The 56682-nt window shown below is 70.4% G+C and carries 53 protein-coding genes, 1 pseudogene and 1 riboswitch (2 of these 55 only partly in view); of the genes and pseudogenes, 32 read left to right on the top strand and 22 right to left on the bottom strand.

All coding sequences use genetic code 11. The annotated features are described in order from the left end of the window. The 5 genes from OG504_RS17745 to OG504_RS17725 all read left to right on the top strand — a co-directional run. On the top strand, positions 1-227 hold the 3' end of the coding sequence (locus tag OG504_RS17745; protein ID WP_405990698.1) for an enoyl-CoA hydratase/isomerase family protein. Its footprint begins 541 nt before the window's first position; only the last 227 of its 768 coding nucleotides appear in the window; its start codon lies off the left edge, out of view; it ends in the stop codon at positions 225-227. 309 nt (positions 228-536) lie between these two features. Continuing rightward, positions 537-1040, top strand: a complete 504-nt coding sequence (locus OG504_RS17740; RefSeq protein ID WP_033282803.1) for an anti-sigma regulatory factor — start codon at positions 537-539, stop codon at positions 1038-1040. A gap of 205 nt (positions 1041-1245) precedes the next feature. Next, the gene (locus OG504_RS17735) at positions 1246-2037 is read left to right on the top strand and encodes a polysaccharide deacetylase family protein (protein WP_405990697.1); all 792 of its coding nucleotides are present in this window, start codon (positions 1246-1248) and stop codon (positions 2035-2037) included. Continuing rightward, the gene (locus tag OG504_RS17730; protein ID WP_405990696.1) at positions 2037-3215 is read left to right on the top strand and encodes a hypothetical protein; all 1179 of its coding nucleotides are present in this window, start codon (positions 2037-2039) and stop codon (positions 3213-3215) included. Before OG504_RS17735 ends, OG504_RS17730 begins: the two co-directional genes overlap by 1 nt. A 98-nt stretch (positions 3216-3313) precedes the next feature. Then, the gene (locus OG504_RS17725; protein ID WP_318018927.1) at positions 3314-3913 is read left to right on the top strand and encodes an ADP-ribosyltransferase; all 600 of its coding nucleotides are present in this window, start codon (positions 3314-3316) and stop codon (positions 3911-3913) included. A 13-nt stretch (positions 3914-3926) separates the two neighbouring features. On the opposite strand, the gene OG504_RS17720 is transcribed toward OG504_RS17725, so the two are convergent. Beyond that, positions 3927-4562, bottom strand: a complete 636-nt coding sequence (locus OG504_RS17720; RefSeq protein ID WP_405990695.1) for a GNAT family N-acetyltransferase — start codon at positions 4560-4562, stop codon at positions 3927-3929. 58 nt (positions 4563-4620) lie between these two features. Here OG504_RS17720 and OG504_RS17715 point away from each other — a divergent pair, with 58 nt between their 5' ends. Continuing rightward, positions 4621-5538 (top strand): MerR family transcriptional regulator, encoded by a 918-nt coding sequence (locus OG504_RS17715; protein ID WP_405990694.1) that lies wholly within the window; start codon positions 4621-4623, stop codon positions 5536-5538. Positions 5539-5586: 48 nt separating this feature from the next. Next, a complete protein-coding gene (locus OG504_RS17710; protein ID WP_033282798.1) occupies positions 5587-5799 on the top strand; it encodes an EF-hand domain-containing protein in 213 nt (70 codons plus the stop codon). Positions 5800-5955: 156 nt separating this feature from the next. Here the strand turns inward: OG504_RS17710 and OG504_RS17705 are convergent. Next, a pseudogene (locus OG504_RS17705) lies at positions 5956-6383 on the bottom strand (ATP-binding cassette domain-containing protein); the annotation flags it as partial. Next, a complete protein-coding gene (locus OG504_RS17700; protein WP_405990693.1) occupies positions 6380-7984 on the bottom strand; it encodes a 2-isopropylmalate synthase in 1605 nt (534 codons plus the stop codon). The pseudogene OG504_RS17705 and the gene OG504_RS17700, both read right to left, overlap by 4 nt. Positions 7985-8207: 223 nt before the next feature. Between OG504_RS17700 and OG504_RS17695 the strand changes: the two genes are divergently transcribed. Both OG504_RS17695 and OG504_RS17690 read left to right on the top strand, forming a co-directional pair. Further along, a complete protein-coding gene (locus OG504_RS17695; RefSeq protein ID WP_405990692.1) occupies positions 8208-8885 on the top strand; it encodes a FadR/GntR family transcriptional regulator in 678 nt (225 codons plus the stop codon). A 112-nt stretch (positions 8886-8997) separates the two neighbouring features. Then, on the top strand, positions 8998-9675 hold the full coding sequence (locus OG504_RS17690; RefSeq protein ID WP_405996361.1) for an NADPH-dependent F420 reductase: 678 nt from the start codon (positions 8998-9000) through the stop codon (positions 9673-9675). Positions 9676-9707: 32 nt separating this feature from the next. Here OG504_RS17690 and OG504_RS17685 read toward each other — a convergent pair whose 3' ends face one another. Continuing rightward, on the bottom strand, positions 9708-10265 hold the full coding sequence (locus OG504_RS17685; RefSeq protein ID WP_405990691.1) for a glycoside hydrolase family 25 protein: 558 nt from the start codon (positions 10263-10265) through the stop codon (positions 9708-9710). Between the two features lie 35 nt (positions 10266-10300). After that, positions 10301-11341 carry a phosphatidylinositol-specific phospholipase C domain-containing protein gene (locus OG504_RS17680; protein WP_405990690.1) on the bottom strand — a complete coding sequence of 347 codons (1041 nt, stop codon included), beginning with the start codon at positions 11339-11341 and terminating at the stop codon, positions 10301-10303. Between the two features lie 177 nt (positions 11342-11518). Here OG504_RS17680 and OG504_RS17675 point away from each other — a divergent pair, with 177 nt between their 5' ends. From OG504_RS17675 to OG504_RS17660, 4 genes are all read left to right on the top strand, one after another. After that, a complete protein-coding gene (locus OG504_RS17675; protein ID WP_405990689.1) occupies positions 11519-12505 on the top strand; it encodes an LLM class flavin-dependent oxidoreductase in 987 nt (328 codons plus the stop codon). 185 nt (positions 12506-12690) lie between these two features. After that, a complete protein-coding gene (locus OG504_RS17670; RefSeq protein ID WP_405990688.1) occupies positions 12691-14301 on the top strand; it encodes a streptophobe family protein in 1611 nt (536 codons plus the stop codon). After that, positions 14288-15034, top strand: a complete 747-nt coding sequence (locus OG504_RS17665; protein ID WP_405990687.1) for a response regulator transcription factor — start codon at positions 14288-14290, stop codon at positions 15032-15034. The genes OG504_RS17670 and OG504_RS17665 overlap by 14 nt, the downstream gene beginning before the upstream one ends. Continuing rightward, positions 15031-16620 carry an ATP-binding protein gene (locus OG504_RS17660; RefSeq protein WP_405990686.1) on the top strand — a complete coding sequence of 530 codons (1590 nt, stop codon included), beginning with the start codon at positions 15031-15033 and terminating at the stop codon, positions 16618-16620. Before OG504_RS17665 ends, OG504_RS17660 begins: the two co-directional genes overlap by 4 nt. Here OG504_RS17660 and OG504_RS17655 read toward each other — a convergent pair. Together OG504_RS17655 and OG504_RS17650 are read right to left on the bottom strand one after the other, a co-directional pair. Further along, positions 16562-17530: an aminoglycoside phosphotransferase family protein gene (locus OG504_RS17655; RefSeq protein ID WP_405990685.1), complete on the bottom strand. Its 969-nt coding sequence runs from the start codon at positions 17528-17530 to the stop codon at positions 16562-16564. The genes OG504_RS17660 and OG504_RS17655 overlap by 59 nt on opposite strands. Before the next feature lie 574 nt (positions 17531-18104). Beyond that, a complete protein-coding gene (locus OG504_RS17650; protein WP_405990684.1) occupies positions 18105-18341 on the bottom strand; it encodes a hypothetical protein in 237 nt (78 codons plus the stop codon). Between the two features lie 368 nt (positions 18342-18709). Here OG504_RS17650 and OG504_RS17645 point away from each other — a divergent pair, with 368 nt between their 5' ends. Together OG504_RS17645 and OG504_RS17640 are read left to right on the top strand one after the other, a co-directional pair. After that, complete coding sequence (locus OG504_RS17645; RefSeq protein WP_405990683.1) at positions 18710-19066, top strand: PRC-barrel domain-containing protein; 357 nt, start codon at positions 18710-18712, stop codon at positions 19064-19066. Positions 19067-19119: 53 nt separating this feature from the next. Beyond that, positions 19120-19407 (top strand): hypothetical protein, encoded by a 288-nt coding sequence (locus OG504_RS17640; RefSeq protein WP_327401180.1) that lies wholly within the window; start codon positions 19120-19122, stop codon positions 19405-19407. Here the strand turns inward: OG504_RS17640 and OG504_RS17635 are convergent. Then, positions 19404-20615: a N(5)-(carboxyethyl)ornithine synthase gene (locus tag OG504_RS17635; RefSeq protein WP_405990682.1), complete on the bottom strand. Its 1212-nt coding sequence runs from the start codon at positions 20613-20615 to the stop codon at positions 19404-19406. The genes OG504_RS17640 and OG504_RS17635 overlap by 4 nt on opposite strands. A gap of 101 nt (positions 20616-20716) precedes the next feature. On the opposite strand from OG504_RS17635, the gene OG504_RS17630 reads away from it, so the two are divergent. The 4 genes from OG504_RS17630 to OG504_RS17615 all read left to right on the top strand — a co-directional run bounded on the left by OG504_RS17630 (position 20717) and on the right by OG504_RS17615 (position 25310). Further along, the gene (locus OG504_RS17630) at positions 20717-21067 is read left to right on the top strand and encodes a hypothetical protein (RefSeq protein WP_405990681.1); all 351 of its coding nucleotides are present in this window, start codon (positions 20717-20719) and stop codon (positions 21065-21067) included. Positions 21068-21398: 331 nt separating this feature from the next. Further along, positions 21399-22316, top strand: a complete 918-nt coding sequence (locus OG504_RS17625; protein ID WP_405990680.1) for a phosphotransferase — start codon at positions 21399-21401, stop codon at positions 22314-22316. Further along, positions 22313-24214 (top strand): ATP-binding cassette domain-containing protein, encoded by a 1902-nt coding sequence (locus tag OG504_RS17620; RefSeq protein WP_405990679.1) that lies wholly within the window; start codon positions 22313-22315, stop codon positions 24212-24214. Before OG504_RS17625 ends, OG504_RS17620 begins: the two co-directional genes overlap by 4 nt. Positions 24215-24242: 28 nt before the next feature. Then, positions 24243-25310, top strand: coding sequence for a bifunctional class I SAM-dependent methyltransferase/NUDIX hydrolase (locus tag OG504_RS17615; protein ID WP_405990678.1), 1068 nt, complete (start codon positions 24243-24245; stop codon positions 25308-25310). A 339-nt stretch (positions 25311-25649) separates the two neighbouring features. Here OG504_RS17615 and OG504_RS17610 read toward each other — a convergent pair whose 3' ends face one another. From OG504_RS17610 to OG504_RS17595, 4 genes are all read right to left on the bottom strand, one after another. Next, positions 25650-26366 (bottom strand): GAF and ANTAR domain-containing protein, encoded by a 717-nt coding sequence (locus tag OG504_RS17610; RefSeq protein WP_405990677.1) that lies wholly within the window; start codon positions 26364-26366, stop codon positions 25650-25652. Positions 26367-26469: 103 nt separating this feature from the next. Next, on the bottom strand, positions 26470-27243 hold the full coding sequence (locus OG504_RS17605; RefSeq protein ID WP_405990676.1) for an ANTAR domain-containing protein: 774 nt from the start codon (positions 27241-27243) through the stop codon (positions 26470-26472). 49 nt (positions 27244-27292) lie between these two features. Further along, positions 27293-27718 (bottom strand): STAS domain-containing protein, encoded by a 426-nt coding sequence (locus OG504_RS17600; RefSeq protein ID WP_405990675.1) that lies wholly within the window; start codon positions 27716-27718, stop codon positions 27293-27295. Between the two features lie 391 nt (positions 27719-28109). Further along, complete coding sequence (locus OG504_RS17595) at positions 28110-28967, bottom strand: alpha/beta fold hydrolase (RefSeq protein WP_405990674.1); 858 nt, start codon at positions 28965-28967, stop codon at positions 28110-28112. Positions 28968-29187: 220 nt separating this feature from the next. Between OG504_RS17595 and OG504_RS17590 the strand changes: the two genes are divergently transcribed. Beyond that, complete coding sequence (locus OG504_RS17590; RefSeq protein WP_405990673.1) at positions 29188-29772, top strand: TetR/AcrR family transcriptional regulator; 585 nt, start codon at positions 29188-29190, stop codon at positions 29770-29772. Between the two features lie 63 nt (positions 29773-29835). On the opposite strand, the gene OG504_RS17585 is transcribed toward OG504_RS17590, so the two are convergent. The 4 genes from OG504_RS17585 to OG504_RS17570 all read right to left on the bottom strand — a co-directional run bounded on the left by OG504_RS17585 (position 29836) and on the right by OG504_RS17570 (position 34343). Further along, the gene (locus OG504_RS17585; protein ID WP_405990672.1) at positions 29836-30216 is read right to left on the bottom strand and encodes a DAPG hydrolase family protein; all 381 of its coding nucleotides are present in this window, start codon (positions 30214-30216) and stop codon (positions 29836-29838) included. 154 nt (positions 30217-30370) lie between these two features. Beyond that, complete coding sequence (locus OG504_RS17580) at positions 30371-32371, bottom strand: alpha/beta hydrolase family protein (protein WP_405990671.1); 2001 nt, start codon at positions 32369-32371, stop codon at positions 30371-30373. Positions 32372-32472: 101 nt separating this feature from the next. Further along, positions 32473-33138: a response regulator gene (locus OG504_RS17575; protein WP_405990670.1), complete on the bottom strand. Its 666-nt coding sequence runs from the start codon at positions 33136-33138 to the stop codon at positions 32473-32475. After that, positions 33135-34343, bottom strand: a complete 1209-nt coding sequence (locus tag OG504_RS17570; RefSeq protein ID WP_405990669.1) for a sensor histidine kinase — start codon at positions 34341-34343, stop codon at positions 33135-33137. The genes OG504_RS17575 and OG504_RS17570 overlap by 4 nt, the downstream gene beginning before the upstream one ends. 166 nt (positions 34344-34509) lie before the next feature. Between OG504_RS17570 and OG504_RS17565 the strand changes: the two genes are divergently transcribed. Genes OG504_RS17565 through OG504_RS17550 form a run of 4 tightly spaced genes read left to right on the top strand, consistent with a single transcriptional unit; the run spans position 34510 to position 37488 of the window. Further along, a complete protein-coding gene (locus tag OG504_RS17565; RefSeq protein ID WP_405990668.1) occupies positions 34510-34713 on the top strand; it encodes a hypothetical protein in 204 nt (67 codons plus the stop codon). Continuing rightward, positions 34706-35620 (top strand): ABC transporter ATP-binding protein, encoded by a 915-nt coding sequence (locus tag OG504_RS17560; RefSeq protein ID WP_405990667.1) that lies wholly within the window; start codon positions 34706-34708, stop codon positions 35618-35620. The genes OG504_RS17565 and OG504_RS17560 overlap by 8 nt, the downstream gene beginning before the upstream one ends. Continuing rightward, positions 35617-36654, top strand: a complete 1038-nt coding sequence (locus tag OG504_RS17555; RefSeq protein ID WP_405990666.1) for an ABC transporter permease — start codon at positions 35617-35619, stop codon at positions 36652-36654. The genes OG504_RS17560 and OG504_RS17555 overlap by 4 nt, the downstream gene beginning before the upstream one ends. Positions 36655-36699: 45 nt before the next feature. After that, positions 36700-37488, top strand: coding sequence for a polysaccharide deacetylase family protein (locus OG504_RS17550; RefSeq protein WP_405990665.1), 789 nt, complete (start codon positions 36700-36702; stop codon positions 37486-37488). A 47-nt stretch (positions 37489-37535) separates the two neighbouring features. Here the strand turns inward: OG504_RS17550 and OG504_RS17545 are convergent, their stop codons facing one another. The 6 genes from OG504_RS17545 to gcvT all read right to left on the bottom strand — a co-directional run bounded on the left by OG504_RS17545 (position 37536) and on the right by gcvT (position 48399). Beyond that, positions 37536-38699: a DUF6183 family protein gene (locus tag OG504_RS17545; RefSeq protein WP_405990664.1), complete on the bottom strand. Its 1164-nt coding sequence runs from the start codon at positions 38697-38699 to the stop codon at positions 37536-37538. Positions 38700-38812: 113 nt separating this feature from the next. Then, positions 38813-43462, bottom strand: a complete 4650-nt coding sequence (locus tag OG504_RS17540; RefSeq protein ID WP_405996360.1) for an RICIN domain-containing protein — start codon at positions 43460-43462, stop codon at positions 38813-38815. Positions 43463-44026: 564 nt separating this feature from the next. Then, the gene (locus tag OG504_RS17535) at positions 44027-45394 is read right to left on the bottom strand and encodes an L-serine ammonia-lyase (RefSeq protein ID WP_405990663.1); all 1368 of its coding nucleotides are present in this window, start codon (positions 45392-45394) and stop codon (positions 44027-44029) included. Between the two features lie 90 nt (positions 45395-45484). Continuing rightward, the gene (gene glyA, locus OG504_RS17530) at positions 45485-46744 is read right to left on the bottom strand and encodes a serine hydroxymethyltransferase (RefSeq protein WP_405996359.1); all 1260 of its coding nucleotides are present in this window, start codon (positions 46742-46744) and stop codon (positions 45485-45487) included. Between the two features lie 38 nt (positions 46745-46782). Beyond that, positions 46783-47160 (bottom strand): glycine cleavage system protein GcvH, encoded by a 378-nt coding sequence (gene gcvH, locus OG504_RS17525; protein ID WP_019058529.1) that lies wholly within the window; start codon positions 47158-47160, stop codon positions 46783-46785. 111 nt (positions 47161-47271) lie between these two features. Continuing rightward, complete coding sequence (gene gcvT, locus OG504_RS17520) at positions 47272-48399, bottom strand: glycine cleavage system aminomethyltransferase GcvT (protein WP_405990662.1); 1128 nt, start codon at positions 48397-48399, stop codon at positions 47272-47274. A 144-nt stretch (positions 48400-48543) separates the two neighbouring features. Beyond that, a riboswitch (glycine riboswitch) is annotated at positions 48544-48643 on the bottom strand. A gap of 149 nt (positions 48644-48792) precedes the next feature. Here gcvT and OG504_RS17515 point away from each other — a divergent pair. The 8 genes from OG504_RS17515 to OG504_RS17480 all read left to right on the top strand — a co-directional run. Further along, complete coding sequence (locus OG504_RS17515; RefSeq protein WP_405996358.1) at positions 48793-49476, top strand: AAA family ATPase; 684 nt, start codon at positions 48793-48795, stop codon at positions 49474-49476. A gap of 64 nt (positions 49477-49540) precedes the next feature. Further along, positions 49541-50326 carry an enhanced serine sensitivity protein SseB gene (locus OG504_RS17510; protein WP_405990661.1) on the top strand — a complete coding sequence of 262 codons (786 nt, stop codon included), beginning with the start codon at positions 49541-49543 and terminating at the stop codon, positions 50324-50326. 151 nt (positions 50327-50477) lie between these two features. Next, complete coding sequence (locus OG504_RS17505) at positions 50478-51266, top strand: enhanced serine sensitivity protein SseB C-terminal domain-containing protein (RefSeq protein WP_033282774.1); 789 nt, start codon at positions 50478-50480, stop codon at positions 51264-51266. 343 nt (positions 51267-51609) lie between these two features. Then, entirely contained in the window at positions 51610-52608 is a 999-nt protein-coding gene (locus OG504_RS17500; RefSeq protein ID WP_405990660.1) for an ABC transporter permease, read from the top strand. Between the two features lie 53 nt (positions 52609-52661). Further along, entirely contained in the window at positions 52662-54413 is a 1752-nt protein-coding gene (locus OG504_RS17495) for an ABC transporter substrate-binding protein (protein WP_405990659.1), read from the top strand. A gap of 75 nt (positions 54414-54488) precedes the next feature. Continuing rightward, a complete protein-coding gene (locus tag OG504_RS17490) occupies positions 54489-55496 on the top strand; it encodes an ABC transporter permease (protein ID WP_033282771.1) in 1008 nt (335 codons plus the stop codon). Further along, complete coding sequence (locus tag OG504_RS17485; protein WP_405990658.1) at positions 55493-56599, top strand: ABC transporter ATP-binding protein; 1107 nt, start codon at positions 55493-55495, stop codon at positions 56597-56599. The genes OG504_RS17490 and OG504_RS17485 overlap by 4 nt, the downstream gene beginning before the upstream one ends. Further along, positions 56596-56682, top strand: the beginning of a protein-coding gene (locus tag OG504_RS17480; protein WP_405990657.1) for an ABC transporter ATP-binding protein. It continues 1308 nt past the right edge of the window; 87 of the gene's 1395 nt are visible here — the first part of the coding sequence; it begins with the start codon at positions 56596-56598; its stop codon lies beyond the right edge, outside the window. The genes OG504_RS17485 and OG504_RS17480 overlap by 4 nt, the downstream gene beginning before the upstream one ends.

The raw sequence follows: 56682 nt of genomic DNA, 5'->3' as shown, positions 1-56682 counted from the left end.
CCGAGGTGTTCACCGAGGCGCACGCGTGGGCGGCGAAGTTGGCGCAGGGTCCGGCGATCGCGTTGCGTGCGGCGAAGGAAGCGATCGACACCGGGTTGGAGACGGACATCGAGACGGGGCTGGCGGTCGAACGCACGTGGTTCGCGGGCCTGTTCGCCACGGAAGACCGTGAGCGGGGGATGCGGAGCTTCGTCGAAGAGGGCCCCGGCAAGGCGAAGTTCCAGTGAACCGGATCATCAAAGGTCCAGTGAACCGGACCGTCAAATACCGCTCAACCACTTGCAATTGACGTGATGTCTCATACAGGTCCCTCGGCGGGGCGGTTTATGGGAACCTTAACGTGACCTTAAGCCTGCCTTGTCGAGGGAGCCTGTCGATTGCCTCCAACAGAGCCTTCACCGCAGGTCGGAGGGGCTGTCGCAAGCCCTGAAATGACGCTGGCACATGCCAATCGGATGTCGCGGAACGGGGGCTTGCGGGGGGCGTATTCCTCCGGAACAGCCCCGGAGCCCGTTCGGGGCGGCCATGATGGACGCATGGCGGGGCTGGAAGGTATCGGACAGCCGCGGGGACAAGGCCGTGCGACCGCGGCGCGCTGGTCGCCTGCGGTCGAGGACGAGCGGGCGCTCAAGGCTATCGAGTTGTTCGGCAATCCCACGGAGGCGGAAGTTCCGCTGCCGTCCCGTCCCGAGTCCGCGGCGACGGCCCGCCGGCTCACCCAGATCGTCGTTCTGCGGCACTGGGGGCTCAGCCCGAAGCTGACGGAGGACGCGGTCTTACTTGTCTCGGAGCTTGTCGGGAACGCCGTACGGCACACCGGGGCGCGGGTGTTCGGGCTGCGGATGAAGCGGCGGCGGGGGTGGATCCGGGTCGAGGTTCGTGATCCCTCGCGTGGGTTGCCTTGTCTGATGCCGGTTCAGGAGATGGATCTGAGTGGGCGAGGGCTGTTCCTCGTCGACAAGCTTTCCGATCGGTGGGGCGTGGATTTGCTGCCGCGTGGCAAGACCACCTGGTTCGAGATGCGTGTCTCTGATCGTTGAGCGGGACTGTTGTGGATGCCGGGGCAGGTTGTTGGTTGTCTGCGGGTCCGCTGTGGCTGGTCGCGCAGTTCCCCGCGCCCCTTAGGGGGTGCCCTGGGCCGGAGTTGGCAGCTGTAACCCCTGCCGTAGGCCCTCGTTCTTGGTGCGACCCGTGCTTGTCCCCCATTCGGGTTAATGCCCCGGTTTCTTACTCGGCGCCCCTTAAATGGGGCGGGTGACCACGACCGACCGCCGTACGGCGTTGCGTGCGGGTGCCGGGCTTGTCGCCGGGGGCGCTCTCGCCGCCGGATGTGCCACGACCGGCTCCGCCGCACCTCCCGCCGCCCCCGCCAGCGGACCGGCCCCCGCCGCCAAGGCGACGCCGCTCACCGCACCCGCCCCCCGCGCCTTCCCCCACCAGCCCGCGCAGATCACCCATGGACCCCGCGACCGCCCCAATATCGCGCTCACCTTCCACGGCCAGGGCGACCCCGAGATCGCCACCGCTCTCCTCGCCGAGGCCGAGAAACACGGCGCCCACGTCACCGTCCTCGCCGTCGGGACCTGGCTCGACACCCACCCCGAGATGGCCCGCCGCATCCTCGACGGCGGCCACGACCTGGGCAACCACACCCAGCGGCACATCGCCGTCAACACCCTGTCCGAGGCCGACGCGCTGGCCGAGATCACCGGCTGCGCCGACCGCCTCAAGCGGCTCACCGGCTCCATCGGCACCTGGTTCAGGCCCTCGCGCGCCCCGGCCGCGTCCCCGCTCGTCCAGCGCCTGGCGCACCGCGCGGGTTACCCGCACGTGTTGTCGTACGACGTCGACTCCCTCGACTTCACCGCGCCCGGCGCCCCCGCCGTCACCCGCAAGGTGCTCGCCGAGGTCCGGGGCGGGTCGGTCGTCAGCATGCACTTCGGGTACGCCGACACGGTCGCCGCGCTCCCCGCCGTACTGGAAGAACTCCACCGCCGCGGACTGCGCGCGGTGACGACCACGGAGCTGCTGAGCTGATGCGACACATCCCCCTCACCCGCGCCCTCGTCGCCGGGATCGCCCTCGCCGCCCTCGCCGGCTGCGGCTCGCAGGACCACGCCGACGAGGCCCTCGGCACCAAGGCCGCGCTCCAGCCGCAGCAGCAGAAGAAGGCGCAGGTCGCGCGGGCGCTGCCCGGAATGCCGCCGGTGCTCGACCCGGCGGACGTGTACGCGGCCGACCGCCCCAACCAACTCTCCCCGGTCGTACGGGACTTCCCGTCCCGGGTCTACGTCCCCAACACCAACTCCAACACGGTCTCGGTGATCGACCCGAGGACGTACAAGGTCATCGAGACCATCCCGGTCGGCGTCCAGCCCCAACACGTCGTCCCCTCCTGGGACTTGAAGACGCTGTGGGTCAACAACGACCGGGGCAACACCCTCACCCCGATCGACCCCCGAACGGGCAAGGCCGGCAAGCCCGTTGACGTGCACGACCCGTACAACCTGTACTTCACGCCCAACGGCAAGTACGCGATCGTGATGGCCTCGCTGGACCGGCAGCTGGTGTTCCGCGACGCGCACACGATGAAGACGGTGAAGGCCGTCCACGTCGGCTGCTACGGCGTCAACCACGCCGACTTCTCCCCGGACGGGCGGTACTTCATCGTCTCCTGCGAGTTCAGCGGTGAGCTGCTCAAGGTCGACACCGAGAAGATGAAGGTCATCGGGCAGCAGAAGTTGCCGTTCCACGGTTCGATGCCGCAGGACGTCAAGATCTCGCCCGACGGCAAGAAGTTCTACATCGCCGACATGATGGCCAACGGCATGTGGGTCCTCGACGGCGACACCTTCGCCAAGCCGGACTTCCTGCCCACCGGCAAGGGCTGCCACGGCCTGTACATCAGCCGGGACTCGCGCGAGATGTACATTTCCAACCGTGGCGAAGGCACCATCTCCATCTTCGACTTCACCAAGAACAAGCTGACGAAGAAGTGGCACCTCCCGGGCGGCGGCAGCCCCGACATGGGCGGCGTCTCGGCCGACGGCAAGGTCCTGTGGCTCTCCGGCCGCTACAACTCCGAGGTCTACGCCATCGACACCCGCACCGGCACGCAGCTCGCCCGCATCAAGGTCGGCGGCGGACCGCACGGCCTCGCCGTGTACCCCCAGCCGGGCCGCTACTCGCTGGGCCACACGGGCATCTTCCGCTGAGGCCGGCCGAAGACCGATTGAAATGCGGTCAGTTGGACACGCCCCCATACGGGTGATGATCCGCGACTCGTCGCCGCAGAACCGGGATCGTGCCCCGCATGATCACGATTCACCTGCGGCGACGAGCCGTTGCCGCCGCCCTGTCCCTCGCGGCCGTCTTCGCCACCACCGCCGCCACCGTCCCCGCCCACACCCCGGCCCGCGCCGCCGCGCCCGCCTGTCCCGTCGTCGCCGACCCCGCGATGGCCGCCGTCGACCAGCGCGTGGACATCAGCCGCATCACCCCGGACCCGGTCTGGCGCACCAGCTGCGGCACTCTCTACCGCAGCGACAGCCGCGGCCCCGCGATCGTCTTCGACCAGGGCTTCGCCCCCAAGGACGTCGTCAACGGCCAGTACGACGTCGAGAAGTACGTCCTGGTCAACCAGCCCTCGCCGTACGTCTCGACGACGTACGACCACGACCTGTACAAGACCTGGTACAAGTCGGGCTACAACTACTACATCGACGCCCCGGGCGGTGTGGACGTCAACAAGACCATCGGCGACACCCACAAGTGGGCCGACCAGGTCGAGGTCGCCTTCCCCGGCGGGATCCAGCGGCAGTACATCATCGGCGTCTGCCCGGTCGACAAGAAGACCAAGGTCGAGATCATGAGCGACTGCGAGAGCAACCCGAACTACCGCCCGTGGCACTGACGTCCAGCGGGCTCTACCGCGCGCTGAGCAGCACCGCCTCCGAGCCCACCGGGCGGTAGCCCGCCGCCAGGAACGCCCGCATGCTGCGGGCGTTCCCAGGGGCGACCTGCGCCCACAGGGGTTCGGTGGTGAGGTGGCGGGCGGCGGCCACGAGGGCGCGGCCCAGGCCCCGGTGCCGTACGCCCTCGTCGATCTCGACGGATACCTCAAGGCGGCCGGCGACCCCGCGGCCCAGCACCACCACGCCGCCCTCCGTCGTCCACGCGCGCACGTCGTCGCGGCGGCCGCGGGCGTACACGATGCGCGGGTGGTCGCCGTCGGTGATCTCCGTGAGGGGGAGCGGGGGTTCGCCCGCCAGCGGGGTGCCCACGAGCATCGCGTCGATCGTCTCCGCCCTGCGGCCCGTCCGGTCGAGCAGGGCCATCAGGAAATACGGGTTCATCGGCGCCGCGAGGGCGTCGCACGGGACGGCTGCGAGGGTGTCGTGGACCCACTGCGGGTCCTCGTCGATGAAGACGACCGCGTGCGCGGTGAAGGCGAGGACTCCCGCGTCCCGGTCGGACATCTGGGGTACGACGGTCACGCGACCGTCCGGCGGCAGGACGACACCCTGCGCCACCGCATCGAGAATGTCCCGAAGAGTCTCCATCACCAAGCTCCTTGCGCCGCTTGAGTCTCCACCCACTGGAAGGCCCACACTCACAGACATGATCGACGACGGCACCGGACTCCTCACCATCGGGGAACTGGCCAGATCCACCGGACTGACCGTGCGCACCATCCGCTACTGGTCCGACGAGGGCGTCCTCACCCCCGTGACCCGCTCCGCAGGTGGCTACCGGCTCTACGACGCCGAGTCCGCCGCCCGCCTCGAACTGATCCGCACCCTGCGCGAGTTGGGCCTCGGCCTGGACGACGTGCGCAAGGTGCTGGCCGGTGAGACGACCGTCGCGGAGGTGGCGGCCGCGCATGTGGTGGCGTTGGACGCGCAGATCCGTTCGCTGCGGGTGACCCGGGCGGTGCTGTCGACCGTCGCGAGACGCGGTTCGACCGCGGAGGAGATGACGCTCATGAACAAGCTGGCACGGCTGTCGGCGGCCGAACGCAGGCGGATCATGGAGGAGTTCGTGGAGGAACTGTTCCACGACCTCGATGCTGTTGATCCGTGCATCAAGGAGCGGATGCGCTCCATCGCGGTGGACCTGCCGGACGACCCGACCCCCGAACAGGTCGACGCCTGGGTGGAGTTGGCGGAGATGGTGCAGGACCCGGAGTTCCGGGCGCAGATGCGCAAGGCCGTCGAGTTCAACGCCTCGGACCAGGAGCGTGCCGCCGTACGCGGCCGGTCCACCTGGTTTCCCATGCGGCTGGTGCAGCTGGGCGCGGAGGCCAGGGAGCGGGGGATCGACCCCGGATCGCCCGAGGCCGACGCGATCCTGCGGCAGGTGCTGGGCGACGGCGGCGACCCGGCCGTCGTACTCGAACGGATGGAGTCGGCGTCCAACGAACGGCTCGCGCGGTACCGGGAGTTGCTGGCCACGGTGAAGGGCGGCGGGCCCGCGGCGGCGCACCGGCCGGAGTTCGCGTGGGTGGTCGCCGCGCTGCGGGCGCGCGCGGCCGGTTAGTCTGGCCTCCGTCAACAGGCAGTAAAGCGTTACGAAGGGGCGGATCCGGTGGCGGACATCGAGGAAGCACGCAAGCATTTCCAGCGGATCGACACGGACGGTGACGGTGTCATCACCGCGGCCGAGTTCAAGACCGCCCTGGCCCAGGGAGGCGACTGGAACGTCACCGAGACGGTCGCCGAGGCCATCATCAAGAGCCGGGACCTCAACGGGGACAAGGTCCTGTCGTTCGACGAGTTCTGGGCCCACCTGAACAAGTGACCCGAGAGTGATCGTTGTCTGAGCGGAGGGGGCACCCGTCCTACGGTGGACGGGCGCCCCTTCCGTCATGTCCGGCGGTGAGTCATGGCCGACGGCTGCTGCTCCTGACCCGTACGCTCCAGCGGCCCTCGTGCCGCTCCGGGACCGGATGCTCCCGGCGCGGCCGCACTGCCCCTGGGAGAGCGTGGGCCAGCGGGCGTTGCGCAGTTCCGCCAGCCCCATCGTGTCGATGAGCCGCTCGGCGGTGGGACGCCAACGGGGGAGTGGGGCGACGGAGTTGGTCAGCCCGGTCAGGACCACCTCCCGGACCCGGAGGTGAGCGGGTGTCCGGGGTTCACGTGGCCGACGTAGGACCTCAACTCCCGTACGTCGACGCGGCCCAGCCGCCGCCCCAGTACCTCCACCGTGCCGCCGGTCGGGTGGACCTGAGCGCCGAGCAGGCTCAACAGGGTTGATTTTCCGGCTCCGTTGGCGCCGGGGAGGGCCCAGTGCTCGCCGGTGCGGACGGTGAGGGAGACCTCGGCGAGGATGGGGCGGCCGTCGCGTACGACGCGTACGTCCTCGGCGCGCAGTACGTCCGTCATCGCGGCACCCGGTTCACCGCGGACAGGACGGCCTGTGCCGAGGCTGCCGGGCCCTCCGCCGCACCCCACACCGTGACACCGTCCACCCGGCACTCGGCGTAGGCGGCCGTCCCGTCATCGGTCAGCTCCAGGACGTCCACTGTGCGGCCGGTCGTGGTGAGCCTCTTGATCAGACTGTCGGTGTCCAGGTCCGCCAACTCGGCCTGTTCGGGCGGGCCTTCGACCACGTAGGTCTCCCGGAACAGCTCGTACAACTCCTTCGGTGTTGCCTCCCGGCCGCTCGTGTCCGTCGCCTCCTGGACGACCCGGGAGAAGTCGGGGCGCATGCGCGGCGGCAGGTCGAGGCCGTGGTGGGTGCGCAGCAGGTACGCCATTCCGCCCTTGCCCGACTGGGAGTTGACGCGGATCACCGCCTCGTAGGAACGGCCCACGTCGGCCGGGTCGATCGGCAGGTAGGGGACGGACCAGGGGGCGCGGCTCTCGGGAACCCCCAACTCCGCCGCGCTGCGGGCGTGTTGTTCGAACCCCTTGCTGATCGCGTCCTGGTGGGTGCCCGAGAACGCCGTGTAGACGAGGTCGCCGGCGTACGGGTGACGGGGGTGCACCGGGAGCCGGTTGCAGTGCTCGACGGTCTCGCGGACGGTGTCGATGTCGCCGAAGTCGACCATGGGGTCCACGCCTTGGGCGTACAGGTTCAGGGCGAGGGTCACCAGGTCGACGTTGCCGGTGCGTTCGCCGTTGCCGAACAGGCAGCCCTCGACGCGCTGGGCACCTGCCAGGACGGCGAGTTCGGCGCAGGCGACACCCGTGCCGCGGTCGTTGTGCGGGTGGACGGAAAGGATCACCGAGTCGCGCCGGGAGAGGTTGCGGTGCATGTACTCGATCTGGTCGGCGTAGATGTTCGGCGTCGCGATCTCGACCGTGGCCGGGAGGTTGTGCGTGACCGGTCGGTCGGGGCTCGCGTCCCACAACTCCGTGAGCCCGTCGCACAGTTCGAGGACGAAGTCCGGCTCGGTGAGGTTGAAGGTCTCCGGCGAGAACTGGAAGCGGATGCCGGGCGCGTCCCCGGCCCGGCGCGCCATGTGCTCGGCCGCCGCGCGCACGGTCGCCCATACCTGGCTCCGGTCCCGGCCCAGCACGACCTCACGCCACACCGGCGAGGTCGCGATGTACAGGTGGACCACCGCGCGGGGCAGTCCCTCGATCGCGTCGAAGGTGCGGTCGATCAACTCCGGCCTGGCCGGGGTGAACACGACCGGCGTGACATCGTCCGGCACGGCGCCGGAGGTCACCAGGTGCCGTACGAAGTCGAAGTCGGTGCGGCTCGCGGAGGGGTAGCCGACCTCGATCTCCTTGAAACCGGTCGCCACCAGCAGGTCGAACAGCCGGCGCTTGCGCGGGGTGTCCATCGGCTCGGCGAGCGCCTGGTTGCCGTCGCGCAGGTCGACGGGGACCCAGAGGGGAGCACGGTCGATGTGAGCGGCGGGCCAACTGCGTCCCCCGGCAGGGACGTTGACGCGTTCGTGGAAGGGGCGGTAGCGGTCGTACGGCATCGGGCTCGGGCGCTGGGGGTTCCAGCGGAAGGGGGATGCGATGGTCATCGTCTGCTGACTGCTCTCGGCTCGGTCGGACGGTGACCGGCAGCACGGCGACCCGCGGCGGGGTGCCAGTCGCGTCAGGCCCCGCCGCGGCAGCCGAGAAGAAGGAGACCGCTGAGCGTCATGCCAGTAGGCTAGCCACACCTCAGGTCCTCAGACAAGTGAGAATTTCCTGAGACCGATGAGTTCCGATGAGCCTGATGACTTGTGAGTTGGTGAGTTGCCCGTGCCGCTGGGTCCCGTCCGTCCCAGTCCCCTCGTCGAGCAGGCCGCCGCCCGGCTGCGCGCACAGATCGCCGCCGGTGAGTGGCCGATCGGCACCAAGCTGCCCGGCGAGACCACGCTGGCAACGGAGTTGGGCGTGGGCCGTTCCACGGTCCGTGAGGCGTTGCGGGCGCTCGCCGGGGCGGGTCTGGTCCGGCCCCGACAGGGTGCCGGAGTCTTCGTCGTCGCCACCGAGCCCGCCGAGGACTGGCCGACCCGGCTGCGGCGGGCCGCGGTGACCGACGTCTACGAGGTGCGGATGGGCGTCGAGGTCCAGGCGGCACGGCTGGCGGCGAGCCGCCGTACGCCCGAGGACGTGAGCGCGATGGAGCGCGCGCTGGAGGCCCGCCGGGCCGCCTCCGGGGCGGACGACATCGCGTTCGTCGACGCCGACATCGCGTTCCACGCGGCCGTGGTCGCCGCCGCCCACAACCCCGTACTCGCCGATATCTTCGGCCAGTTCACGCCGGTGCTGCGGGAGGGGCTGGTGGAGCTGCTGGCGCTGACCGAGCTGCGCGCGCACGATCCGAACACCGGGGACGAGGCGCATGAGGCGCTGGTGCGGGCGGTCGTGGAGGGGGACGCGGGGACGGCGGCGGAGGTGCTGCGGGCGGAGCTGGAGGATCCGTTCGGGGAGTAGGTTCCGCGGGCGCGGCGTCACTCGTGCGGCGGCGGGTCCGGAATAGGTGACGGAGACCCGGGGTTGTGGCCCCCAGAAGCATGCGCGTGCATGGATCGTGCACGGAGTTCGGATCGGCGAAGGGTCTGTCATGAAGATCGGCATCATCGGCGCGGGCAACATCGGCGGCAACCTCACCCGGCGGCTCACCGCGCTCGGTCACGACGTCTCCGTAGCCAACTCACGCGGCCCGCAGACGCTCACCGCGCTGGCCGAGGAGACGGGCGCGACCCCCGTACCGGCCGAGGAGGCGGCGAACGGGGCCGAAGTCGTCGTGGTCACCGTCCCGTTGAAGGCGGTCGCGGACCTGCCCAAGGGCTTCCTCGACGGCGCGGCGGAGAACGTCGCGGTCATCGACACCAACAACTACTACCCCGGGCGGGACGGCCGGATCGCCGCGATCCTGGACGACGGCCTCACCGAGAGCCGCTGGGTCGCGCGGCAGATCGGCCACACCGTGATCAAGGCCTTCAACGGCACCTACGCCCAGGACATCCTGGACCGCCCCCGCCCGGCCGGCGCCCCCGACCGCCTCGCCCTCCCGGTCGCCGGCGACGACGAGGCGGCGAAGCGCGTGGTCCGGGCCCTGATCGACGACCTCGGCTTCGACACGGTCGACGCGGGCACCCTCGACGAGTCCTGGCGCCAGCAGCCGGGGACGCCGGTGTACGGGCTGCGCGAGGGCGTGGACGGGATCGTGAAGGGGCTGGCGGAGGCTTCGCGGGAGCGGACGGGGGACTTCAAGGGCTGAGGGGCCCGCCCGCGCGACGACTCACACGACCCTCAGGCGTCCTTCGCCCACGTCTGCAGCGCCGCCTTGGTCGTGAAGTCGGCGACATCCTTGTCGTGGGGGTCCGAGGTGTACTGGTGGAACTTCCAGTCCGCCTTGATGCGGGGCTTGCCGGCCGTGACGTAGTCGGCGATCCAGAGGCCGTCGCCCGCGTAGGACGTCTTGTCGATGGTGAGCCAGAAGTTGCGGTTCGTGTAGAGGATGACCCGGTTGTTCGGGCGGAGAGACTTCAGCTTGCGGATGAAGCTGTCCTTCTCCGCGTTCGAGGCGTGGGTGCCGTCGCCCGTGGTCTCCCAGTCGACCGCCAGCAAGTCCCCTGCCTTTTCGGGGGCCTTGCTGACGAAGTACTCCGCCTGGGCGGTGATGTTGCCCGGCCACAGGAAGTGGTAGAAGCCGACGACCAGTCCCGCGTCACGGCCCGTCTTCGTCTGGGCCGTGAGTCTGGGGTTGACGTACGAATGGCCCTCCGTCGCCTTGATGAAGACGAAGGAGGAGCCGTCCGTGTCGTACGCGGTGGACTGGAACGCGCTTACGTCGATGCCATGCAACATGGGGGACTTGTGCCCCGTCCCCGCTATCCGGAACCTCAGCTTCTGGTGGCCACCGACGACAGCACCGACGCCGATTTCGCCGACCAGTCAGAAGTGATCACGCTTGCGTGGTCCGCTGCCAATAGTGCCAATTTGGCGGCGACTTCGTCGTCCGTGGGGGCCGTCGAGGAGATCGCCGGGGCCACCGCGTACGCGTCCGTCATGATCAGGATGTAGTGGTTCGTGGAGTAGAACGACGTGTCGTAGCCGTTGTTGACGTACGTCGCCGCGTCACCGTCGAAGAAGACGAACCACGGGCGGATGGACGTGTCCGAGGTCCAACGGGTCGCCCTGGGATCGCCGTTGGCCGCGCCCAGCACCGCCGGGAAGGCCTGCGCCTGCGCGATCGTGCCGGCCGCGTACAGGTCGCGCAGATGGTCGCCGTACTCCTGGTCCGTCCAGTAGTGGTCGAACGGGTTGGCCTGCTCGACCGTGCCGGGGATCAGTTCGAAGATGAACTTGCCCTTGAGGTCGTCGCGTGAGGGCCACGCGTTCGCCTGGGCCGCCGCGTCGAGCGTGGAGTAGGAGGAGCCGAGCAGGTCGGACGGCTTGTAGACGCTGCTGCCGAGCTTCTGCGAGACCAGGGTGTCGAACGCGGTCGGGCCGAGACCGATGGTCTGGTTGAAGCCGACCTTCATCTCCACCTTGATGATGATGGGGGCGTGGTCCGGGTGCAGGGTGTTCCAGGCGGCCATGTTGTCCAGGCAGCTGCCGAGGTCCTGGTTGCGGTCCTTGCTGTACAGGTCGGCGGGGGTGCTCGCGTTCTCGCAGTTGTTGTCGTTGGAGAACAGGTCGCTGTGGCTGACCCGCCACCGCTTGCTCAAACTGTCGACGTAGACGTCGAGTTCGAGCAGCGAGGCCCCGGAGTTCAACGCCTGCGCCCAGTACGTGTACTTGTCCTTCTCGTACGCGTTGTGCGTGCCGATCGTCGTCGTCCCGGAGAACTTCGCCGCCGCCGCATGGGCGTTGCCCGCGGCCCCCGTCAGCAGCAGGGCGGCGGTGCCCAGCAGTGCCGCCAGCCGTCTTATCGCCTTCATGAGTCTCAAGTCCCCTTCGCCGTGGCCTAGTTGGAGCCTTGGTGGCGGCAGCAGCGTAGGGCGAAGCGGTTACTGCTCGGTAGAGGCTGGGGGAACATCAGCTTCCGCCGACTTGGTAAAGGTTGTACCTGCTCACGGATATTGTGTTCTCCTCACCGAGAATCATATTCTCGGATGATGACTGGTCCTGGTGTGGGGTTCGCTCTTCGATTCGACTTCCGTAACCCGGAGTCGGCCGGTACGGCCATGGCGGACCGTTACGCGGCCGCCCTTGACATGGCCGAGTGGGCCGACGGGCTCGGCTGCGCGCGGATCACCGTCTCCGAGCACCACGGTTCACCGGACGGCTATCTGCCCAGCCCGGTCCAGATGCTCGCGGCGATGGCCGCCCGCACGAAGCAGGTCCGGTTCCTCGTCGCCGCGTTGATCGCGCCCTTCCACGATCCGCTGCGCCTCGCCGAGGAGTTGGCGGTCCTCGACAACATCAGCCGGGGGCGCGTCGACCTGATCGTCGCGGGCGGGTATGTGCGCGAGGAGTTCGCCATGTTCGACGTGCCGATGAAGGAGCGGGCCAAGCGGGTCACCGAGGTGGTGACCACTCTCAAGTCGGCTTTCACGGGGGAGCGGTTCAGCTACCGGGGCCGTACGGTGCGCGTCACGCCGGCGCCGTTCCGGCCGGGCGGGCCCGCCGTCCTGCTCGGCGGCAGCAGCGAACCGGCGGCGCGCCGGGCCGCCCGGATCGCCGACGGGTTCGTCCCCTCCGTGCCCGAGGTGTGGGAGTACTACCGCGACGAGGTCGGGAAGTTGGGGCGCCCCGACCCCGGGCCCAGCCCGATCGGGCCGAACCGGGTGGTGGCCCTCGCCGAGGATCCCGACGAGGGGTGGGAGCGGATGGCGCCGTTCTTCCTGCACGAGACCAACGCCTACGGCGAGTGGCAGGCCCAGGACGATGTGGCCGCGCCCTTCCGTACGGCCGACGGGCCGGCGGAGTTGCGGCGCGGCAGCCAGTACCGGGTCCTGACGCCCGAGCGGTTCGTGACCGAACTCAAGGCCGCGGCAAGGCCGTTCACCCAGTTCCATCCGCTCTGCGGGGGCATGCCGATGGATCTGGCGTGGTCGAGCCTGCGGCTGTTCGAGCGGGAGGTGCTGCCCGCCTTCGGCTGACGGGTTGCGCGGCGCCTCTGGGAACTTCCTGGGAACCCGGCCGGCCGCGCGCCGCCCCGCGTCTGTGACCTGCACCCGTACCGCACCGACTCTCAGAAACCTCCCAGAACCTCTCCGGAACCCGGCAATCGCGTGCGCCACCTTGTGCGGACAACGTCCCCGAAACGCCCCGGAGGGTTCCCGCGATGACTGCCCCTGCCTCTACGACCGCAAGGTCCCGTCCTGTATCTGTACCCCTGCCCGACAGTCCGGGAGCCAGCGCCCTCGAAGGTGCGGCGGCCGCGCTGTGCGGGCTCGTCGCGATGGCCGCCGTGGCGTGGCTCGCGTTGTGGTTGCTGGGGGCGGATTCCGTCGGGTCGCTGGGCACGATGGCAATGGCCTTGGCCGCCATGGCAGTTGGTGGGTCGGTGAGTGCCGGGTCCGTCAACTCCGGTGGGAGCGCGGGTGGTTCGGGGTCGGCGGGGTCGATGCTGTCCGGGCTCCTCGGTGGTGGCGGGGGCGGGATGAGCCCGTCGATGAGCGGCGCCGTCGACGTCGCGCCGCTCGGGGTGACGCTCGTCGGGTCCGTGGTGCTGTGGCTGGTGTTCTCGCGGAGGTTGCGGCAACGGCCGGTCACCGCACGCGAGTTGGGTGCCCGGGCCGCCGGTGCCGGGGCGGCTGCGCTGACCGCGTTCGTGCTCGTCGCCACCCTCGCGCACGGGACGTTCAGCCTGCCCGCGTCGGCGATGAGCCGCGGGCTCGGCGGCGGGGCGCAGGGCGCCGGGGCGAGCGGCGCCGGCAGTGGCGCGATGGGCGCGCTCGGCGGGATGTTCGGCGGGAGCGGCAGCAGTGGCGGCAGCGCTTCGGCGCAGGACACGACCATGTCGTACGAGGTCCACGTCGGCGCGACCGCGTTCGGCGCGCTGGTGTGGGTGGCCGTGGTGCTCGCGCTCGGGTGCCTGGTCAGTCGGCGGGTGCGGGTGCCGTTGGGCGGGGCGGTGGACCGGGTGCGGCCCGGGTGGGCGCCGGGTCTCTCCGCCGTCGTACGCACACTCCTGGTCCTGGTCGTCGTACCGATGGCGTTGGTGACGTTCGTCGGGGTCGTGGCCGGTGGGCGGGTCGGGACCGTGGCCGGTTGGGTGCTGCTGCTCGCGCCGAACGCGCTGGCCGTGCTGCTGACGCTGGGCGTGGGCGCGCCCTGGACCGCCGCGACGCACCCCGTGCAGAGCCAGGGCGGCAACCCGCTCGCCTCGCTCATGGGTGCCCTGGGCGGCGGACAGCAGACCAGTACCGCGCAGCCGGACCGTACCGAGCACCTCAGGAGTCTGGCGGCCGGTGGCCGGCCGCTGTGGCTCGGGGCGCTCGTGGTGACCGCCGTCATCCTGTTGGTCTGTGCGCGTGCGGCCGCACGGAACACGGCTCCGGCGGACGCGCGCCCGCTGCATCGCTACGACGGTCCGCTGGCCCGGCATCTCGGGACGGCCGAGCGGTTCGGGGTGGTCACGGCGGTCGTGCTGGGTTCGGCGGCGTGGCCGGCCGGGGCGTCCGGGCACATCGGGGTCAGCATGTTCGGGAGTGAAATGGGCGGCACGCGGGCCGAGTTGAGCGGCAGCGTGCTGTGGACGGTGGTGTTCGGGCTGCTGGCCGGAGGGGTGGCCGGTTTCCTCGGGAGCCTGCTGCGCACAGCGGACCTTTACGGAGGAATGACATCCTCCCGCCGTATCCTCGCGCGCAAGTCCCCGTCGGCCGCGTCCTCGCACGCCCCGGCGCCGGGAACCGATCCCGGCACCCTGGAGGCACCCCTTGGCAACCGTTGAGCGGGCCGGACCACACCTGTCCCGGCCCACCACCACGGACGTGAACCTGCTGGTCGTGGACGACGAGCCGACCGTACGGGAGCTGCTGTGCGCGGCGCTGCGGCACGCGGGTTTCACGGTCGCCGCGGCCGCCACCGGGCAGGAGGCGCTGGACGGGGCGCGTGACGTGTCACCGGATCTGGTGCTGCTGGACGTGATGCTGCCCGACATGGACGGCTTCGAGGTGATCCGGCGGCTGCGGGAGCAGCGGGGTGCGGACTCGCGCGCGGGGCACATTCCGGTCGTGTTCCTCACCGCCCGCGACGCCACGCAGGACAAGATCGAGGGGCTGGTCCTGGGCGGCGACGACTACGTCACCAAGCCCTTCGACCTCCAGGAGCTGATCGCCCGGATCGGCGCGGTGCTGCGCCGTACGAGCGGCGACCCCTCGGCGCTGCTGCGGGTCGCCGATCTCGAACTCGACCCGGAGGGCGTCCAGACGACCCGCGCGGGCGAGCCGATACGGCTCTCGCCGACCGAGTTCCGGTTGCTGCACTACCTGATGACCAACGCCGGGCGCACGGTCGGCAAGGCGCAGATCCTCGGGCGGGTGTGGGAGTACGACTTCGGCGGCGACACCGGGATCGTCGACACGTACATCAGCTATCTGCGCCGGAAGCTGGACAACGGCGGACCGAAGCTGATCCACACGGTGCACGGGGTCGGGTACGTCCTGCGCGGGCCGAGGGTATGAGCACCCGCAACTGGCTCCGGCCGCGGGTGATTTGGACGCGGGCCTCGCTGCGGAGCCGGGTGCTGCTGATCGCCGTGGTGCTGCTGACGGCCGGGTTCACCGCGTTCAGCCTCGTCACCGGGAACGCCCTGCGCGCCTACATGGCGGACCGCGTCGACGCCCAACTCCGGGCCTCCGCCCAGGTGTTCGCCGCACTCCCGCCGACCGTGGCGAGGACCGGGGCCGACGGGAAGATGCCGCCGGGACTCACCGACTTCAGTACGGAGGTGCTGGGCAACCCGGTCATCACGTACGTGGACAAGGACGGCGTCGTCGAGAGCAGTATCGACTCGCTCGCCGGGCCGAAACGCACCGACGACGCGTCGGGGCCCGACCTGCCCACCCTGGACGTGTCCGCGGTCGCCGGCCGCGCGGGCAGGGCGTTCACCGTGGCCGGTACCTCGGGGGACACCCGGTGGCGGTCGATCGCCGTGCCCCGGGTACCCCGTGTCACCTTGCCGGGCGGTGGTGCCGTGGGCGACGACGCGGGCGGCAGCGTGATCGTGTCGGCGTCGATGAGCCAGGTGGACGGCACGGTGGACCGGATGTGGCACATCTACGAGACCACCGGGCTCGGGCTGCTCGTGGTGCTGGGTCTTGCCGGGTGGTTCGCGGTGCGGTCCGGGCTGCGCCCGCTGACCCGGATCGAGCAGACGGCGGCCGAGATCGCGGCCGGTGACCTGTCCCGCCGCGTGCCCGAACTGGCGGGCCCGCACACGGAGATGGGCCGGCTCGCCACCGCCCTGAACGGCATGCTCGCCCGGGTGGAGACCGCGTTCGCCGCCCGCGCGGAGTCCGAGGCACGGATGACCCGCTTCGTCGCCGACGCCAGCCACGAACTGCGCACCCCGCTGGCCGGGATCAAGGGCCTCACGGATCTGCACCGCATGGGCGCGGTCTCCGACCGGGAGGACATCGACGCCACGATGGCCCGTATCGCGCGGGAGTCGGACCGGCTCGCCCGGCTGGTGGAGGACATGCTCCTGCTGGCCCGCTTCGACGAGCACAGCCTGGGAACCACCGGCGATTCCGGTCCGGCCCTCGAACTGGCCCCCATGGACCTGCGCACCCTCGCCGCCGACGCCCTGCACGACGTACGGGCCCTGGACGCGACCCGCCCGGTCGACCTCACCGGCCCGGGCGGCACCGGCACCCCCGCCTCGGCTCCCGCCCTGGCCGACGAGGCCCGCCTGCGCCAGGTCGTGACCAACCTCGTCGGCAACGCGGTCGCCCACACCCCGCCCGGCACCGCGATCCGCATCGGGGTGGGCACGGTCGGCGAGGACGCGGTGCTGGAGGTGGCGGACGAGGGGCCGGGGCTCACCCCGGCCCAGACCGCCCACATCTTCGAGCGCTTCTACCGCGCCGACACGTCCCGTACGCGCGCCACCGGCGGTGCCGGGCTGGGGCTGGCCATCGTCGACTCCCTGGTCAGCGCGCACGCGGGGCGGGTCGAGATCGACTCGACGCCCGGGCCGGGGGCCACCTTCAGGGTCCGGCTCCCGCTTCATTCCGAACTACGGGCGCCGGCTGGTCTGTTGAGGTGACTCCGGGGTGCTGCGTGCCGCGTGCCGCGTGCTCGGTGAGGACCTCGGTGAGCTGGCGGGTGGTCTGTCGGGCGACGCGGGGTTCGGTGGCCGCGTAACTCGTGTAGGCGTTCAGCGCGGTGGTCAGGCCCCAGCCCATGCCGCGCGTCCAGGTGGCGTCGTCCAGGGCGAGCGCGGTGCGGAAGAGCGGGCGGGTCGTGGCCGACAGCAAGGTGTACGCGACGACCAGATCGCAGGCGGGGTCGCCCATGCTCAGGCCGCCGAAGTCGATGACGGCGGAGATACGGCCGTCGACGGTGAGCAGGTTGCCCGTGTGGAAGTCCCCGTGACACCAGACGGGTTCGCGGTCCCAGGCGGGGGCGTCGAGCGCGTTGTCCCAGACCTCGGTCAGGGCGGCGGTGTCGAAGACTCCGTCCACGGCCTTGATCGCCGCCCGGGTCGACTGGTCGCGGGTGGCCAGCGAGGGGCGGATCAGCTCGGGGTGGGGGCCGGGGATCAGGGTGTCGGCGGCGGGGATGCGCTGCAACGCGCTTAGGAATTCGGCGAGTTGACCGGCGGCCAGGGCGGGGTCGGTGAGGCCGTCCACGCTCGCCGTCGTCCCGTCGAGCCAGCGGGTGACGGACCAGTGCCACGCGTAGCCGCAGCCGGGTGTGCCGAGGGCGAGCGGTTCCGGTACGGCCAGGGGCAGTTGGGGTGCGAGGTGGGGGAGCCAGGTGTGTTCCTTGGCGGCCTCGCCGTCCGCCCAGTCGCTCCGGGGCAGTCGTACGGACATGGTGTCGCCGAGGCGGTGGATGACGTGGTCCGAACCGGCGGGTTCGAGGTGTTTCAGGGGCAGTTGGGCCCACTGCGGGAACTGCGCGGCGAGCAGTGCGCGGACGAGTGCGGGATCGCTGGCGGGGGCGATGGTCATCTCTCCCTTTCGTGTCCTCCTGGGCGAGGACGACGCCGACCGGCCCACCGGGCGGGTAATGGGGCCACGCTACCGGGCGAACCGATCAACCACGCGTGGAATAGCCGGCGTTCGAGTCGCCCTCGGCCAGCGGGACACGCAGGTGGGCGGGGTTGCCGCAGCCTGGCCGATGCCCTCGGCGCGTTCAGGACGGCGATCTGCTCCGACGGGGCGCTCCGCTACGACATGGGCACCCGAACTGTCGTAGGAGAACGCCCCGTCGACCCGCGCACGCTCGCCGGGACGGTTCGTCGGCTCCGGGCGGCGATCCCGGGCGTCGGTCTCGCCATGGAGTACGCCACCGGCGTCCCAGTGAGGCCGGCCTGTGGGACCGTCCGAACTGGTCGGCAGGCACACGCACTTGAACGTCCACCACTCCAACGGCGAGCGACTCGTCGAGACCGTCGCCGCGGGCGTGGGCAAAGCCATGCCCTACGGCAGTTCGCGGGCGACCGTGGCATCACCGCCGCGGAGACGACGGACTTCGACGGCATGCCCAGCGACCTCTCGAGTGTTCTGGACGAGGTCGCCCACGTCACGCTGTCCCTTGGCGCGGACGGGGTGGCGCGGGTGATCGGGCGTCGTTTTCCGGGTGGGCGGCGGGTGAGGTCGGGGTAGGGGGAGTCTCGGTCAACGGGGCGTCTGCGCCGAGGAGTTGGGGGAGTGGAGTCGGGGCCGGTGTCGGCAGGATGTGGTCCTCCCACCAGGACAGGCCCAGGACGGTGGCGAGCAGGACGAAGGGGGTCGAGGCCGGAACGATCAGCGCGTACATGTGTCCGCCTGTCGTGAAACGCGAGCGAGGCGGCGGGCGGCGGAAAGGCGCCCGCACGGAGCGCGTCGATGCCGCGAGGCGATCCGGCACCGATGCGCGAGATGCGCCCCCGAGGAGCGCGGGAGAGCGAGCGAGGGTCGACGCTGCCGGGGGCTGGGGCCGTAGGACACACGCTAGCCCTCCCCGCACCTCCCGAACAGGTGTCCGGTGGCCATCCGTTTCCTGCCGTCGTCCCCGATCACTGTGCGCGTCCCGCGCCGAGGACTACGCTGGTCGAACGGGCACTGGCCCCGGTCTCGGCCGCGGCCCCGCCCCGGCACTGTCGCTCTGGACCCCGCTGTTGGACGAGTCGTCCGAAGGAGAAGGCCATGATTCACGCAGCCGATGTCCGGGAGTGGCGGGAGCGTGATGTCGTGGATGCGGAGTCGCACAAGATCGGTGTGCTCGAGGCCGTGTACGTGGACACCGCCACCGATGAGCCGGCCATGGCCACGGTCCGGGTCGGACTGCCCACGCGGCACCGGCTGATCTTCGTGCCGCTGGACGACGCGATCGTCGGCCCGGACTACGTCAAGGTCGGCTACGCCAAGGCGCTGGTGAAGGAGGCCCCTTCGATCGGCACCGACGACGTGCTGCCCGCCGAGCAGGAGGAACCGATCTTCAAGCACTACGGCCTGCCGTACCAGCCGGGTGCCGGCGGCGAGCGCCGACTGGCCCGCCGTTGACGGCACCGGACGCCGAGAGGTTTCAACTCGGCGTTCCGGGCCACCCGTTGAACATGTCCAGACGCTACGGCGGAAGCCCCGCGGGGACGGTCATCTCCGTCATCGCGGACATCGCGGCACTGATCCTGATCCTGTGGATCGCTCTCTATCTGTTCGACGCCAACACCGCGAACAACTCGGTCGACTGGGTCCACAACGCGGCCAACTGGCTGTCGGGCTGGTCGCACAACCTGTTCACCATCCACTCGGCGGACTGGCGCACTGTCGTCAACTACGGCCTGCCCGCCCTCGTCTACCTCTTCATCGGCCACGCGGTGGCCACCGGTGTCAACCGGAGCTAGACCACCACTGGGCCCTCAACTGCCCTGCCGTCAGGCCGCCTTACCTCATGACCTTCAGGCGCTTGCGCCTCGGGGCTGTGCGGGTAGGCGGCCGACCGGTGCTGGAAGGAGAGGATCTTCGGGTTCTGGACGACACCGTCCCGGATCTCGATGGCCTTCCGCACGGTGACGTCGCCGTCCCACGCGGCGGGCCCGCTCATGACCGTACGCAGATACGGCAGGAGTGCCTCGCTGATCTCCCACGTCGCGGAGTTCCACAGGTGGGAAGGACTGTGGTCCACCGCGTAGTAGTGGCAGCCCGGACCGACCGTGGACATCGGGTCGCCGAATCCGCTCGGCCGGGCCCAGGCGAAGCCCATGCCCTCGTCGCAGGCCACGTCGATGAAGAAGGTCCCCGGCTGGAACAGCGCGAGTTCCTCGTTGTTGACGAACATGAGCGGCGCGTCGGTGTCCTGCAGAACGCAGTTGACGACGATGTCGAACCCCGCCAGATACTGCGCGAGCGGCACGGGTCCGAGCCCGGTGACCGCCTGGAGGCGTGTCGGGTCGTCCTCCTGCTCCTCGAAGTGCCCCATCACGACCGACGGCATCGGCGAGGCCACGGCCGCCGCCGCGCGCTGCGTGAGCACCGTGACGTCGGAGACACCCATGGCACCCAGGCCCGTGACCGCGCCGCGTGCCGTGGCGCCGAAGCTTATGACCACCGCGCGCAGCCGACGGCCGTAGCTGCCGGTCAGCCCGCCGAGCTGCAGGGCGTGCAGCACCGAGCAGTAACCGGCCAGCTCGTTGTTCTTGTGGAACACATGGACGCTGAAGGCGCCCGTGGAGGTCCAGTGGTTCATGGCCTCCCAGGCGATCAGGGTCAGCCGTCGGTCGATACCGATCTGCGTCGTCTTCTCGTCCTGCACACAGTGCGGCCAGCCCCACAGCACCTGGCCCTCGCGCAGCTCGGCGAGGTCGTCGTGCATGGGCTTGGGCAGCAGCATGATGTCGCACTCCGCGACCAGCTGCTCACGCGATCGGAGGCCGCCGACGAGGGGCCGCAGCGCGTGGTCGGCGATGCCGAACCGTTCGCCGTAGCCCTGTTCGAGGAAGATTCTCTCCCGGATGTCCGGGGCGATCCGCTCGAGGTGGCGGGGGTGCAGCGGCAGACGGAACTCGTTCTCCTTGCGGGAGGAGTGCAGTACTCCGAGACTCATCAGGCTCATGTGGGGCGGCTCATTTCCGGCCGGAACACGAAGCGCTCCGGCGTTGCCGTTCCCCGAGGGCGACGCCGAAACGGCTGACGGCGTGCGAGGTGCGCTCGGTAATGCCACGTTACTCCAGTCCGGAAAGGGCTGGATTCCGCCGACGGGGGCGCTGCGGCGCACCGGGCGGTGCCTGCCGGAGCGCGCACGCCGACGGTCGCCTGCCGTGGACCGTGCTCGTCCCGGCGCTCGTCGTCTCCGGTCTCGGCATGGGCGCCTTCGACCCGGCCCGCGCCGCCCTGGCCATCGGGGTCACCGAACCGGCCGAGTCCGGTGTCGCGTCCGGCGTCAACGAGACCTTCCAACAGGTCGGCATCGCCGGCATCGGCGCCTGCCGATTCACCGTCCCGGTGGCCGATTCCCCGCGCCATCGGGACGGTTCGGCGCTGTCCGGCAATCCCTCGATCAGGTGACGGCTCCCGGTACGGCCGATCGAACACCGGATCGTGACCACACCTCCCAGCGGCCCCTAGGGCGGCACCCGCATCCTCGAACTTTCGTCCGACGGTTCGCCCGTCCGCACCCGTGACGGCATCTTGATCAGGCACGTTCTTCTGGCACCGAGTCACCGCACCGACCGCAGGAGGTTGCCATGAATCCCGTGCCCGTCCCCACCCTCGTCCCGCTCGCGTTCGAACATCGCACCCCCTCGGCCTCCGTCCCGGTCCCGCCCGCGATGCACGAGGTTGACGCCACGGCCGCCGCCGACGCGGATACGTCACGACGCGCACCGAGGTGGGGGGCATGACCGGAGCGACCACACTGCCGGACCCCGTCCGGGCCTGGGCCGAATCCGTCATCGGCCCCTTCACCTGCCTCCCCGACACCTCCGCCGCCCACGCCTCGCGCGTGTGGGAGGTGACGACACGACCGGAGAGCGGCAGCGGTCGACGCTTCTGCGTGAAACTCGCCGCCTCCCCGCTCGCCTTCACCCGCGAGACCTTCGCCCACCGGCACGCCGTGTCCTACCTCGGCCCCGGCCGCGCACCCCGCCTCACCGCGACCTCGGCCCAGCACCTCGCCCTGCTCATGACCGCCCTCCCCGGCACCCCACTGAGCGACCTCAGGGCGACCGGCGCCGCGCTGGAGACCGTGCACCGCAAGGCCGGTGCCCTCGTCGCCCAACTGCACCAGGCCGGAAAACCGACCCCCGCGGCCCGCGAGGAAGCGGCACAGGCGCTGCGCCGCACCGCCGACAGCGCCGAGCGGAGCGTCCACGCGGCGGGGGACCAAATGCCGCCCGCGGAGCGGGAGTTCGTGCTGGCCCGCGTCGCCGAACTGCGCACCGTAGGGCGGGTCCCGCTCGGCTACATCCACGGCCACGTCGACGAGCACACTCTGCGGTGGTCCGGCACCCGGGAACCCCTCGCGCTGATCGCCTTCGAGCGGGCCCGGTTCGCCCCCGTCGTCCAGGACTTTGTCCCCCTGGCCTGCGGACCCTGGGCCCGACAACCCCGCCTGAGAACCGCGTTCTTCACCGGCTACGGCCGCCGCCTCCTCCCGGAGGAGAAGCGCGCTTTGCTCTGCCTGACCGCCCTGCACGCGGTCGGTCGTACGGCTGGTACCGGGGCCGTCGGGGGAGGCTGCCGTATGACACAGCTCGAACACCACCTGCCCGAACGGCAGTTGACGCCCCGCCGCGCCGAGAGTACGGCCCGATGAGCGCCGGGACGAGCGGCCGGGCACCGCTGCCCGGGACCGCCTCGCGCGTGCCGCCACCCCAGCCCGCCGAGATCCGCTACGAGGGCCGGCATGCCCAGAACCCGTTGGCCGAGGCCGAGTTCGGGAAACTCTGCGCGCGACTGCCCTCCGTACTCGCGCAGACCGCGCGGATGGCGTGGGCCATCGACCGGTCCGCCGTACTGCTGCTGGCCGGCTGCCAACTGGCCGTCGGCGCAAGTGCCGTGGTGCTGCTGCTGTCCACCGCGCGGGCGATGCGCTCGGTGCTGGCCGCCGGGCCCGTGAGCGACCGGCTGCATCAGGCATTGCCCGCGCTGCTGGTCATCGCCGGTGCGGCGGCGGTCGGCCGGGTCGCGAGCGCGTTGTCCTCGTACGCGGACGGGCGGATCACCCCGCGGCTGACCACGGCGGCGGACAGTTCCCTCGTCGAGGCGGTGTGCCGGGTGGAGGCCGCCGCGCGCGCCGAGGACGGGTTCGCGGACCGGCAGGAGGCCGCCGAGATGGGGGTGATCCGCGGCCATGTGATGGTGCAGGACGCGACGCGCTTCACCGCCGCCGTGGTCCGGATGGTCAGCGCGAGCGGGGTGCTGTCCGTGCTGCACCCGCTGATGCTGCCCCTGCTGCTGCTCGCGGTCGTGCCCGCCGGCGTGGGCGCGATCCTGCACGCGAAGGTCCAGTACGAGACGCACTACGCCAACATCGGCGACCGCAACGTCCGCCAGAACATGCGGGGTTGGGTGACCAGCCCGAAGTTCTCCGACGAGATCCGCGCCAACGGGATGGTCCCCTACCTCGGGTTCTGGCACCGGACGATCTCCGAACGCATCGACCGCCGGGTCCTGGACGTGGCGCCGCGCATGCTGCGGATCGTGCTGGCCAGTTCGGCGATCGGCGGTGTCTTCCTCATCGCGACCTGGGCCGCGCTCGCCTGGCTGGCCGCCACCGGACGCGTCGAACCCGCCATTGCCGCCACGGCGGTCGTCGCCGTCCAGACCACCCTCGCCGCGCTCGGCCAACTCGTCGTCTACGGCGCCGCGATGTTCCACACCGCCCTGTACCTCGCCGACCTGGAGGGCTTCCTCGCCTTCGCCGACCAACGTGCCCAGAAACGCGGTGAGTCGGGGCCGGGTGGGCCGGTCGAGGAGATCCGGCTCGATGAGGCCGTCTACTGCTACCCGGGCAAGGAGATCCCCGCGGTGGCCGGGGTCTCGCTGACCGTGCGGCGCGGGGAGATCCTCGCCGTGGTCGGCGAGAACGGTTCCGGGAAGTCCACGCTGACCCGGCTCCTCGCGGGCATCTTCCTCGCCGACAAGGGCACGGTCAGCTGGAACGGGCACGACCTCGCGGGTCTCGCGCCCGACGAGTTGTGGGAGTTGTCGGGACTGGTGCCGCAGAATTTCGCCCAGTGGCCCCTCAACGTCCGCGACAACGTCACCCTCGGCCAGCCCCGCACCGGGGACGACCTGTTGGTGTGGGAGGCGCTGGACGCCGTAGGACTGCGGGAGTCGGTGGAGGAACTCCCTTACGGGCTCGACACGTTGCTCGCCCGCGAGCTGTGGGGCGGTACCGAACTGTCCGGCGGGCAGTGGCAGCGGCTGGCGTGTGCGCGGGCCCTGTACCGGCAGCCCGACCTGCTGATCCTGGACGAGCCGACCAGCCAGATGGACGCCCGTGGAGAACACGCCATCCTCGAACAGATCAAGGCGATCGCCGCCCGCCGCATGACCATCGTGGTCACCCACCAGCTGGTCAACACGAAGATCGCCGACCGGATCGTCGTCATGGCACACGGTCGTATCGCCGAACAGGGTACGTACGACGAACTCGCCCATGGCGGTGGCCTGTTCGCGGAACTCCTCGCCCTGTCGAACGACCGCTGACCGATCACCACCTCGCAGGGAGAACCCCGTGACCGACGCATGGGACGCGCACTACGCCGACGGCAACACCTTCAGCCCGCTCCGTGACTCCGAACGCGCGCTCCTCGCCGAGCACGCTCCCGTACCCGACGGAGGCGGGCATGCCCTGGACGTGGGGTGCGGGCTGGGTGAACTCGCCCGCCATCTGGCCGAGTCGGGTTATCAGGTCGACGCTGTTGACTTCGCGCCCGCCGCCCTCGTCCGTGCCCGCGCCGAAGCCCAGCCCTCCGCCGCCAACTCGGCGGTGAACTACCACCTGTTGGACATCGAGCACGACAGCCTCGACGCCCTGCCGCATCCCGCCTACGACCTGATCACCTTCCGCCTCAGCTGGGCCTTCGTCCACGACCGCACCCGGGTGATGAACCGGCTGCGCGAGCGGCTGCGACCCGGAGGCGTCGTCTGCGTCATCACGCCCGTTGCCGAGAAGGCAGCGTACGGCAGGCGCTCCATCGCGCTCGACGACGAGGAGATCCTTGCGCTGTGCGGGAGTTGGTCGGTGGCCGAGCGGTACGACGCCGACGGGCTCGCGTTCGTCGTCCTGCGCGAACCCGCCCCCGCGCCCGCCACATACGCGGGCAAGAAGCGACCCTCGCCGCATGCCCTCACCGGTGCCGGTGTCGTCGTGACCGACTCGGCGGGGCGGATCCTGCTGGGCTGGTCGGTGCGCGGGGCCTGGGAGTTGCCGGGGGGCAAGAACGACCCCGGCGAGGGCTTTCTGGAGGCGGGCGTAAGGGAGTTGGAGGAGGAGACCAGTCTGAGGGCGGACCCGAACCCGGGCGGCGCGCGGCTGTTGGCCCTGCTGATGGACTCCACGCACGGCATGCCCCGGCTGACGGGTGCCGTCCGCGTCACCCGCTGGACCGGTCAACCGACCGTCACCGAACCGCAGTTGATCCACCGCTGGGAGTGGCACGAGGTCGCCGATCTGCCCACGCTTGCCCAACCGTTGTTCACGCCGAGCGCGCATGTCGTCGACACGGTCTGGCCCGGGTTGCTGCCTGACCTGCCGCCGGTCCACCGGTACCCGATCGCTCCGGACGCGGCTCAGGCGTAAGGCGCTGTTCCGCTTTGCCCATGTCTGTTCTACGCTCCATGGAGGGAAGACGGGACCGCGCCCCTGTGCGGTGGCGGTGCGTCTCCCCGCCCAGGCTCCCAGCCCCCGAGCCGGATTCGAGACCGGCCGGAGCCGCATCGCCGGAGTGCGCGGCTCCCGCTCCGTTCTCCCGGCAGTTCCGGACGGGGTGCTTCCATCAGACCCGCCGCCGTGGAGGACACGCGCGAGGAACGGTGGTGGGGGCCTCTCGTCCTCGTGGCCACGGCCGCCGTCGCCCCACAGCGGCGGCGGCCGTCCGGACCGTGGAGCAGCAGGTCAGGGCCGCCGGCCGCACCCGTCTCACGCCCCCAGTCCCGGCAGCGGCTCGGAGTCGTCCACGAAGGCGCGGGCCACGTCCGACAGACGCCGGTTGTGGGCGCGGGCGTAGCCGCGCAGGGTGGTGAAGGCGCGCTCCATGTCGATGCCGCGGCGTTCGGCGAGTTTGCCCTTGGCCTGTTCGATCAGGACGCGGCTGTTCAGGGCGGTCTGGAGTTGCTCGTTGAGGATCGTGCTGAGGCGGCTGGAGCGTTGTTGCAGCAGGCTGATGGTCGCCACGTCGGCCAGGGCCTGGGCGATCAGCGTGGCCGCCGGGTCGAACGGGCCGGGGGCGGCCCGGAAGAGGTTGAGGGCGCCGACGACCTCGTCCCGCAGCCGCATCGGCAGCGCCTGCACGGCGGTGAAGCCGCTGCGGTGGGCCGTCGTGACGAAGCGCGGCCAGCGCTCGGCCTCCCGGGTCAGATCGGGGACGATCACGGGTGCGCCGGAGCGGAAGCACTCCAGGCAGGGGCCCTCGTCGTTCTGGAGCTGGAACAGTTCCAGAAGGCGCACTTGTTCGTCGGAGGCCGCCATCACGCGCAGTTCGCCGTCGCGGTCCGCGAGCAGCACGCCCGCCGCGTCGGCTCCGAGCATGCCCACGCAGCGGTCGGTGAGCAGGCGCAGGAAGTCGATCAGATCGAAGTCGGCAACCAGGTTGTCCGCCAGTTCGACGAAGGTCTTGGCCAGGAGCTGCTGATTCATCGTGTCACCTTCGTTGGGGACTGGGTCCCGCCGGGAGGGGGCGGGAGGTGCGGCACGTCCGCCGGCCGGCGGCGATACGCGGGGCGACGAGCCGGTCGGTGCGTCAGGTGTCCTCGTCGGACCGGTCGTCCTGGTCCGGCTCCGCGTGCGGGGAGAAGCGAAGCCGGTGGGCCACGATGTCGGCGGCCACGTCGGCGAGCCGGCGCCCCCGCATATAGGCGTGGGCGCGCAGCCGTACGAAGGCCTCGTCGATGCCGATGCCGAGCTGGACGGTGAGGATGCCGGTGGCCTGGTCGATCTCCGCGCGGTATCCGTCCAGGTCCCCGAAGTCCCGGTCCGCCGGGGCCTGTTGGCCGGACGGCCCGCCCCTTTCGTCGATCCGGGCGTCGAGCAGGAGCAGTGTCGCGAGATCGGCGAACGCGAGGGCGTCGGCGAGCTGTTCGGCGTCCAGTACGGTCGGCACGTCGGCGTACAGGTCCAGAACTCCCGGGCTGATCGCGCCCACTTGGAGGGGGAGCGCGAACACCGCGCGTGCCCCGACCTCCAGGGCCGCGTCCGCGAACACGGCCCAACGGTCCTGGAGTTGGCCGGTGAGGAGGTCCGGCGTCAGGACGGCCGAACCGTCCAGGAACGCGTCCACGCACGGGCCCTCGCCCAACGTCAGCTGCAGTTCCTCCAGTTGCTCGCTGATGTCGTCGGTGCTGCACAGCGGATGGCTCGTCGCGGTGCGGGACATCGCGGACAGCCCCGCCCCGCCGACGGGTAACGCGGCCACGGCCGCGGTGCACACGTCCACCACACCGGCCCGCCCGCCGCGCCGCGCCGCCTGTTCGGCGACCAGCACCTGGATCCGGGCCGACCGGCTGCCGGCCCTCATTCGAGCCACCGCGTCCCGAGGTCGTTCCGGACCCGCCCCGGCCGGGCGGTCACCGTGCGTCGCCCGAGAGGAGCGAGGTGAGCGGACCCCTTCGACGCGGGGAGGTGTGGGTGGGCGGATCGGGGACACCCGCCACGGGCGATGACAGGCACCCCAACGGGCCATCGGGAAGCAGGAATCGGGAGCCGGTGACTTCGAGGATCAGGCCGAGTGTCGGTGGCGGGTGGTGCAGGCGCAGGGTGCCGCCGGCTTCGGCGGCCTGCTGCGCCGCGACGAGGAAGACGTTGAGTCCGCTGCAGTCGCAGAAGGTGACGGGGGTGAGGTCGATGTCGAGGGTACGGATGCCGTCGTGCAGGCACTGGGCCAGTGCCGTGCGCACCAGCGGGGCCGATTCCTGGTCGATCTCGCCGACCAGCGTGATCAGTGCCCGTTTCCTTCGGTCATGGCGGTAGACGGTGAGCTGTGTGCGGGGCATGACGCCTCGGTTCGGGGGACCATCCGGCAACGGGCGTGGTGGCGACGGGAGTTCCGGCGCCGAGGGCGCTCTGCCGGCAGAGGGGGGCGTGCGGGGATGCGCCGGGTGACGGACGAAGAATCCGCTCTCCGCGACCATCTGTGCCGAGCATCTGTGCCGAGCTACGACGAGCCGCCGGGGTCTGGGACGTCCGTACAGCAGCATAGTCCTCGCGCCGGTCCGTGGGCGGTCCGCGCAGGGAAGTGTGACGCGCGGACGGCCGTGCCCGGTCACAAGGGCACGGCCGCCGGGGGGAGTTGAGGCGCGGTCACTGGTTCCAGGCATGGTCTGGGGGCGCCCCGTGGTCGAGGGCGCCCCCGGAAGCGGTCGGCCGGCGGCCGCTGGATGCGGCTCAGTCGCGCAGGAAGTCCAGGACCTGCTGGACGAACAGCTCGTGGTGCTGGAAGAGGGCGCCGTGGCCGGAGTCCGGGTAGATGCTCAGCTCGGCGTCGGGCAGTTGGTCGGCGAGGTTGAACGAACTGATCGTCGGGATCATGGTGTCGTCGTCGCCGTTGACCACCAGCACGGGCTGGTGGACGTTCGCGAGGCCCGAACTCGTGCTGCTCTGCTCCCACTTGGCCAGGGCGGTCACCTGGGCGCCGATGGTCTGGTCGGTCACGGCGGTGTCGCGGTCCTGGGTCCGCTGGTCGAGGCGGCCGAGGAAGGCGTCGGCCGCGGCCTGGCTCGCCGCCGTGGGGGAGAAGAACAGGAAGTGCTTGGGGTGCTTGCCCTCGGCGCCCGCGATCTGCATGGCGTTCTGCAGGACGGTGAGGGTGTCGGCGGGGCCCGCGTCGCCCGCGGGTGACGTGCCGGCCAGGACGATCCGCCGGACCAGGTCGGGGCGCCGCTGGACGATCTCCTGCGCGACCATGCCGCCCAGCGAGAAGCCCAGCAGGTCGACCGTCGTCAGCCCGAGGGCCTGGATGAAGGAGATCGCGTCGACCGCCATGGCCTCGACGCTGTCGGGAGTGGTGCCGCCCGAGGCGCCGACCCCCCTGAGGTCGACCAGGACGACCCGGCGTGCGGCGGCCAGGCCGTCGACGACGGCGGGGTCCCAGTCGTCGAGCACCGCGGTGAAGTGGTGCAGGAGCACCAGCGGGGTGCCGGTGGTGGGGCCGACCTCGCGGTAGGCGAAGGGGGTGCCGCCGACATCGACGGACCGGGTGACGGCCTCGTTGTGGGTGACGGTTTCGGTGTGGGTCGCGGACATGATCGTGCTCGCTTTCGTGTGTGGGGACGCTGCGTGGGGCTCCGTGCGGGGCTCCATGTGGGGCGTCGCCGGTGGCCGGGGGCGAAGCTATGGCATAGCGATCGTTATATAACGAGCGCTACGCTACGATGTCGTAGACCGGAGCGCAAGGCAGGTCGACGGCCGGAGCACAGAAAAGGCCGTGGACCGGAAGGCCGGGAAGGATGGGTGAGGGCTCGCGATGCGGTATCCGAAGGACCACAAGAAGCAGGCCAGGGCGTCGATCCTGGCCGCGGCGTCACAGGCGCTGAAGGAGAAGGGGTTCCAGGGCATCGGGGTCGACGGTCTCGCCGCCTCCGCCCAGGTCACCTCCGGGGCGCTGTACTCGAACTTCGGCAGCAAGGAGGCGTTCCTGGAGCAGGTGGTCGACGCGCAGCTCGGCGCCGAGTTCGCCGTCGTCGACGACCCCGACCCCGCCGAACGCCGACGCCGGCTCGTGGAGTTCCTCGGCGTGTACCTCAGCGAGGACCACCGCGGGGATGTCGCCCACGGCTGTGTCATGCCGTCACTGAGCGCGGACGTGTCCCGGGCGAGCGACTCGGTCCGCGAGGTGTACCAGCGCCGCATGCTCGACCTGGTCGCCCTGCTCGCCCCCGCCATGCAGGGCCCGCCGGACGAACAGGAGAAGCGGGCCTGGGCCGCGGTGGCGTCGATGGTCGGCGCGGTCACCATCGCCCGCGCACTGCCCGACGGGGATCAGGCCAAGAGCGTTCTGGACGCGGTCCTTCAGGCCACGACGAAGGCGGTCACGGGCAACTCCGCGTGAACGCCGCCGAGTTCAAGCCCGGCGGGTGGTGAGTGGCCCTCGGCGGTGGGTGGTCGGCGCTGCTCACGGTGTTCCGTCGATCGCCTCGCGGAGTTCGGGCAGGAACGAAGCGACGCGGTTCATCTCGGCCGCGCGGTGATGCGGCAGGGCGACCCCGAGCGCTTGGAGATCGGGCGCACCGGCGGGAGCGCGTCCGGCCGGCGGCCGGGTGAGGTACTGCGGGTAGTTGAGGAAGAACCGGGTGCGCATCTCGGAACCGGAGCCGGTGGCATCCACCTGGTGGACGATCCACCCGAACGCGGCGGGTGCGGTGCTCGGCCCGATCCGCGCGACGACGACCGTGTCGCCGGGCAGGCAGTCGGCGACTCCCAACTGGGCGAAATCCTCGCGGAGTTGTTCGGCCGTTGGAAGGCGCGCCTCGCCGGTCTGGTCGTACGGGCCCATGCCGAGGGGCGGGTGTGCGCGGACGCCGATCCCGGGGGCGCGGGGCGCCTGCTGCCGGCCGCGTCGCAGGGCGGCACCCTGCCGGCGACGTGCACCGGCGGCCGGCCGCGCTGGAGCGGTCCCTCGACACCGCGATCGCGACACTCACGGCTCGTCAGCGGGACCCTCCGGCCGTACTCAGGTCCAGCACCGGCACATCGGGCGGTGTGAAGCCGAAGACCTGGCCGTAGAAGGAGAGTTCGGCCTCCAGTGCGGCGACCATCGTGTCCCGGCGGCGGAACCCGTGGCCCTCTCCTTCGAAGAGGCGGTACGCGTGCGGGACGGCGGACGCGCCCGCGAGGAACACCCGGCTCTGCGCGGGCGGGCAGACGGGGTCGTCGCTTCCTTGCAGCAGGAGGAAGGGTGCGGTGATGCGTTCGGGGTGGGCGGCGGGCGAGCGGTCCCGGTAACGCGCCGCCGATTCCCCGGAGTTGGGGCCGATCAGAGACTCCAAGTAGTGCGACTCGAAGTCGTGGGAACCCCCTGCGGCCAGGACCTCCAGGTCCAGCACCGGGTAGAGCATGGTCGCGCACGCGTACACGTCCGTGGTGATCAGGGACTCCGCCGCGGTGAAACCACCGGCACTGCCGCCCCGGATCGCCAGCCGGGCGCGATCGGCCACACCCTCGTCGACCAACTCCCGTGCCACAGCGGCACAGTCGGCCACATCGACGACACCCCACCGCTCCCGCAACCGCTCCCGGTACTCACGCCCATAGCCGGGCGTACCGCCGTAGTTGACGTCGGCCACGCCGATGCCGCGCGAGGTGAAGTAGGCGATTTCGAGGTTCAGGGAGAGAGGCGCGCGCAGGCTCGGACCGCCGTGCGCCCACACCACGTACGGTGCGGGGCCGTCGTCCGGTGACGGGCCGGTGGTGTGGTCCGGGTGGCGTGGGGCGTAGAGGTGGGCGTGCACCTCCTGGCCGTCCGGGCCTTTGAACACACGGGCTACCGGCTCCGGCAAGTAGGCGGCATCCACGGAGACTTGATGCCGGTGCCCGGCTACGCGGAGGGTGAGGTGTCCGGCGGTTTCGGTGGTGGATTGCCCGGCCGCGCCCGTCGTGAGTGCGCCTGCGTCCACCTCCACGACCTCGTACGACGTCTCGCGGCCGGCCGCGACGCCCGCGATCCGGGACCCCGATACGGCGAGATGCGGCAGCCACTCGGTCCGGTCACCCGGCACGTCCACGAGGCTTTCGTCGGCCGGGTCGAGTACCGCCAGGTGTTGCGCTCCCCGGCCGTGGAGCACGGCGATCCGGCCGTCGGCCAAGGGCGCGAACCAGCGCAGGCCGAGCCGTTGGGACCCGGCGAACTCCTCCGCCGCCCGGTGCAGGGGGCGAGTTGCGCCGGTCTCGGGGTCGACGCGATGGAGATTCCACCAACCCGTACGTTCGCAGGCGGCCAACAGCGTGCCGTCCACGGCCCATTCGGCCTGGGCCACGGGGTCACCGGGCCCTCCGAGCAACGTGCGGGCGTGACGGAGGCGTCCGTCGTCACCGACCTCGGCAACCTTCAACTCGGCCGCGTCCCATGGCATATGAGGGTGATCCCAGGCGAGCCACACGGCCCGTGAACCGTCGGGGGAGATCCGGGCGCCGGACACGAAGCGGTGCCGGTCGCCGCTCAACTCCCGTACGGCGCCGCGGTCTTCGGCCGCACTGCCGTCCAGCGGGACCTCGGCGATCAACCGGCGTACGTCGCTGGGCCCTTCGCCCGTGAACTCCTCCAGTACGCAACGGACCGTGCCCCGTGCCAGGTCCAACTCCGGCTCCGCCCAGCGCAGTCCGCCGCCGACGGGGGAGACCGGCGTCAAGGGTTGAGGCACGGCGCCTTCGGTGTCCGGGCGGTACAAGTACAGCCGCTGGTCAGGGAAGTTGGCGAACACCACGAGCATGCCGTGTTCGGCGGCCGCCGTGGCCCAGGGGCGTCCGCCGTACTCGATCACGCGGCTGCGGATGTTCCAGGGCTCGGGCAGGACGGTCTCGGCGGCGGCGTCCGCGCGCCGCTTGCGCATCAGGGCCGAGCGCCCGTCCTCCTGCGGGCGGGGCTCGATCCACCACAACTCCTCGCCCTGGAAGCCGAGATACGAGGGTGCCGCGATCTGGCCCGCGGTCATTCCGCGTGATGCCAGGTCCGCTGTGATCGGCGAGGTCCAGGAACCGTGAGGGGCCGGGCCGGATGTCACGGGTCGTCTCCGTCCGTTCCGTGTGCGGGGGGTCAGACCAGGCCGGCGTAGTGCACGGTCAGGGCGATCTGGACCCGGTTGGTGTGTTCCAGCTTGGTGAGGATGTGGGAGACGTGGGCCTTGACGGTGGCCACGCTCATGTACAGCTCGGCCGCGATCTCCGCGTTGGTCCTGCCCCGGCCGACGGCCACGGCGACCTCGCGTTCCCGGTCGCCCAGCCGGTCGAGCCGGATGCGCGCCTCGGCGGTCTCCGGCCGGCGCGGGACCGTACCGTCGCCGCCCTGGGTGACCCGGGCGATGAGCTGCTCGGTCACCGCGGGGGAGAGCACCGGCTCGCCCGCCTTCACCCGGCGCACCGCCGCGACGATCTCGGCGGGCGGGGTGTGCTTGAGCAGGAAACCGGCCGCGCCCGCGCGCAGCGCACCGAGGACCTGCTCGTCGTCCTTGAAGGTCGTCAGCATCACGACGGCCGGTGCGCCGGGCCGGGACCGCAGCAGCTCGGTCGCCCTCAGGCCGTCCACGCCGGGCATCCGGATGTCCATCAGCACCAGGTCGGGGGCGTGCTCGTCGACCAGGGCAGGCACCTCGCCGCCGTCCGCCGCCTCGGCCACGACCTCGATGTCGTCGGCGCCGCTGAGCATGAGTCGGAGTCCTGAGCGGACCAGCGGGTCGTCGTCGACGAGCAGCACACGGATCATGGGGGCCAGGGTAGCCAGGCCCGAAGCGCGTATTCCGCTCCGTCCCTGCCGTGCCCGAACCGGCCGCCCGCCAGCCCGACGCGCTCCGCGAGGCCGATCAGCCCCTGCCCGGAACCCGGGACTCCGTCGCGCGGGCCACCCGGTCCGGCCGGATTGGTCAGCTCCAGGGTGAGCCCGTCGCCGGGGCTGCCCGACACCGTGACCGTGACCGGAGCACCCGGGGCATGCTTCCGGGCGTTCGTCAGCCCTTCCTGCACGAACCGGTAGGCGGCGAGCCCGGCGATCCCCGTCGGACCACTACCGGTGTCCGCCCCGATGCCACCCATGTCGAGGTCGACCTTCATACCGGCGTCCCGCGACTCCCGGACCAGCTCGGGCACCTCGCCGAGCCCGGTCTGCGCGGGCCGGGCTCCAGGGGTCCCGTCCGCAACAGGCCCCCCGGCCGGCGACCGCAGCACCTGCAGCACCACCTGAAGATCCTCCAGAGCCTGATGAGAGCTCTCCCGGATCACGGCGGCGGCCCTGGTCGTCTCCTGCACGGACGCCCCGGCGTTGAACTCCAGCGCCCCCGCGTGCACGCTCAGCAGCGACAGCCGGTGGGCCAGCACATCGTGCATCTCCCGCGCGATGTCCTCCCGCGCCTCGCGCTGAGCGCGCTGCGCACGCAACACCGCCTCCGCCTCGGCCCGTTCGGTGCGTTCGCTCAGGGAACGGACGAACAGGCCCCAGCCGATCGCGGCGGCGATCAGGACTCCCAGGATCACCGCGTTGGCGATCGGCACCCCGGAGACGTAGGGACTGCTCAGGAAGTGGGCGGGGATCGGGAGCAGTGCCAGCAGGGCGACGGTCAGGATCGTGCGCGCCGGCCTGAGGACGGCGACGGTGAAGAGCGCGATGATCAGGGGCACCACGGCCGGGGTGACGGTCGCGGCGACGATCGCCACGACGGCCACGGCGGTCGGCCATCGCCTGCGCCACCACAGCGCCCCGATGGCGACCAGGGAGACGGGGTTCACCGCCCAGGTGAACCCGATCAGCAGCGGAGAGGCGAAGACCAGCCGGTCGAACGGCCAGGTACCGGAACCCAGCCCCGGGCTCAGCGCCAGATCCCCCCTGACCTGCACCAGCGCGAGGGCAGCCGACAGCACCAGGGCCAGCACCACCATGCCCAGGTCGATCGTCTTCTCACGCCGGTAACCGCTCACAAGCCACAAATGTAGATCGGCCGCCGCCGGACCCCGTACAGACTTTGGTCTAGAGACCTTGGTCGTACGACGAGGCCGGACCACCGACTTTGAGCCGAAGCCACCCACGGACCGCCGCTCCTAGCGTTCCGGGAGTCACATCGGCTCCCTCATGGAAGGCCCGGCCTTGAAGAAGAACCTCCTCCTGCTGTCCGGAGCGCTGCTCGCACTCTGCGGCGGGGTACCGCTGGCCCAGCGGCTCTACGCCCACCTCACGACCTGGGGGTTCGGAGTCCCCGGCTACGGCCCGTCGCTGATCAGGCCGGCCCTGGTGCTCGCCGGTGCCGCGGTGCTGGTCCTCGCTGCGCGGGTGCGGCAGCACAATGACTGATCCGGCGCTGGAGGCGGTGGGCCTCGGCCGGCGCTACCGGCGCGGCTGGGCGCTGCGGGACTGCTCGTTCCGGCTGCCGGCCGGCCGGGTCTGCGCGCTGGTCGGCCCGAACGGTGCCGGCAAGACGACCCTGCTCTCGCTGGCCGCCGGTCTGCTGGAACCGAGCACCGGCACCATCCGGCTGGGCGGACACGCGGCCCGGTCCGCCGAGGCGAGGCAGCACACCGCGTTCCTCGGCCAGGAGAAGGCGCTCTATCCGCGCTTCCGGGTCTCCGACACGCTGCGGATCGGCCGCGAGCTGAACCCGACCTGGCACCAGGAGACCGCCGAGCGGATCATCGCCGCCGGCGACATCCCGATGGACGCCCGGGTCGGCGCCCTGTCCGGCGGCCAGCGCACCCGCGTGGCCTTCGCGCTCGCCCTGGGCAAACGCCCCCGGCTGCTCCTCCTCGACGAACCGATGGCCGACCTGGACCCGCTGGTCCGCCGCCGGATGACGGACCTCCTCCTGTCCGAGGCCGCCCAGCACGGCTCGACCGTCGTGATGTCCTCCCACCTCGTCTCCGAACTCGAGGGCGCCTGCGACTTCCTGGTCCTCATCGACAACGGCACGGTCAGACTCGCCGGCGACGTGGCCGAACTCATCGCCGCACACCGCACCGTCTCCGCCCCCGACGCCCACGCGGCCCGGCTGGCGAAGCTCCCCGGCCAGGTGACCGTCGAGACCCGCAGCACGGGCGGCCGTACGACGGCACTGATCCGCCCGCAGGGCCCGCTCCCGGCGGAGAACGCCCCGGCCCTCCCGACCCTGGAGGACCTCCTGCTGGCCCACCTCCGCACGGACGACGCACCCCCGCTGATCACACCCACGGCACGTGTCGGCGCGCGGCGCGAGGTGACGGCATGAGCGACTCCCTGACCACCGACTACCCGACGCCCACGACCAGTTCGGGACTACGGCCCCGACTGCGACGGTCGCTACGGCTACGGGGCCTGACCTGGCTGGTCTGGCGACAGAACCGGCTGGCGTTCTGGATCGGCATCGGCGCGGCGCTCGCCGTAGCGGCGTACGCGATCGTGCGCCACCAGGAGATGACGACCGCCGTCGCGCAGGGTCGTCTGGACGCCTGCCGGGGTACCACCGTCCCGGCCGGTGACTGCTCCCACAAGCTCAACTCCTTCACGCAGACGTACCAGTTCCCGCTGCGCCGCCCCCTCCAGGCCATGCTCGCCCTGCCGTTGGTCTTCGGCATCTTCCTCGGCGGCCCCCAACTGGCACAGGAGCTGGAGTCCGGCACGTACCGCACCGTGTGCACGCAGTCGGTCACCCAACTGCGCTGGTTCGCGGCCAAGTTGCTGGTCCCCGTCGTTCTCGCGATCCTGATCGGCGGGACGATCGCCGCCGCGATGACCTGGTGGTGGCGGCCGGCGGGCTCCCTGCTGGGGGCGTGGTTCCCCTGGTGGCAGTGGTATCCGTACGACGGCATCGGCCCGGTCGTGGTCGGCCTGTCCGTGCTCTCCCTGCTCATCGGCGTGACCGCGGGCCTGATCCTGCGCCGCACGGTCCTGGCGATGGGCGCGACGGTGGTGCTGAGCGCGGCGGCGATGTATCTGCTGGAGTCGGTCCGTGGGTACCTGCTGCCCACCACCCTGGCCACGGTCCAGCACACGACCGGCGCGGCGGCCCCGTCCAACGCGTGGGTCCTCTCCGAGGGCGCGGTCGACGCGACCGGGCGCCACGTGCCGGACCTGCCGAGCTGCTACGCGACCGACGACTACGCCAAGTGCCTTGCCCGGCACGGCAGGACGGGCCGCTGGGCGGAGTTCCATCCGTCGTCCCAGTTGTGGCCGTTGCAGTGGGCGGAGACGAGCCTGTGCCTGCTGCTGGCGGCGGGGCTCGCGGGGCTGTGCGTGTGGTGGATCCGCCACAGGTCGGCCTGACCCGACACCCAACACCCGTCCCCTCGCACCAGGTTGAGGTTCCCCATGCCCTTCTACAGGCTCAGGCGAATACGCCGATCCCGCCTGCTCATCGCCCTCGCGGCAGCTACGACAACCGTCCTCGCCGTGACACTGACACTCGCCCTGACGGTCACCACGTACGACCACACCTCACCCCGCGCCGCCCGCGACAAGGCGTCAGGACCGGTGGCGGCCGGAACCGTCGACTGCCGCAAGGTGAAGTGCGTGGCCCTCACCTTCGACGGCGGCCCGAGTCCGACGACCCCCAGGTTGCTGGACATCCTCCGGCGCGACCATCTCCACGCGACGTTCTTCCTCCAGGGCAAGGGCCACATCGCGAAGTACCCGGAGATCATCCGCCGCATCGCGAACGAGGGCAACGAGATCGGCAACCACACCTGGAACCACAGGGTGTTGACCCGGATCGACGCGGCCGACGCCCGCCGGGAGCTGACCCGCACACAGAACGCCATCGAACGGATCACCGGCACGAAGCCCGTCCTGATGCGCCCGCCGGAGGGCCGTACGAACCGCCGAGTGGCCAGGATCTGCCGGGAGTTGGGCCTGGCGCAGGTGCTGTGGAGCGTCACCGCCAAGGACTACGAGACGACCGACTCCGCCCTGATCACCAAGCGGGTGCTCGACCAGACCCGTCGCGACGGCATCATCCTGCTCCACGACCTCCACAAGGGCACGGTGCCCGCGGTCCCGGGCATCATCAAGTCCCTTGAGCAGCGCGGCTACACCATCGTCACGGTGTCCGAACTCCTGGCGCCGGCCGAGCCTCGGGCGGGGATGGTGTATCGGCCCTGAGTACGTGCTTCAGCCCTGAGCCGCTGACGCCACAGACGTTGCTGGAATCAGTCGGTGTCCGTGGCGGTGAGGACTGCGATCTCCTGCCCGCCCGGTCGCAGGGCGGCCACGGCGAGGTCCCATGCCACGTGGTGGAACCAGTCCGATGAGGGGTCGGCGACGAACCAGTGTGCCTGTTCGACCAGCATGGCCGTGTGATGGAGCGGCGTGTCCGGGGCGGCGCCGACCAGGCCGCCGAGGGAGCGCCAGGCAGCAAGTCGGCCGTACGCACCGAACATGCCGCTGCCGTAGGCGGGGCTGCGCACCGCCGCGGTGAGCAGCACCTGCAGCACCCTGTCGGAGCCGGCCGGGTGCAGCCGGGCCCTGCCCTCTCCCGTCGGCCATGCCGTGAGCGGCAGCCGCTCGAAGACAGCCGCGAAGTCGTCCGGTGAGACGGCGGACGCGGACCAGAACTCCTGCGCGGCGACCGTGCCGTTGGACTCCTCGAGCCAGTGCCGCACCGCGGCGCTCATGGCCTCGGCGACCTCCGGGACGGTGATGTCCGCCGGATCGACCGCGGCACTGCGCCGGCGCATCTCCGGCGAGACATGGAGTTCGGGTCGGTCGCTGTGCTTCTCCACCGCTGCCGGGGGCAGGGCCCACGTCCAGTCGTGCGGGGCGTGCGTCGGCCTGAGCAGCGCACGCTCCGTCGGCAGCAGGTGGAGGGGCAGGGGCGCGAGCGGATGCTCCTCGGTCACGAGTGCTTCGCCGAAGGACCGCAGGAGGGGGTACTCCGGGACCGCGACACCGTTGAGTACCAGCTCTTGCAGCAGACAGGCCTTGAACTCGTCCGACGCCGCGGTGCCGGGCTGTTCGCCGTAGACGACCGGGACGATGTCCGAAGGCCGATGGCCCAGGGCCACCATCTGGGCCAGGCGCCGCTCAGCACTGGTCCGTGCCGACGCTCCGGCCCGCAGACTCAACGGCAGGCACATCAGGGCGCGCAGGCTCGGCTGTCCCGGCGTGGTGGCGAGAGCTGTCTGCAACCGGTCGAGCAGGAAGACGTGTTCAGACGAGTCCTCGCCCTCATGGGCGGCCCGGCGGGCGAGCTCCGCGCCGAGCAGCGCCGCCCACTCGAAGTCCTCGGACGAGACCCGCTGCTGGATCTCTTCGCCGAGCGCGGACGCGGCCGAGGAGTCACCGTCCAGGAGTTCTTTGATCCGTTGAGTCATGTCGCTGTGCATGGTGGACTCTCTTTGCCTCACGCTCGTCACGTCGGGACTCGGCCGGCGCCGTACAGCGCCGGCCGAGTCCCGTTCTTCTGCTTCTTCTACGACGCGGACCGCTAGGGCGAAGCCACCGGGTAGGCGCTCAGAATCTCCTTGGTCTGCGGATTGACCGCGATCTGCAGATACTTCTCTCCCCTGGTTCCGATTGTCCTTCCCATGGGGAAGACGAACCTGAAGGCGTCCGCGGGGTCCTTTATCGCCTTGCCCTGCATGGCCCATGCCTCGTCCACCAGGGCGAGGACCTTGGCGGGGTCCTGCTCGATGAACACCGTGTGCGTCACTCTGGAGGGATCGGGCACCGTGTGGGAGAGCACATGGTCGATCTTGGTGCCGAACTTCTTGTCGAAACCGTAGATCAGCCCGCCGGGCGATTCGAGCTTGCCGCCGCCCAGGTCAGCGAAACCGACCGGGCAGAACGTGTTGTGCACGAGAACCGGCGTGGCACCCGCCAGCACATAGTAGGTGTGGATCTCCGCGACGCTGAGGTTGTACGCGGAGTGGAGCCGCTGGTAGCGGTGGACGCCCGCGACGGTGACGGTTGCTCCGCTGCTGGTGCGCAGCGTCTGGCCGGGCCCGAGATCGCCGGCGTCGATCCAGCGGTGGGCGCTGGGCGACCAGAACGGGTGGTGCTGTGTGGCGGTGATCCGTGACCGGCCGGCGTCGATCGTGATGTCGGCGAAGTCGGTGTCGTCCGGCGTGTAGACGGTGTCGGTGACCGTGCGGCCCGCGGTCCGGCCGCTGCCGGGATCGGTGGCGAGGACCGTGTCACCGGTCCTGACGTCCTTGATCTCCTTGGTCGTGCCGTCGGCCATCAACACGTGCGTGGCGCCGGGGAAGCTGTTGGGCCGGCACGCCATGCGGGATTCCTCGTAGGCGTTCACCGACCGCTCGATGCCCGCCAACGCCTCCGCGTCGATGTCCAGAGCACGCAGGGCCTTCAACGCGTCGGCGACGCCGATGCCGGTACGCATGGCGGCGTCCACGGCGCGGATCGCCTCGGCGACCTTGCCGATGGGTCCGCCGAGCGGGAGCCAGGACGCGGCCCAGAAACAGTCGCTCGCACTGCCCTCGCCGCCGCCGAAGGCCTTGTGGTAGCAGCCGGTGAAGTCACCCTTGATCGACTTGGCTATGCCCTTCCAGACATCGACGGTCGCGTCCCAGGTGGAGATCTTGACCGTCTTGGTCTGATCCTTGATGGTGACCGTCTTCAGGAAGTACGTGTCGTCGGACGGGCAGCCCGCCGGGGTGGCGGGCACGTCGGGGTTCGCGCACACGTAGAAGCTGACGACCGCGTCGAAGTGCGCGATGTACACCATCGTGTCGCAGACGACGACGTCGTGGCACTCGTTGGGGAGACGCTCGGGCTCCCCGCGCGGCCTGATCTCGTCGATGACGGAGAAGACCCCACCGACACCGGTCCCCGAGCCGTTCTTGACGTTCTTGCTGGCCTGGGCCGCCTCCGCTTCCGTGGCGGCCTGTTGGGCTTCCTCGGAGTACTTGGCGGCGTCCTTGGCCGCTTGTTCGGCCTCGGTGGCGGCGGTGTCGGCGCGGGTGGCGGCGGCGCGGGCGTCCTTGGCGTCCTGTTCGGCCCGGGCCGCTGCGGCGCGGGCGGCCGAGGCGTCGAGTTCGGCCTGGTCGGCGGAGTCGCGGGCGTCCTTGGCGTACCCCTCCGCGTTGCCGGCTGCCGTGTCGGCGGCCGCGGCGTCGGCGGTCGCCTGCTTGTCGTAGTCGATGGTGCGGGCCAGCGAGGCGGCCGCCTTGGAAGCGGCGGTGGCGGCGTCGGCCGCGTAGCCGAGGGCTTCCTTGGAGTAGGTACGGGCGTCGGCCGCGTACTGGGCGGCGTTCGCCGCGTGCTGGTAGGCCTCCTTGCTGTCGCCCTGTGCCTGGTCGGCGAGGTTCTTGGCGGCCTGGGCCTCGGCTGCGGCGTTGCCGGCGTGCGCCTGGGCGACGGCCTGCTGCTGTTCCGCGATCGACTTCGACGCCTGTCCGGTCAGGACGACCAGGCCGGCGGCGGAGTCGGTGTCGACGTAAGGAGAGCCGAGTTGGACGGCGTCGTTGGCGGGGGCCGCGACCTGTTCGGCCGACTTGGCGGCGTCGACAGCGGCCTGGGCGGTGACGTGGGCGAAGCCGGCGGCCTTGGCCGCCGCGGCGATGGCCTTCACGGCTTCCGCGTTGGCGGCGACGGCCTGGGTCTTCGCGTCCTTGGCGTGCTGTTCGGCCTCGTCGGCGAGTTTGACCGCGGCCTTGGCCTCGGCGGCGGCGTCCTGGGACGCCTTGATGGCGTCGGCGACGGCGGCTGTCGCGGTCTTCACCGCGGCGTCGGCCTTGAGCTTGTCGGCCTGCGCGGCATCGGAGGCGGCGCGGGCGCGCTTGGCGGCCGCCTCGGCCCGGGTGGCGGCGGCATCCGCCGCGGCTGCGGCCTCGGTGGCGGCACTGGCCTCGGAACCGGCCCTGCCCGCCGCGGTTTCGGCGTCGTCGGCGGCCTTGTCCGCCTCGTTCGCGGCCGCGCGGGCGTCCTCCGCCGCGGAACCGGAGCTCAGCTTGTCGGCGTAGGCGTCCTTGGCGTCGGCCTTCGCCCGCTTGGCGTTGGCCTCCTGCCGCGCGTCCCAGGCGTCGTCGCGCATGGCCTTGGCATGATCCCTGGCCTTGACCGCGTCGTCCCGTCTGCCTTGGGCGGTCTTGTCGGCGGACTCGGCCCGGTCCTTGGCGTCACTGGCCTTGGTCGCCTCGGCCTCGGCGTTCTTCCTGTGCTGGGCGGCCTCGGCCTGCTCGGCGGCGGCCGTCTCCTTCTCGGCCTTGGCCGTCTTCTCCTCGGCCTCCGCGGTGAGCCGCTTGGCGTGGGCGTCGGCGGCGGCCGCCTTCGCGTCGCCTTCGGCCGCGAGGGCCACCGTGAGCTTGGCCTCCGCGGTCTCCTTGTCCTTCTTCGCGTTGTCGCGGTGCACCTTGGCCGCGTCCGCGGCCGCCTTGGCCTGGAACTCGGCCGTCTTCGCGGCCTCCTTGCGGAACTCCGCCTTGGCCTGTGCGGCCTGCGCCAGCGCACGCTGCGCGATGGTCGCACTGTCCCCGGCGGCGGCCCGGGTGGCGGCCTCGGCCGTCTCGCCGGCCTTCACCAGCGCTGTCAGAGCCGCGACCGCGCCCTTGGTCACCTGCGCCTTCTGCTGACCCACCAGCAGCCCCCGACCCCTCGGCGCACCGTTGGCGTCCGCGGTGTCGTACGCGGTCTGCAGCGCGGCGTCCGAACTGGCCGCGGCCTTCTGTGCTGCGGTCAACTGCGCCTTGAGAACGGCCAGTTGGGCCTTGGCGCCGGTCTGGGCCGCGGTCACCCCGTTCTTCGCCTGGGTGAACTGCGCCTTGTCCGGGTAGCCCAGCCCGGTGTCGCCGGTGTGCCCCTTGGGTACGATGCGCAGCTTCTGCGAGGCCGAGGTGCCGCAGGTCAGCAGCGAGGAGTTCTTGCTGTTGTCGAACGAGGGCAGGTTCAGGCACTTGTCCGTCGCGGCGTTACGGAACACGCCCGCCGCCCGCACATCGAAGTCCCACTGCTGTGCCTTGCTGCTGTTGCAGGCCGAGATCTGGATCTTCGTACCGTCGGCGTTCTTGCCGCCGGCCACCTCCAGGCACTTCTGCGACTTGGTGTTCGCCAGGGCGTAGCCGCCGGCGTACGAGCCCGCGACCTTCCACTCCTGCGCCGGGCCGCCGCTGCAGGTGTAGACCTGGACCGCGGTGCCGTTGGCCGTGCCGCCGCCCTCCACGTCCAGGCACTTGCCCTTGGCGCCGGGGATCTCGATGCTCAGCGGGGCGTCGCCGATGTAGCCGATACCGCCCGCGGACCAGTAGTCCTGCCAGCGGGTGGCGTGGTCGGCGATCCAGGAGTGCCCGAGCATCTCGCCCAGGGCCTTGGTGCCCTTGGTCAGTCCGTCGACCGCCGCCTTGTTGGCGTCGAGTATCTGGTTGCGCTGGGTGGCCTGGGAGGCGATCTCCTGCTGCCACTCACCGGCCGCGGTGGACGTGATGTCGTCCAGCACGCCGTTCGGATCCAGCGGATCACGCCAGCCGCACGCGGCGAAGCGGGACTTCACGTCCTCCACCGCGATCCGGTACTCGGGCGTGCCCGGCTGCGGTGCGGTGCGCGGGAAGCCGCCCGAGGCCAGGAAGATCCGCGCGTCGTCCGCACCCGGGTTCGCACCGGGACCGCCGTGCATCCACTCGAACGCGGCGTGCTCGGCCAGCGCCTGGTTGAACTCGTCCCGGGTCCTGCCCACCGAGCTGGGGTCCTGCCCGTACAGGGGGACGCCCACCTGGTCGACGGCCGCGAGGGTCTTCCCGTCGGCCGCCGGGGTCTCGTCGTCGTAGAAGTCGGAGTCGGTCTTCCAGTACCGGTCGGAGATCCAGGACGTCAGACCGGTCTGCCCGTGGAACGACTGCTGCCCGTCGTTACTGGTGCCCGGCGGCCAGTGGAACCCGGTCTCCGTGAACCCGCCCGGCGTCGCCAGACCGGCCAGCGGTTTCTCCCAGGACCCCTGGAGCGCGGACAGTGCCGCGCCCTCCTTGCTCGCCGCGTCCTTGTCCGCCGTGTAGGCGACGGCCAGTGGCGTCTTCTCCCAGTTCTTCCGGTCGGCCGCGACACGCAGCTTCTCCGGAGTCTGGTTCAGGCCGTCCTGCGCGGTCGCCGCCATCGACGTGCCGCCCAGCCGCAGCACGTCGGTCATCAGACACTGGTCCTGCCGCAACTGCTCGCCGGTCGTGTCCTCGTACCAGGGATAGGAGTCACTCGCCTGCTCGGACCGCAACGGCGACGCTCCGGGCTGGACCGCCAGCCCGGCCAGCACCGCCAGCGCCACGACAGAGGTGGTCACCAACCCTGAACCGCGTGATCCGGCCAGGCCGGATCGTGGTCTGGAACGCAAAGAAGCATCCTTGTCTTCGTCAAGGGAGATGCGTGCCGGGAGAGCATCGAAGAACAGCCGAAGAGCAGCCCAGAAGCCGTACGGAAACGTACGGCGGCATGACGAAGCGAACCTTCCCCCGCAAACGACGGTGTTCCCCCGGTCGCTGATGAATGTGCACGGACACGGGCTGGTCAGGCCCGGTCATGCGTAGGCATCATATGAACATGTAATGTTTGCGTAAAGTGGCCACCTGGATGCCGGGTTGGTTCGTCGCCGGGCATCCGTGCTGGTCACGGGCTCGCTGTGGCGAGCAGGACCCGGAAGCGGCCAGGTTTTTGTGATTATCTTGTGCTCTTCCTGAGAGGCGCTTCGGGGCCCACGTCCTCAGCACTCGATGATGTTCACAGCCAGCCCACCCCGGGCTGTCTCCTTGTACTTCACGCTCATGTCCGCCCCCGTCTCCTTCATCGTCTTGATGACCTTGTCGAGGGACACCTTGTGCGAACCGTCCCCCCGCATGGCCATCCGCGCGGCGGTGACCGCCTTCACCGCGGCCATGCCGTTGCGTTCGATGCAGGGGATCTGGACGAGGCCGCCGACGGGGTCGCAGGTGAGGCCGAGGTTGTGTTCCATGCCGATCTCGGCCGCGTTCTCGACCTGTTCGGGGCTGCCGCCCAGGACCTCGGCCAACGCGCCCGCCGCCATCGAGCAGGCCGAGCCGACCTCGCCCTGGCAGCCGACCTCGGCGCCGGAGATGGAGGCGTTCTCCTTGAAGAGCATGCCGATGGCGCCGGCCGAGAGCATGAAGCGGACCACGCCCTCCTCGTCCGCGCCCGGCACGAAGTTGATGTAGTAGTGCAGGACGGCCGGGATGATGCCGGCGGCGCCGTTCGTGGGGGCGGTGACCACGCGGCCGCCCGCCGCGTTCTCCTCGTTCACGGCCATCGCGTAGAGCGTGATCCACTCCATCGCGTGCGCCAACGGGTCGCCCTCCGCCCGGAGTTGGCGTGCCGACATGGCGGCCCTGCGGCGGACCCGGAGGCCGCCCGGCAGGATGCCCTCCCGCGACATGCCCCGCGAGACGCACGCCTGCATCACGCGCCAGATCTCCAGCAGCCCGGCCCGGATCTCGTCCTCCGTGCGCCAGGCGCGCTCGTTCTCCAGCATCAGCGCGGAGATCGACAGGCCGGTCTCCTGCGTGAGCCGCAGCAACTCGTCGCCCGTGCGGAAGGGGTACTTGAGGACCGTGTCGTCCAGCTTGATCCGGTCGGCGCCCACCGCCTCCTCGTCGACCACGAAGCCGCCGCCCACCGAGTAGTACGTCTTCGACAGCAGTTCGGTGCCTGCCTCGTCGTACGCCCACAGCGTCATGCCGTTCGCGTGGTACGGCAGGGTTTTCCGGCGGTGCAGCTTCAGGTCGTTGTCGTAGGAGAAGGGGATCTCGTGCTCGCCCAACAACCGGATGCGGCCGGTCCCTTTGATCTGCTCGACCCGTTCGTCCGCGCCCTCCACGTCCACCGTGCGCGGCGACTCGCCCTCCAGGCCGAGCAGCACCGCCTTCGGGGTGCCGTGGCCGTGGCCGGTCGCGCCGAGGGAGCCGTACAGCTCGGTGCGGACGGAGGCGACGGAGTCCAGCAGGTCCTCGTTGCGCAGCCGGCGCGCGAACATGCGGGCCGCCCGCATCGGGCCGACCGTGTGGGAGCTGGACGGGCCGATGCCGATCGAGAACAGGTCGAAGACCGAGATGGCCACGGTGACTCCTCAGAACGCGGGACGAGCAAGGTGGTGCGGGGGTGGGACACCGGCGCGCACCTCCCAGTGTGCGCCGGTGTCCCCTAAGGGCTACAGCCCGGGATACAGCGGGTACTTCTCCGCCAGCGCGGTCACCCGGGCCTTCAGGCCCGCCACGTCGTACGACGGTTTCAGCGCCTCCGCGATGACATCGGCGACCTCGGCGAAGTCCTCGGCCGTGAAGCCGCGGGTCGCCAGCGCCGGCGTGCCGATGCGCAGGCCGGACGTCACCATCGGGGGCCGCGGGTCGTTCGGGACGGCGTTGCGGTTGACCGTGATGCCGACCTCGTGGAGCCGGTCCTCGGCCTGCTGGCCGTCGAGCTCGGAGGTCCGCAGGTCCACCAGGACCAGGTGCACGTCCGTGCCACCGGACAGGACGTCGACCCCTACGGCCTTCACGTCGTCCCGCACCAGGCGCTCGGCCAGCAGCCGCGCCCCCTCCACGGTACGCCGCTGCCGCTCCTTGAAGTCCTCGCCGGCCGCGACCTTGAAGGAGACCGCCTTCGCGGCGATCACATGCTCCAGCGGACCGCCCTGGAAGCCCGGGAAGACGGAGGAGTTCAGCTTCTTCGCGAACTCCTTCTTCGCCAGGATGATCCCGCCGCGCGGGCCGCCCAGCGTCTTGTGGGTCGTGGACGTGACGACGTCGGCGTACGGGACGGGGTTCGGGTGCAGACCCGCGGCCACGAGGCCCGCGAAGTGCGCCATGTCGACCCACAGGTACGCCTCGACCTCGTCCGCGATCCGGCGGAACTCCGCGAAGTCCAGCTGGCGCGGGTACGCCGACCAGCCCGCGATGATGACCTTCGGCCGGTGCTCCTTGGCGAGCTTCTCCAGCTCGGCCATGTCGACCAGACCGGTCGTCGGGTCCACGTGGTAGGCGACCACGTCGAACTGCTTGCCGGAGAAGTTCAGCCGCATCCCGTGGGTCAGGTGACCCCCGTGTGCCAGGTCCAGGCCGAGGATGGTGTCGCCCGGCTGGGCCAGCGCGAACAGCGCGGCCTGGTTCGCGGAGGCGCCCGAGTGCGGCTGCACGTTCGCGTACTCGGCGCCGAACAGCTCCTTGACCCGGTCGATCGCGATCTGCTCGGCCACGTCGACGTACTCGCAGCCGCCGTAGTAACGACGGCCCGGGTACCCCTCCGCGTACTTGTTGGTGAGGACCGAGCCCTGCGCCTCCATGACCGCGACCGGAGCGAAGTTCTCCGAGGCGATCATCTCCAGCGTGGACTGCTGCCGGCGCAGCTCGGCGTCGACGGCCGCGGCGATGTCCGGGTCGAGCTCGTGCAGCGGCGTGTTCAGGACGGACAGGTGGTCGGACGTGTGGTCAGACATGGTGCTACGACTCCTCAGCCGGCGGAAAACGCGGTGTACTCGTCGGCGGAGAGCAGGTCGCCCGGCTCCTCCGCGACGCGCACCTTGAACAGCCAGCCGCCCTCGAAGGGGGCCGAGTTCACCAGCGACGGGTCGTTCACGACGTCCTCGTTGATCTCGGTGACCTCGCCGCCGACGGGCGAGTACAGGTCGGACACCGACTTCGTCGACTCCAGCTCACCGCAGGACTCGCCCGCGGTCACCGTGGAGCCGACGTCGGGGAGCTGGGCGTAGACGACATCGCCGAGCGCGTTGGCCGCGAACTCGGTGATGCCGACCGTCGAGACGCCGTCCTCGGCGACCGACAGCCACTCGTGCTCCTTGCTGTAGCGCAGCTGCTGGGGGTTGCTCATGGCCTGAATTCTCCTGTACGCGGGGGAGTGCTGATGAATGGGGGACTACGGAGGACATCGACAGGCAGGGGCGATCCGCCCCGGTTCACAGACGTGACGCTACGACGACTGTCACTTCTCGCGCTTGTAGAACGGCAGCGCCACGACCTCGTACGGCTCGTGACTGCCCCGGATGTCCACGCCGACACCGGTCGTGCCCGGCGCCGAGTGCGCCGCGTCGACGTAGGCCATGGCGATCGGCTTGCCCAGGGTGGGGGAGGGGGCGCCGGAGGTGACCTCGCCGATCACCTGGCCGGCGGCGACGACGGGGTACCCGGCGCGCGGGACCCGGCGGCCCTCGGCGACGAGCCCGACGAGGACGCGAGGCGGCTGCGAGGCGGCGCGCTCGGCGGCTGCCTCCAGGGCCGTACGCCCGACGAAGTCGCCGTCCTTCTCGAACTTCACGACCCGGCCGAGCCCCGCGTCGAAGGGCGTCAACGACGTCGACAACTCATGCCCGTACAGCGGCATGCCCGCCTCCAGGCGCAGGGTGTCCCGGCAGGACAGCCCGCACGGGATCAGCCCGACCGGCGCCCCGGCCTCGGTCAGCGCCAGCCACAGCTTCTCCGCGTCACCGGGGGACACGAACAGCTCGAAGCCGTCCTCGCCGGTGTAGCCGGTACGGGCGATCAGCGCGGGGACGCCCGCGACCGTGCCGGGCAGGCCGGCGTAGTACTTCAGGCCGTCGAGGTCGGCGTCGGTGAGCGACTTGAGGATGCCGGGGGACTCGGGTCCCTGGACGGCGAGCAGGGCGTAGGCGTCACGGTCGTCGCGGACGACCGCGTCGAAGCCCTCGCTGCGCTCGGTGAGCGCGTCCAACACCACCTGCGCGTTGGAGGCGTTGGCGACGACCATGTACTCCGTCTCGGCGAGCCGGTACACGATCAGGTCGTCCAGGATGCCGCCGTCGGCCCGGCAGATCATGGTGTAGCGGGCGCGGCCGAGGCCCACGGAGGCGATGTTGCCGACGAGGGCGTAGTTGAGGAGACGGGCCGCGTCCGGTCCCGTGACCGTGATCTCGCCCATGTGGGAGAGGTCGAAGAGGCCGGCCTTCGTGCGGACGGCGAGGTGCTCGTCGCGTTCCGAGCCGTAGCGGAGCGGCATGTCCCAGCCGGCGAAGTCGGTCATCGTCGCACCGAGCGAGCGGTGCAGCGCGTCGAGCGCGGTACGGCGCGTCTCAGGGGTGGCGGTACTGCTCATCGGTCGGTCTCCCAAGGCATGACGGCGAGGTCGTTCCTCCCCATCTGTCATCGGGACCTGAGAGGTTCGCCATGACCGTGGACGGGACATGGGTTGCACCTTGGGTGGGACCACCGTGACCGGCGGTCCGCTTTTCAGATGTGCCTCGCCCGCGCGGTAACGGGGCCTGAGAGATTCAAGGGAGGGACTTGCTCCTTCGGCGCCCCAGATGACGTATGTCTGGGGACTCTCCCGCGCGGATTCAAGCGGCCGGTATGCAGTTAGGCGGGCACATCATCGCACAGGCTTTGTAACAGGCCTGTGGCTGGACGCGAACGGAACCGCGAGACACCGTGCATTACCTTCTCTTTACGTTCAGTGGGGAGAACCTTTCCTGACCCCGCAGGGAGGACGATCACGGTGACAAGGACCACGGTGTACGCCACGACCTCGGCCGTAGCGTTGCCCAAGCAGCCCTCGGCCCCGGCCAGGGAGGCATGCCCGGCCCGCCCGGTACCGACGGTCCGCGATCTCCGCGAGCGCGCGGGCCACAGCCCGCACGGACTCCGCTTCGGCCCCCGCGACCTGGTCGTGGTCACCGGCCTGCCCGGCAGCGGCAAGTCCACGCTGATGCGGCGCGCGGTGGCGGCCGGCGACGGCGTCCGCGTCGACAGCCAGGACACCCGGGACCGCTGGGACACCCGCGTGTCCGGCGTTCTTCCCTACGCGGTCTACCGCCCCCTGGTCCGCCTCGCCCACTACGCCGGACTGCACCGCGCGCTGCGTTCCGCGTCCGGAGCCGTCGTGCACGACTGCGGTACGCAGACCTGGGTGCGCGGCTGGCTGGCCCGGGCCGCCGGGCGCCGGGGCGGTGCGCTGCACCTGGTGTTCCTCGACGTCACCCCGGACACCGCGCTCGACGGCCAGCGCGAGCGCGGCCGCGGAGTCTCGCGGTACGCGTTCCTGCGCCACCGCAGGGCCGCCGCCCGGCTGTTGCGCGAGGTGGAGCGCGGTGATCTGCCCCGGGGTGTCGACTCGGCGATCCTCCTGGACCGGGACGCGGCGGACGTGCTGCGCCGGATCGACTTCGCGGACTGAGCCGCTAGCCTTTTCAGCCACAGCAGGGTTACAGCAGGCGGTTTCACCAGCAGGCGGTAGGTAGATGGACTTCCCGGCGGACTTCCCCGGTCAGGCGTACCCCCACCCGCATCCGCACGGCGGATGGCCGGGCAACGAGCTGGAGGAGGTGCTCTCGGCGTCCCTCGGCATGCCCTCGGCCGGCGGCCGGATCGTCGAAGTGCTCGGCCGCAGCTTCGTCTGGGTCCCGCTCCCCAGCGGCGGCGGCCCGCAGAGCGGCCCCTTGGACCTGCCGACACTGGACATCGAGGGGCAGGCGTACGTCCCGGTGTTCAGCTCCGAGGAGCAGTTCCGCCAGGTCGTCGGCTCGCATCTGTCGTTCACGATCGCGCCGGCGGTGGAGTTCGCCCGCGGGCTGCCCCCGCAGGTCGGCCTCGCGGTGAACCCGGGCGGCATGGTCGGCGTCCCGCTCCCGCCCCTCGCCGTGGCCGAGCTGTGCCGCATCGGCCGCACCGCCCTCGACGGCCCCACCAGCGGCGGCCGCGTCCGCCTCTTCGAACCCGACTGGCAGGACGACCCGGTCGACTTCCTCACCGCGGCCTCCGCCGAGTTCGCCGCGATCGGCGTGGTCGGCTCGGCCCGCCGCTGCCTCGCCGCCATCGAAACAGCCGCCCCCGTGATGTTCGTAGGCGTAGAACTGACCAACTGGGACGGCGACTTGAGAGCGGCCCCGATGGAAGCGCTCGCCCGGGCACTGGGCCAGGTAACGGTCCAGTGGCAGGTCAACCTGGTCCTCCTGGACGTAACCCAGGACCCGGTGGCGGACTGGATGCGCCAGACGGTACGTCCCTTCTATACACAGGGTCACTAGCAAGCACCCCGAGGGGCAGCATCCTCAGGGGCGCGGGGAACTGCGCGACCAGCCACACTCGACCCGCACTCGCCAACGCACACAAGGCCCCCACCCCTTGGGCGCTTAAGCTGTTCCCAAACGCAGGGCACCTACAAAAAGGAGCGGACACGTGAGCGCCAGCGGCACCGCGACCGGCCAGGTCGAGCACATGCTGCGCCAGGTGACGCCCGGGCGCTACGACGCCTACGAGGCGCTCCTGCGCGCCCTCGCGACCCCTCACTCCGGTCAGATCTGGATGCTCCTGTGGCACGGCCAGTCCGGCTCCCCGGACGCCCAGTACGGAAACATGCAGGTCGACAAGTACGGCTACGCCCCCTGCGTCACCTCCGCCCAGGAGCTGTCGGCGAGCGGCTGGAACCGCTCCTACGAGGTGGTCGACGGCCTCGACGTGGCCCGCACCCTCTACCCCGACCACTTCGGCCTCTGGCTCAACCCGCACGCGCCGGGCGGAGGCGTCGGCATCCCCTGGCTGGACCTCCGCAGAATCGCCACTGGCCTGGAACGCCAGCCGGCAGGCCCCCTGCGCCTGTCCGAACCGGGCATCGAGGTCCCGCAGTTCTACGCCCTGCTCACGCAGAACGCCCACCGCACCCCGGCGGTCCGCGCGCTGCGCCGCGCCTGGGTACAGCCCGCGCTCGGAGCGCCGTACCTCGCGATCGGTCTGGACGTCTACGACACCAGCCCGCCCGCCGTGGACTCGGTGCGCGGCATGATGCAGCAGTCGATCGGCGCGGTCCCCGACGGACTGCCGGTGTCGACCGTGGCGATGTCCGACGAGTACGACCCGGTGGCCCTGTGGCTGCGGGCGAACGCCCGCCCGTTCTACGACCGTGAGGCCCACGCGGCGCCCGCTCAGGCGGGTGGGTACGGATACCCGCCCGTCCGTGGTGGATACTGAACCCGCGAGTCCTCTTCTCAGCTTCTCCGCAGGATTTACGTCTACGGCACATTTCTTCGCGCGTAGACGGCGGTGTGGTGCCCCGAAAGACGCCGAATCTCTGTTCTGTCCCAAGTGTCCGGCGTCCGGGGTGCGTTACCCACTGTTCGGATAACGGAATCCCTAGTTAAGCATCACGGTTGCGCATACTTTCGCCGTCAGACCTGGCGGGTGATCGCAGCCACGCTGAAGACTCGCGACTCAGACACAGGGTCCAGGGACCCATGTCCACTGCAAGTCGACAAAGCCGCTAATCCGCGGCAGGCGTAAGCCGGTAACCACCGGCGAGAGGGGTCGGGTCACAGTGACCGCACCGATCGAGACCACGGGGGCGGAAGCCGGGGCGCAGCCGGAGGCTGTGCTCGCCGGCGCCGAGAAGGGGCAGATCGAGGGCCGTTCCCTTGGACAGATCGCCTGGACCCGGTTCAAGAAGGACAGAGTCGCCGTCGCCGGCGGCGTCATCGTCGTCCTGCTGATCCTGGTCGCGGCACTCTCCCGTCCGATCCAGTCGATGTTCGGGCTGGATCCCGACGCCTTCCACCAGAACCTGATCGACGCCAACACCTCGCTGCCGAAGGGCGGTTGGGGCGGGATGAGCTGGGACCACCCGCTCGGCGTGGACCCGCAGTTCGGCCGGGACGTCGCCACCCGCATCCTCGAAGGCTCCTGGGTGTCGCTGGTGGTCGCCTTCGGCGCCACGATCCTGTCGAACGTGATCGGCACCATCCTCGGCGTCGTCGCGGGGTACTACGGCGGCCGGGTCGACTCGATCATCAGCCGGCTGATGGACACCTTCCTCGCCTTCCCCCTGCTGCTCTTCGCCATCGCTATCTCGGCGACCCTGCAGGGCGGTGCCTTCGGTCTCAACGGCCTGCCGCTGCACCTGAGCGTGCTGATCTTCGTCATCGGCTTCTTCAACTGGCCCTACCTGGGCCGGATCGTCCGCGGCCAGACCCTCGCCCTGCGCGAGCGGGAGTTCGTGGACGCCTCCCGGGGCATGGGCGCCAAGGCGCCGTACATCCTCTTCCGGGAGCTGCTGCCCAACCTGGTCGGCCCGATCATCGTCTACTCGACGCTGCTCATCCCGACGAACATCCTCTTCGAGGCGTCCCTCAGCTTCCTCGGGGTCGGTATCCAGCCCCCGCAGGCATCCTGGGGCGGCATGTTGCGGGACGCGGTCACCTATTACGAGGTCGACCCCGCGTACATGATCGTTCCCGGCCTCGCCATCTTTGTGACCGTCCTGGCGTTCAACCTGCTGGGCGACGGTCTCCGTGACGCTCTCGACCCCCGCAGCCGCTAGGGCCCGCACCCGAGAGTCCATCAAGTTTCCGACAATGGAGGAAGCAGACCATCATGCGAAGGTCAGCGCTGGCCGCAGTTGCGGCCATCGGCTCCGCGACACTGCTCATGGCAGGTTGCAGCAAGGCCGATGACAGTAAGAGTGACAACGGTGGGACGAAGGCGGCTGGGGCCAACGCAGCGACCAAGGACGTCGTCAACGCCTCTACGCACAAGGGCGGGACGGTCACCTACGAACTGTCCGACGTTCCGGACTCGTTCGACCCGGGCAACACGTACTACGCGTACATGTACAACTTCAGCCGGCTGTACGCCCGTCCGCTGATGACGTTCGAGCCCGGCCCCGGTTCCAAGGGGAACACCCTGGTCCCGGACCTCGCCGCGAGCAAGGGTGTCTCCAGCGACGGCGGCAAGACCTGGACGTACAAGCTGCGTTCGGGCCTGAAGTACCAGGACGGCACGGCGATCACGTCCAAGGACGTCAAGTACGCCGTGGAGCGTTCGAACTTCGCGCGTGACGTGCTCTCCCTCGGCCCGAACTACTTCCAGCAGTTCCTGGTCGGCGGCAAGGACTACAAGGGCCCGTACAAGGACAAGAGCGCCGAGGGCCTCAAGTCCATCGCGACGCCCGACGACACCACCATCGTCTTCCACCTGAACACGGCCTTCCAGGAGTTCGACTACCTGGTCGCGGCGCCGCAGACGGCTCCGGTGCCCCAGGCGAAGGACAAGGGCGTCGACTACGTCAAGAACATCGTGTCCTCCGGCTCGTACCAGTTCCAGAGCTACCAGGACGGCAAGCAGGCCGTCCTCGTGCGCAACAAGAACTGGAACGCGGCGACGGACCCGCTGCGCAAGCAGTACCCGGACAAGATCGTCGTGAACCTGAAGGTCAACGCCGACACGATCGACAAGGACGTCCTCGCGGGCGACGCGATCGACATGGGCGGTACGGGTGTCCAGGCCGCGACCCAGGCGCAGCTGCTGACCTCCGCCGACAAGAAGGCCGGCACGGACAACACCTTCGGTGGCCGTCTCGTCTACATGGCGATCAACACCAAGGTGAAGCCGTTCGACAACGTGGCCTGCCGCAAGGCCGTCGAGTACGCCATCGACAAGGTCTCCGTGCAGACCGCCGAGGGCGGCCCGATCCGCGGTGAGATCGCCAGCACCGTCCTGCCGCCGGACATCACCGGCTACGAGAAGGCCGACCAGTACGCCACCACCGGCAACAAGGGTGACGTCGCCAAGGCCAAGGCGCAGCTGCAGGCCTGTGGCAAGACGTCGATCTCGACGAACCTGTCGGCCCGCAGCGACCGTCCGCAGGAGATCTCCGCGGCCACCGCGATCATCAACTCGCTGAAGGCCGTCGGCATCAACGCCAGCCTGAAGCAGTACCCGTCGGGCAAGTACTTCACCGACTACGCGGGTGTCCCGAAGTTCACCGAGCAGCAGAACATCGGCCTGATCATGATGCAGTGGGGTGCCGACTGGCCCTCCGGCTACGGCTTCGAGCAGCAGATCCTGAACGGTGAGGCGATCGGCGCGTCGGGTAACACCAACCTGTCGCAGTACGACAACAAGACGGTCAACAACCTCCTCGCCAAGGCCATCGGCACCGAGGACGTGGCCACCCGCAACAGCATGTACGCCCAGATCGACAAGCAGACCATGAGCGACGCGGCCCTCGTTCCGCTGACCTACTTCAAGGTCCTGCTGGCCCGTCCGGCGAACTACAGCAACCTGGTGTCGACGGCGGCCTTCAGCGGCCAGTACGACTACCTCAACATCGGCACCACGAAGTAGTCGTAGCCCCGGAAGGCAGGTGAAGGCATTGGTGCCCGCGGGCTTTGCGGCCCGCGGGCACCAGCGCCGATCCCCGTGATCTCGTACATTCTCCGTCGGACGGTCGCAGCGGTGATCCTGCTGCTGGTCGTCTCCGCGGTCACCTTCGGCATCTTCTTCCTGCTGCCACGGCTCGCCGGCCAGACCGCGGACCAGCTGGCTCAGCAGTACATCGGGAAGAGCCCGTCCGCGGCGGACATCGCCGCGGTCAAGCACAACCTCGGTCTGGACCAGCCCCTTTACCTGCAGTACTGGCACTTCATCAAGGGGATCGTGGCGGGCGCCACCTACAACCTCGGCCCCACCACGGTGCACTGCGACGCGCCCTGCTTCGGCTACTCCTTCAAGGACCACGTCGAGGTCTGGCCGCAGCTCACCTCCCGCCTTCCGGTCACCATCTCGCTGGCCTCCGGCGCCGCCGTGCTCTGGCTGCTGTCCGGTGTCACGGTCGGTGTGATCTCCGCGCTCAAGCCGCGGTCGTTCTTCGACCGCGCCTTCATGGGCGTGGCGCTCGCGGGTGTCTCGCTGCCCATGTTCTTCACGGGCAACCTGGCCATCCTGCTCTTCACGTACCAGTGGCCGATCTTCGGCCGCACCTACGTCCCGTTCACCGAGAACCCCGCGCAGTGGGCCAACACGCTGTTCCCGGCGTGGTGTTCGCTCGCGCTCCTCTACTCCGCCATCTACGCGCGGCTCACCCGCTCGGGCATGCTGGAGACGATGAACGAGGACTTCATCCGCACGGCCCGCGCCAAGGGCCTGCGGGAACGCAACGTCGTCGTCAAGCACGGTCTGCGGGCCGCCCTGACGCCGATCATCACCGTCTTCGGCATGGACCTCGGTCTGCTGCTCGGCGGTGCGCTGATCACCGAGTCGGTGTTCTCCCTGCACGGCATCGGCCAGTACGCGGTGCAGTCGATCGAGAGCAACGACCTGCCCCCGATCCTCGGCGTGACCCTGCTCGCAGCGTTCTTCGTAGTGATCGCAAATCTCCTGGTGGACCTGTTGTACGCCGCCGCCGACCCGCGGGTGAGGCTCTCGTGACCGACCTTGATCCCCTGTCTGCGACTGGCGCCGCAGTGGGCGAGCCCGTCAACTCGCCTTCGGCCGCCCCGAGTTCGTTCCTCGAAGTCCGCGACCTCAAGGTGCACTTCCCGACCGACGACGGCGTGGTCAAGTCCGTCGACGGGCTCAGCTTCTCGCTGGAGAAGGGCAAGACCCTCTCCATCGTGGGCGAGTCGGGCTCCGGCAAGTCCGTCACCTCGCTGGCGATCATGGGCCTGCACCGGCTCGGCCCGCGCGGCAAGAACGTGCGGATGACCGGCGAGATCTGGCTCGACGGCCAGGAGCTGGTCAACGCCTCGCCGGACGACGTGCGCAAGCTCCGCGGTCAGCAGATGTCCATGATCTTCCAGGACCCGCTGTCCGCGATGCACCCGTACTACAAGATCGGCGACCAGATCGTCGAGGCGTACCGGGTGCACAACGACGTCAGCAAGAAGGTCGCCCGCACCCGTGCGATCGAGATGCTCGACCGGGTCGGTATCCCCGAGCCGGCCAAGCGCGTCGACGGCTACCCGCACGAGTTCTCCGGCGGTATGCGCCAGCGCGCGATGATCGCGATGGCCCTGGTCAACAACCCCGAACTGCTCATCGCGGACGAGCCGACGACCGCCCTGGACGTCACCGTCCAGGCGCAGATCCTCGACCTCATCCGGGATCTGCAGAAGGAGTTCGGCTCCGCGGTCGTCCTGATCACGCACGACCTCGGTGTCGTCGCCGAGATCGCCGACGACGTCCTGGTCATGTACGGCGGCCGGTGCGTGGAGCGCGGTCCCGTCGACGAGATCTTCGAGAAGCCGCAACACCCGTACACCTGGGGCCTGTTGGGCTCGATGCCGCGCATCGACCGGGAGACCTCGGAGCGGCTCATCCCGGTCAAGGGCCAGCCGCCGAGCCTCATCAACGTCCCCTCGGGCTGCGCCTTCCACCCGCGCTGCCCGTACGCGGACATCCCCAAGGGCGACGTCACGCGAACCGTGCGCCCCGAGCTGGAGCTGGTTCCCGGCGGGCACTGGTCCGCCTGTCACCTCCCGGCTGAGGACCGTACGCGGATCTGGACCGAAGAGATTGCGCCGAAGCTGTGAGCGATACGAACAAACAGACCGCCACCGCGGTCGTACCGGAGCAGGCGGCCTCCTCGGGGGACCGTGAGGTGCTGCTCAAGGTC

It is taken from the genome of Streptomyces sp. NBC_00986, assembly GCF_045162565.1.
Lineage (GTDB): Bacteria > Actinomycetota > Actinomycetes > Streptomycetales > Streptomycetaceae > Streptomyces.
This window is presented reverse-complemented; position numbering and strand designations above follow the sequence as displayed.

Coding starts and splice junctions, on each gene's coding strand:
- OG504_RS17660 (WP_405990686.1), top strand. CDS start 15,031: ATGAGCACCCGCAACTGGCTCCGGCCGCGGGTGATTTGGACGCGGGCC.
- OG504_RS17510 (WP_405990661.1), top strand. CDS start 49,541: ATGGACTTCCCGGCGGACTTCCCCGGTCAGGCGTACCCCCACCCGCAT.
- OG504_RS17545 (WP_405990664.1), bottom strand. CDS start 38,699: ATGACTCAACGGATCAAAGAACTCCTGGACGGTGACTCCTCGGCCGCG.
- OG504_RS17585 (WP_405990672.1), bottom strand. CDS start 30,216: ATGGGCCCGTACGACCAGACCGGCGAGGCGCGCCTTCCAACGGCCGAA.
- OG504_RS17675 (WP_405990689.1), top strand. CDS start 11,519: ATGACTGGTCCTGGTGTGGGGTTCGCTCTTCGATTCGACTTCCGTAAC.
- OG504_RS17620 (WP_405990679.1), top strand. CDS start 22,313: ATGAGCGCCGGGACGAGCGGCCGGGCACCGCTGCCCGGGACCGCCTCG.
- OG504_RS17540 (WP_405996360.1), bottom strand. CDS start 43,462: ATGACCGACGTGCTGCGGCTGGGCGGCACGTCGATGGCGGCGACCGCG.
- OG504_RS17670 (WP_405990688.1), top strand. CDS start 12,691: ATGACTGCCCCTGCCTCTACGACCGCAAGGTCCCGTCCTGTATCTGTA.
- OG504_RS17640 (WP_327401180.1), top strand. CDS start 19,120: ATGTCCAGACGCTACGGCGGAAGCCCCGCGGGGACGGTCATCTCCGTC.
- OG504_RS17625 (WP_405990680.1), top strand. CDS start 21,399: ATGACCGGAGCGACCACACTGCCGGACCCCGTCCGGGCCTGGGCCGAA.
- OG504_RS17655 (WP_405990685.1), bottom strand. CDS start 17,530: ATGACCATCGCCCCCGCCAGCGATCCCGCACTCGTCCGCGCACTGCTC.
- OG504_RS17715 (WP_405990694.1), top strand. CDS start 4,621: ATGATCGACGACGGCACCGGACTCCTCACCATCGGGGAACTGGCCAGA.
- OG504_RS17550 (WP_405990665.1), top strand. CDS start 36,700: ATGCCCTTCTACAGGCTCAGGCGAATACGCCGATCCCGCCTGCTCATC.
- OG504_RS17650 (WP_405990684.1), bottom strand. CDS start 18,341: ATGTACGCGCTGATCGTTCCGGCCTCGACCCCCTTCGTCCTGCTCGCC.
- OG504_RS17685 (WP_405990691.1), bottom strand. CDS start 10,265: ATGTTGCATGGCATCGACGTAAGCGCGTTCCAGTCCACCGCGTACGAC.
- OG504_RS17595 (WP_405990674.1), bottom strand. CDS start 28,967: ATGTCCGCGACCCACACCGAAACCGTCACCCACAACGAGGCCGTCACC.
- OG504_RS17495 (WP_405990659.1), top strand. CDS start 52,662: ATGCGAAGGTCAGCGCTGGCCGCAGTTGCGGCCATCGGCTCCGCGACA.
- OG504_RS17700 (WP_405990693.1), bottom strand. CDS start 7,984: ATGACCATCGCATCCCCCTTCCGCTGGAACCCCCAGCGCCCGAGCCCG.
- OG504_RS17720 (WP_405990695.1), bottom strand. CDS start 4,562: ATGGAGACTCTTCGGGACATTCTCGATGCGGTGGCGCAGGGTGTCGTC.
- OG504_RS17590 (WP_405990673.1), top strand. CDS start 29,188: ATGCGGTATCCGAAGGACCACAAGAAGCAGGCCAGGGCGTCGATCCTG.
- OG504_RS17555 (WP_405990666.1), top strand. CDS start 35,617: ATGAGCGACTCCCTGACCACCGACTACCCGACGCCCACGACCAGTTCG.
- gcvT (WP_405990662.1), bottom strand. CDS start 48,399: ATGAGCAGTACCGCCACCCCTGAGACGCGCCGTACCGCGCTCGACGCG.
- OG504_RS17735 (WP_405990697.1), top strand. CDS start 1,246: ATGGGGCGGGTGACCACGACCGACCGCCGTACGGCGTTGCGTGCGGGT.
- OG504_RS17605 (WP_405990676.1), bottom strand. CDS start 27,243: ATGAGGGCCGGCAGCCGGTCGGCCCGGATCCAGGTGCTGGTCGCCGAA.
- OG504_RS17575 (WP_405990670.1), bottom strand. CDS start 33,138: ATGATCCGTGTGCTGCTCGTCGACGACGACCCGCTGGTCCGCTCAGGA.
- OG504_RS17580 (WP_405990671.1), bottom strand. CDS start 32,371: ATGACCGCGGGCCAGATCGCGGCACCCTCGTATCTCGGCTTCCAGGGC.
- gcvH (WP_019058529.1), bottom strand. CDS start 47,160: ATGAGCAACCCCCAGCAGCTGCGCTACAGCAAGGAGCACGAGTGGCTG.
- OG504_RS17730 (WP_405990696.1), top strand. CDS start 2,037: ATGCGACACATCCCCCTCACCCGCGCCCTCGTCGCCGGGATCGCCCTC.
- OG504_RS17725 (WP_318018927.1), top strand. CDS start 3,314: ATGATCACGATTCACCTGCGGCGACGAGCCGTTGCCGCCGCCCTGTCC.
- OG504_RS17740 (WP_033282803.1), top strand. CDS start 537: ATGGCGGGGCTGGAAGGTATCGGACAGCCGCGGGGACAAGGCCGTGCG.
- OG504_RS17560 (WP_405990667.1), top strand. CDS start 34,706: ATGACTGATCCGGCGCTGGAGGCGGTGGGCCTCGGCCGGCGCTACCGG.
- OG504_RS17635 (WP_405990682.1), bottom strand. CDS start 20,615: ATGAGCCTGATGAGTCTCGGAGTACTGCACTCCTCCCGCAAGGAGAAC.
- OG504_RS17645 (WP_405990683.1), top strand. CDS start 18,710: ATGATTCACGCAGCCGATGTCCGGGAGTGGCGGGAGCGTGATGTCGTG.
- OG504_RS17610 (WP_405990677.1), bottom strand. CDS start 26,366: ATGAATCAGCAGCTCCTGGCCAAGACCTTCGTCGAACTGGCGGACAAC.
- OG504_RS17630 (WP_405990681.1), top strand. CDS start 20,717: ATGCCACGTTACTCCAGTCCGGAAAGGGCTGGATTCCGCCGACGGGGG.
- OG504_RS17680 (WP_405990690.1), bottom strand. CDS start 11,341: ATGAAGGCGATAAGACGGCTGGCGGCACTGCTGGGCACCGCCGCCCTG.
- OG504_RS17600 (WP_405990675.1), bottom strand. CDS start 27,718: ATGCCCCGCACACAGCTCACCGTCTACCGCCATGACCGAAGGAAACGG.